Raw genomic sequence first — 57144 nt, forward strand, 5'->3', positions numbered from 1 at the left:
CAAATAAGACTTTGGCAACAAAGCACAAGTCTGTGAAGCCCGAAGCCCATTTGTCTTTAGCAAATGGGTAGTTCACTCTTACCTTTCATTGATGAGACAAATGGATTTGAGACATATACTGGTGGCAGATACATTGAATTAGATGCATCAAAAGTGGTCAACGGAAAAATCACAATTGATTTTAACAAAGCATACAATCCATATTGTGCATACAGCTCTGGATACAGATGTCCAAAGCCACCAGCAGAAAATATACTTCAAACTCATATTTTAGCTGGAGAAAAAGCATACAAAGGACCAAAGAACGAACGACCAGTCAATAAAGCTATGGCAAAGAACTTTACTGAAAAAGAAAAAGCCATTATTTCAAGTGGCGATGTAAGCAGCAAAATGCACGTTTACCTAACTACAGATGAGAAAGAATTAGCAGTATTAAAGGCTACTTCTCAAGATATTAAGATAGATGACCCATTATTAGAAATTTTGGAAAAAAGAATGCTTGCAACAGTTCAAGCGCCAGAGCATGCAGGTGTGGGCATTGCAGCTCCTCAAGTTGGAATCAATAAAAATTTGATATGGGTGCAGCGTTTTGACAAAGCAGGAGAGCCATTCGAATTTTTTATCAATCCAAAGATTATTTGGCGATCAAAACTAACGCGCCTGGGTGCTGAAGGTTGTCTTTCTATCCCTGATAGACGTGAGGATGTGAGAAGAAGCTATGCTATTCGAATTCAACACTGGGACAAAAAGGGAAATATAATTGAAGAAAACATCGAGGGTTTTACTGCCGTAATTTTCCAGCATGAAGTAGATCATTTATACGGCATTTTGTATCCAGATCGTCTGCAAGAGCAGAATAAGCACCAAGATATTGAATTAAACGACAAAATCAAGTTTTCCGTTCCTAATGGAGATTTAAAGCCATAAAAAAGGCAGCTTTTACCGCTGCCTTTTTATTACCTTTCAATAAGCTTTATTTCGTATAATTTCGGCCAAAGTTTGCCAGTTACAAATAATCTTTTCCCTGCAGCATCGTATGCTATACCATTTAACTCATTATTGACTCCCGAACGCCCTTCTGTGTATAATCCAACAAGATTGATTCGTCCCTCAACGGCACCCGTTTGTGGATTAATAATTACAATGATATCTTTACCATAAACATTAGCATATACTTTTCCATCAATGTATTCTAATTCATTCAGCAAATCTACTTTCCCATTTTCATCATAAACCGTGATAAAACCTTCTTCATGTCCTGTAATAGAATTCAAAAAATATAGTTTATTAGAACCATCAGATTTTATAAGTTTTGTACCCTCGTTAGTAATTCCCCAACCCTCAAGGCTGTTCTCGTAATTAAACTCTCTTAATTTCCTGAATGACTCCTTAGAAAAGAAATACCCTTTTTTATTTTGCCAGCTAAGAAAAACAATTTTATCTTCCACGATAGTCATACCTTCGCCGAAAAATCCCTCAGGTTTTTCGATTTTTAAAACTTTACCTGTATTCAAGTCAACTTTTCGAATTGATGTAACAACTCCTTCACTAGCCAAATCTTCAGGACCTCCGGTTGTCTCATATAATACTCCGTCTGCAAATTGTAATCCTTGTGTATATGCTTTGGTATCATGTGGGAATTCATTTACTACTTTAAAGGAATAATTTTTTGCATTCGGCGGAAGAACTAATATATTGCTGTAAGCGATGTCTTCTTTTCCCTGGGCATATATCTTTGCAGACAAAGAACGGTCACCATAGCCAAATTCTTTAGTGTCAAAAATTACGCTTGTTGTATCAGTTTTAGTCACAAAGGGCTGCCCATCTATAGAATAAACAACCGAATCCAACGAAGTGCTCGGGAAATTTAGCTTCAATTTCACCTGTTCACCTAAAGCAACACGTTGTCCCGATTCTGGCTGCACAAACTCAAATTTTCCTTGCTGAGATTTACACCCGCTGATTGCTAATAAAATAGCTAATGATATACCTGAAAGTAATTTTATACGCATGTTATATTAGTTTAGTTGCTCCAAAAAGCATCTTTGGTTAATTCTACTTTGTTTGAATCTAAATATACTGATACTCTATCAAATCGCACTTCTCCTTGGTAAATATTTAACTCTATTTAAGGCTCTACCGCTTGAATAAAATTTCTTTTCTTTTAATCCAGAAAATCAAAGAATTTCCAACAATAATTCGACTTCCTACTTCGACAAATGCCAATTAAAACTGGTCTTTAACGAATATATTGACTTTACATTATTAGCTATCGCCATTTAACTGCAAATAATCATAACCGCTTTTTTAGAAAGGATACCGCTAAGTTTTCCCTGAATTTAGCAAGTCGTAAATAAGTTGACCTCACGAAATATTTAAAATGAACGAATTATTTGATTACAATATTTCCTAACAATTGCCCGAGCATCTTCTCTGCCTCTTTTAACTTTTGATATTTATGCAATTCAATTTCCATATCTTCTGGAGATAAATTCTTTTTCAGTTCTTCTTGCACTTTGTTCATTTCACGAGAGAACTTACGCTTTTTGATGCGATAGATTGCCTGAATAACTAATTCTTGCAAGTGTTCTATCTCCAAGGTGACATAAATTTTGCGCTTATCGTCATTCCAATTAGGACTAATCTCATATTTGGAAGCGATGCAATCTACTGCTAATGCAGAAACATCTTTATCCTCAGATGAAATAAAGAATTTTGCATCAGGAACCTCAAAATTTTCAGCTTGTTTTCTAAACTCTGCTATGATACTTTCACAACTGGAGTCTTCAAATTCAATATCATCCAAACTACCAAGTAAGTACGGCGCAACAGGTATATCTCCATCACCCTCCCATGTCACCAATTCCCGTCCGTAATTCAACAAGATGCGTACAATTTCTCGTTCTTGTAAGAGTTCAGCAGTAATAATTTGCTGCGCAGGACTTGAAGTTATTCCCGTTTCAGCTTTTTCTTGTTCTGTTAAGAAAAAATCTGCAGGCGGCATATCTCCAGGATAATCACCCTGAGGAGATTGAGGCGCAACTTGAACTCTATTTTGCGCGGCTTTCTTATCTTGCGCTTTGGCTTTATTGAGCCTGATTTTATTTAGCTCAGTGAGTAATATTCGCTCTTCAATATCTAGTAAAGAACTACATTGTCTAATGAAAACCGAAACTTTAATTTCATCAGGTATCAACGCAATACTCTCAACAACCTCGCGAATGACTTCCGCTCTTTTAATCGGATCATCCTTTGCATCCCTTAAAAGAATGTTGGTTTTATAGAAAATAAAATCTTCCTGATTTTTTTCAATGTATTCTTTAAATGATGTAGAACCTACTTGCTTGGCATATGAGTCAGGGTCGTTTCCATCCGGAAATAAGAGAACTTTAACATTAAGCCCTTCTTCTAGTAGCATATCCGTACCACGCAAAGAAGCTTTTATTCCAGCTGCATCACCATCGTAGAGAATCACTACATTTTTTGTGAATCGAGAAATTAATTTGATTTGACCCGTTGTAAGTGATGTTCCAGAAGAGGAAACAACGTTTTCCACCCCCGTTTGATGCATTGCAATTACATCGGCATAGCCTTCTACCAAATAGCAAAGGTCAGCATCCATTATTGCCTTTTTGGCAAAATTTAAGCCATAAAGGACATCTGACTTATGGTAAATATCAGATTCAGGGGAATTGACATATTTGGGGACAGCTTTTTCTGTTTTTAATGTACGGCCTCCAAATCCAATAATCCTTCCTGTAAGATTATGAATAGGAAAAATCACACGACCTCTAAATCGATCGTAAAGTGACTTATCATCCCGTTCTATGGCTAATCCAATATCCTTCAAATAGTCTTCTTGAAAACCGGCCTTCTTCGCTTCATCAACTAATGCAGTCCATTGCTCAGGAGAATAGCCCAATTCAAATTTTTTGATGATATCCTCGCGGTATCCTCTCTCCCTGAAATAAGATAGACCAATAGTCTTTCCAAAATCAGTCTCCCATAAGTTTTCCTTAAAGAATTTACCAGCCCATTGACTCAGAATATATAGACTCTCACGTTTATCCTGGGCAGCAAGTTGCGCTGGACTACGTTCAATTTCCTCAATTTCTACTCCGTATTTATTCCCAAGGTATCGTATAGCTTCCGGATAGGAAAACTTTTCCAGCTCCATCACAAACTTTAGAGAGTCACCGCCTACGCCACAACCAAAGCATTTGTAAATCCCCTTTGCTACTGATACATGAAATGAAGGTGTTTTCTCATTGTGAAAAGGACAATTTCCAATTAGCGAAGTGCCCCTCTTCTTCAAATCAACAAAATCTCCTACAACCTCCTCTATGCGAGCAGCATCTAAAACTTTATCTATCGTCTCCTTTGCTATCAATTTATTTTCCTTTATATAATTCCAAGTAATCCAAATTTAGAAAATACTCTTCAAAACTATGCATAGCACAAAAAAAGGTGGAAAAATTTTCCACCTTATATTCCCAATTAATATTACAATATTAGCCTGTTGCAATAGATGTATCATTATTGAAATGATCTAATAGCGTAGGGTTTAATATATTACATGTTCTTATTAAATCACGGATAGGATATTTAGCAACAACATCTTGCAAAGCAGCTAAATGTTTTTGGTGATGCAAATCTGTGCCCACAAAATCATACATACCTGATTTTAACATTGTCAAAGCAGCAACTTTAACCTCTGTACCATAATACCGGCTTATAGACAATAAATTTAACTGTAATAAACAACCAGCATCTTTGATTTTTTTATACATATCAAAGTTGTAATGGTAATAGGGATAACGTTCAGGATGAGCGAGAATAGGTTTGTATCCCAAATTTTGTATATCTAAAATAGTCTGGAAAAGTGCGTTTGATTCTGCTAAATAGGACATTTCAATGAGTACATATCCACCAGGCATAACGCATAAATTATCTTTAGCGATTAACTGAGTAATACCATTATCAATCATGTGTTCAGCTGCTGCATAAATTTTAGTTTTGCTCGAAGTCTCTTTTAATGCACTGATTAAAGTATTATATGCTGTCTGAATAGAACTCTTTGTGTTTGGATGAATATCCTCCATAATATGTGGAGTACATATGAATTTTTGGACACCTAAGCCATTTAATCCTTTAATTAATTCAAGCGAATCTTCCACAGAAGAACTTCCATCATCAATACCGGGTAATAAATGATTATGAATGTCTACTTCTAAAAATGCTAACTTACCTAAGGATCTTACCTTATCACCCGCCACTTTTTTGGAACCAAATAACTTAGAAAAAAAACTCATTAATTTATTTTAATCTTTAAATTAGACATTAGTATATACGCTTTAGTATATACTAATGTCTATAAATGATGTATTACTATTAATAGGTGGCTAGTCAATAACCATGCCACTTAATTTTTTTATTTAATATCGTAACAACAAATATACACTTAAATTAAAGCGCTTTCTTTAAAATAAAAAATTTATTAAGTTGCAATAATGGTTCTTCTACGTGTTAGGCACGAATTGGATGTTTAAATTGTTAAAGAAGCCAACCTATATAGTCATTTAAAATGCGATAAATATTAATACTAAAAGGTTATAATATGTGTTCAAAATCTATTGCATAAAAAGTGATATCTTCTATAGTCTTAGGCTTTATGGCTTTAAAGCTTCGCATAGAATTTTTTTAGATGAAAATAAGTAGATTGATTAAAAGAATCTTGTATTGAAAAATTATTCGTTTTCTGCAAAATACATAGGGGTACAGGGCTGACGCATAAGAAAGTTGAAAAATCTACCAAAACGAAATATTTTTTATTACTTTTATATTAACTAATTTATAAACAATATGAAAAATCTAATTGGCACTATACTTATCTTAATTACAATATTTTCATGCTCGAAAAGTGACATAGATTTTAATCCCGAAGATCCGATATTAGGAAAATGGGAATTAATATCCCCGGCTAATGACGATACTTTCATTGGCGAAATAAAAGAGCGGTCTTTTAATTTTGGAAAAGATAGTGTAGGAATTAGAGGTATTGAATTCTCGGGAAGATGGGGTGGTGCAATTGCGGCATGGGATAGAAATGCTACTATACAAAGCGAATATACACTGTCTGAAGACGAGGAAACATTGAGCATCAATTATGAAGATGTTAAATTATTTCATTTTGATATATTAAAATTAAATAAAAGATCACTCAAAATTAAATCAAAAAACAGCACATACATTAGTACTCTTGAATTTAAGAGAGTAAAATAATCTGCGAAGAATTTACTGAACAAATAATTATAGGTGTTAAAGACATTAGTACAAGCCTAACCTAATCCGTTAGGCTTTTTCCTTATCTTTATTCTATGAGAGAATGGATAAATAAAATACTAGTAGTCCTCAACGAGTGTAAAGATCCAATCAATAACTTACAAGGTCGTAATCTACGTGATGATGCTTTGGATGCGCTTAGTCTTGAAGTAAAACATCTATCGCGGAAAGAATTCGAGTCCTACGCTGCTAATGATAAAGAACTTCATGATCTATCTTGGTTCTATACTAGATTTGTTCATAATAATTATTGACATCTGGATCTGGAAGAAGCCTACCCGAATAGAGTAGACCAAGAAGGCTCTCTAATTAATTTAAGTGGGTTTTCTAATTATACCACGCCTAAAGTGCGTTTATAAATTTCAAACATTTCTCTCGTTATTTCCAGATTCTGGTAATAATATTTAAGATAGTACCGGATAGGAGATTGACAATCATCAGTAAATAATACTGACTTAATAATTGTTCCATTAGAGAGCGTATAATCCTGATTTATTTGACCAATATGGCCCTCGTTTACAAATGTTGTTTTCATAATATTTGCTTTTATGATTCAACAAAGTAGCGAATAGACATTACCCCTATGTCACGCTAAGAAGAATATTATGTTACTTTCGAATTGGTCTATTAATAAACGAATAAAGCTAAAAATTATTGTTTTATATATCCTATTTTTAGTACATAACAAAAAACATAACCACCTAATTATCAGGCAATTATTTCATAATAAATTTGGTTAAAAGACTGGTGTTCAGTATATTAAGGAATTATTTTCAACGTAATGTCCTTAAACACGAATGCCAGTCAGTGCGATAAATGTACGGATTTATTAACCGTATTTACAGCCCATCTAAGCAAGGATCTCAATCTTTCCAGGATCCGCCTGGTTTGTCTTTTTATAACTGCTCTATGCAAAGTTAAGTCAGTAAACTATTCCAAATTGTCTGCAGGATTTGATTCTCCATCCGTTGCCAGCAGTTGTTTTAGGAGAATCCAGCGCTTCATGGCGCAAGTGGATCTGCCAATGCGACTTATCAGTACACTTATATTCAATCTTTTACAAAACAACAGCCCCGTTATTCTAGTCATGGATAGGACAAACTGGAAATTTGGACAGCAAAACATCAATATACTCATGTTGGGTATCAGTTATAAGTCTGTTGCCATTCCAATCATGTTTAAGATGCTGGACAAGCGAGGGAACTCTAATTCACAGGAACGAATTAACATTGGTCCAGAATTTCATCGATTGGTTTGGACTGGATTCCACCGACTGTATACTAGCTGATCGTGAATTTATCGGAGAGAAATGGTTAGGATTCTTAAATGAACATAGCATCCGGTATCATATTAGGATCCGGAATAACTTTAAGGTGTTCTTGCCTAGAAAACAAAAAGAAATAACGGCATGGCACTTGTTTAACAACCTTAATAGCAGGGAATTCGGACATTACCAGCATATTGTAGAAATGCAGGGTCAATTATGTTACCTATCAGCTACTAAAACTGTGATCGATGGAAAAGTTGAATTTTTAATACTGGTATCATTCAATAAACCACAGCAGGCACTGCAATATTATAGGAGACGTTGGAACATCGAGACGCTGTTTCGATTCATGAAGTCTAGTGGATTTAATATAGAAGATACCCATGTCACTGACTTGGACCGCCTTGAAAAATTGTTCATGCTTACGATGATAGCATGCCTGTGGTGCTACAAAGTTGGTGATTATATTCATGACCAGATTCGACCCATTAAAATCAAGAAACATCAAAGAAAAGCCGTGTCAATATTCAAATACGGCCTTGATTATATTGCAGAGTGTTTATTATCCGGATTCAACAAGTTAAACATCAATTTATTGCAATTTTTGTCATGGACATAGGCTTTACTTATAAAACAAACAAAGGACAATTATTGGATTATCCTTTGTTTATAAATTAGTGTTCTAAACAAAACTATACTCTTTCGAATTGGGAGAAAAAGAAGTTACCCTCAATTTCTGCATTTTCGTTAGAATCAGATCCGTGAACTGCATTAGCATCAATTGATTTAGCATACTTATTACGTATAGTGCCCTCAGCAGCCTCAGCAGGATTAGTAGCACCGATTAACGTACGGAAGTCTTCTACAGCATTATCTTTTTCTAAGATGGCAGCTACAATTGGACCTGAAGTCATAAAACTAACTAAATCTCCATAGAAAGGTCTTTCTTTGTGTACCGCATAAAAATTACCCGCAGTGTCTTCTGACAATTGAATATATTTCATCGCTACGATTTTGAAGCCTGCAGCAATAATGTCGTTTAAAATAGCACCGATGTGGCCATTTGCTACTGCATCAGGTTTAATCATCGTGAAAGTTCTGTTAGTTGCCATAACGTTTATTATCTATAAATTTTTGCAAAGGTACAGAAAAAGGAAAAATTCTAAAGAAATATTAAACTCATTCTTTTTATGAATTTTTCAATATATTTTACCTACCAATTCTTATTACTAACTTTGTGATATGTCAAAAAATCTGCAAGTTACGATTGATAAGGATTCTGGATTTTGTTTTGGTGTGGTCTATGCCATTGATATGGCTGAAGAGATACTCGAGCAAGATGGCTATCTGTATTGTCTAGGTGATATTGTGCATAACGATGAAGAAGTATCTCGTTTAAGAGCTAAAGGATTACGAATAATTGATCACGATCGGTTACCGACCTTGCAAAATGAAAAAGTTCTTATTCGCGCGCATGGTGAAGCTCCAGAGACCTATAAAATAGCTCTTGAAAATAACATCACACTAATCGACGCATCTTGTCCTGTAGTTTTAAAGTTGCAAAACAGAATAAAAACATCGCACGATGATGATGAAAAGATTTTGATTTTTGGCAAGCACGGGCATGCGGAAGTGATTGGTTTGCAGGGACAAACAAATAATGAGGCTCTAGTTTTTCAAGATATAGATGAATTGGATAATGTCGAGCTGCCTAGTTCGTTTACATTATACAGTCAGACCACAAAAAGTGTCGATAAATTCTATGAGATAAAAGAGGAATTAATCAAAAGAGGGTACGAGGTGAAGGCCAACGATACAATTTGTAGACAAGTATCTAATCGTTACGATGATTTGAATGATTTTGCACGTCAATACGATAAAATAGTCTTTGTGTCAGGCAAAAAATCATCTAATGGTAAGGTGCTATACGATGTATGTAAAACTGCAAATCCAAATTCTTATTTTATTTCAGGAATTGATGAACTCGATGCTTCGATTTTCGATGATGGTGACACAATTGGTATCTGTGGAGCTACATCTACGCCTATGTGGCTTATGAAAGATGTGAAACAAGCGTTAGAGCAATTCTAACTGCCAGTCATGTTATTATCATTTTCGATAGTTGAAGAAAGCCAACTATAAATTTTATTTATTTTTGTGTCAATGAATAATAAGCGTAAAAAAGGTGTTTTGTTGGTACAATTAGGTACTCCAAATGCTCCCTCTACTCCAGAAGTTAGAAAATATTTGACAGAATTTTTAATGGATGGTCGCGTGTTGGATATTCCTGCCCTAGGAAGAAATCTATTGGTGAAAGGTGTAATTGTTCCCCAACGTGCTGCGCAATCTGCTGAAACTTATGCAACCATTTGGGATGAAGTCAATGGTTCTCCTTTGATGTATTATTCTATCCTGCAGCAAAAAATGCTGCAAGAAAAATTAGGAGATGAATATCAAGTGGAACTTGCCATGCGTTATCAGAATCCTTCAATTGAATCTGTTTTAAAAAAAATGCAAGGAATGTACTTGGAAAGTATCAAAGTAATTCCTTTGTTTCCCCAATATGCTTCTGCCACATCTGGATCTGTTATTGACAGAGTTATGGAAATTGTACGTACATGGCAATACATTCCCAGCATTTCTTTTGTGGGCAATTATTGTGAAGATGATCTGATGATTGAAACCTATGCTGAGCATGGTAAACGTCATGATATCGCTTCATTTGATCATATAATGTTTAGTTATCATGGTCTTCCTGTGCGCCAGCTTGGAAAAGTTGACCCTACAGGCAATCTTAAATGTCCTGATACAGGATGCGAAACTTGTAAGAAAGAAGTCAACCCCTTCTGTTATTTGTCCCAATGCTATGCTACCTCAAGAGCCATTGCTCGGAAGCTTGATCTTGCAGAAGATAGATATACGGTGTGTTTTCAATCGCGACTAGGTAAGACGCCTTGGATTCAGCCTTACACCTCGGATTCTTTACATGATTTGGCAAACAAAGGCGTGAAGCGTTTGTTAGTGTTTAGCCCTGCATTTGTTTCCGATTGTATTGAAACCCTAGATGAAATTCAAGTGGAATATGCGGAAGAATTTAAAGAGCTTGGAGGGGAAGAGGTAGTGATGGTGGAAAGTCTAAATGATGATCCAAAGTGGATTGAATCGCTTGAAAGGTTAGTTCTTTCTAATTAACAGGATATATCGATGCTTATTTTTAATGCTGTAATTTTATTTTTATTAGATTTTTATATTTTTTTCGCACTGCGATCTACGAAAATTGTTTTTGCTCGAAAAAAATGGTTTACTTATTTATGGTGGGGATATTCCTTAGTTCTGTTTATAGGATTATTTATTTCTTTCAAATACAATATTCCTCTTGCATATCGGTCCATTATATTGGTGGCCTTCTTTTTGACGGCAATAAGTAAATTTATCTATGCATTTATTCTTTTATTAGATGATCTTCGCAGAGGGGGTGTATGGATTACTCGATTATTCACCAGAAAGCCTACTGCCAATATTAAAAAGCGTATAGAAGAATTAGAACAGCCCCTTCCCGAAGTTCCAACTAAAGGAATTACACGATCTGAGTTTTTGATGAAATCTGGAATTGTTGTGGCATCGTTACCTATTTTTCCTTTGTCTTGGGGAATTATTTCAGGTGCATATGATTATCAAGTACGTCGTCAAAAATTAGTTTTACCAAATCTTCCAAAAGCTTTTCATGGACTCAAATTAGCACAGATTTCTGATATGCATACGGGGTCATTTTATAACAAAAAAGCTGTATTAGGTGGAATAGAAATGATTTTGGGTGAAAAACCAGATATGATATTTTTCACGGGTGATTTAGTAAACAATGTTGCTGGTGAGTTAAGAAATTACCAAGATATTTTTGGGAAACTAAAAGCTGATTTAGGTGTATATTCTGTACTGGGAAACCATGATTATGGAGATTATTATTATGGTAGAGAAGCTAGTGCTGCTAAAACCAAAAATCTACAAGACATGATCCAAAGTCAAAAAGTAATGGGCTGGGATTTGTTGTTAGATGAGAATCGCACAATTAAAGTTGGCAATGAAGAGATATCTGTTGTAGGTGTTGAAAACTGGGGGACCGGTCGTTTTCCCAAGAAAGGAAATTTGAAGAAAGCATTACTAGGCACAGAGGATAAAGCTGTTAAATTGTTATTGTCGCACGATCCTTCACACTGGCGCGCACAAGTCTTAGACACGGAGGTCGACGCTATGTTTGCAGGACATACACACGGCATGCAATTTGGTGTACGTGGTGAAGAATTTCAATGGAGTCCAGCAAAATATATTTATAATGAATGGGCGGGCTTATATACCGAGCAGCAAAAGCATTTGTATGTGAATGTTGGTTTTGGATTCTTAGGTTATCCTGGTCGTGTGGGAATACTTCCAGAGATCACAGTATTTGAATTAGCTTCCGTTTAAAACGTAATAAATAACGAGCTCCCTCTAATTATTTTAGAGGGAGCTCGTTCATTTTATAAAGATAATATTTCTACTAGCCGTGTTAAATCAGGATTGAGTTTATCAATGTGCTTGATTGCTTTGCTAAATGGTGTGTAAGTAATTTGCCCGCTCACAAGTCCAGCCATTTCACCACGACGTCCTGCAATGAGTCCTTCTACTGCCGCAACTCCTAAACGACTGGCAAGTACTCGATCCATACATGAAGGTTTACCTCCGCGTTGGATGTGTCCTAATATAGAAACACGTACATCATAATGTGGGAAGTTCTCCTTGATTTTATCAGCTACAACAAGTCCACCTTCATCATCCCCTTCTGCAACGATGATTATGCGAGAAGATTTATTCTTGCGTGAACTATCTAAACGTTTCATGATAGCATTATAATCAACTTCTAGTTCTGGAATTAGGACCGCTTCCGCACCTGTACTTATGCCAGAGCGTAATGCGATAAGACCAGAATCACGTCCCATTACTTCTATTACAAATAGTCTATCGTGGGATTCTGCTGTGTCACGTATTTTATCTACAGCATCGACGACCGTGTTTATCGCGGTATCATAACCAATAGTGAAGTCCGTTCCTGCAAGGTCATTGTCAATAGTGCCCGGCATTCCAAGAATTGGAATATCAAACTCTTCAATAAATTTGGAAGCTCCTGTGAAAGTACCATCACCACCTATTACAACTAAAGCGTCAATTCCTAGTTTTTTTATATTTTCGTAAGCTTGTTTGCGACCTTCGAAAGTCCTAAATTCATCACTGCGTGCTGTTTTTAATATTGTTCCGCCACGTTGGATAATATTAGCAACGGATTTAGCATCCATAGGCATGATATCTCCTTTTACAAGTCCATCATAACCTCTCTTGACGCCAAACATATTTAGTCCATGATATATACCTGCACGAATTACAGCACGTATACCGGCATTCATTCCTGGGGCATCTCCACCAGATGTTAAAACTGCTATATTTTTGATTTCAGTCATATTTTACAAATATATCAATATCAGACTTATTTTTTTGTTAAAATAATATTATTTGCTTGATTCTTTTGATTTAAATTTTCCTAGGGCAGAATTCAAGAACGCCTCGTATTTGTCGATATTATATTCTGCTCCACTAGTCGGAACCAACAATTCACCATTTGTATCCAATAAAGCATAAAGCGGTTGCGAATTACTCTCAAATCGTGTGATTTGAAAATCAGCGTTACGCTTGCTTACTGTATTTATTTTTTTGCCTGTCTTCTTAGAAACATACTGTTCTGATTCTGGAAGTTTTAGAACTTTGTCATCCACGTACAATTCCACCAAGATAAATTCATTATTTATTAAATCTTTGATTTTTGGTGCACTCCATACTTCTGCTTCCATTTTACGACAATTCACACAATTCCACCCCGTGAAATCTACCAATAAAGGTTTATTCTGCTGCTTTGCTGCCGCTAAAGCTTCATCGTAATCGTAATACGGATCCATACCTTTGATTGTCGCTTTGCTATGGAAATAAGTGTAATGCTTGCGTGATCCAGCATCCGCACTTTGGGACGCATTAGCCGTATGGGAAATTCCTGAGGTTAAATCAAAATCTTGTGTTCCAACTGGAGGCAAAAATGCTGAAATAGCTTTCAGTGGTGCTCCCCACATCCCTGGAATCATATATACCACAAATGTGAAAACCATTATAGCTATCATCGTTCGCGGCACAGACATATATTCTAATGTGCTATCGTGCGAAAATTTGATTTTGCCAATCAAGTATAATCCTAGCAAACCAAAAATCACAATCCATAAAGCCAAATACACTTCTCTATCCAACAAATTCCAGTTATAAGCTAAGTCCACATTGGATAAGAATTTAAGTGCTAAAGCCAATTCTAAGAAACCTAAAACCACTTTCACACTGTTTAACCAACCGCCTGATTTTGGTAAAGATTTCAACATCGAAGGAAACATTGCGAATAATACAAAAGGAACTGCCAAAGCGCAAGAGAAACCTAACATTCCGATTGCAGGACCTAAACGTTCGCCACGCGTTGCCGCTTCTACCAGTAATGTCCCAATGATTGGACCTGTACAAGAGAAAGAAACCACCGCCAAACTTGCCGACATAAAGAATAACCCAACTAGTCCGCTTTTGTCCGAATTAGCATCGATTTTATTGACAAAAGAACTTGGCAGAGTAATTTCGAAAGCTCCCAAAAACGAAGCTGCAAAAACGACCAACATCAAAAAGAAGAAGAAATTGAAAATACCATTGGTAGAAAGTTCATTCAATGCCTCTGGACCAAAAGCAATGGTAATCAACATACCTAATGCCACATAAATGACAATAATAAATAAGCCGTACATGAAGGCTTGGGAAACAGCTTTTGATCGAGAACCTGCTTTTTTGGTAAAGAAACTTACTGTCAATGGCACCATTGGGAAGATACAAGGCATAAAAAACGCAGCAAAACCACCCAATAATCCGGCAATAAATATTCCCCATAAAGAAGCGTCGTCATCTTTAGATTCGGAATTATTTACACTTAAGTCTTCAGTTTTATTTTGCAAAGAGTCTTGAATAACCGTGTCTTGATCGGAATTAGCCTCGTCCGTTCCGTCCGAAAATTCTACATCGCTAAGATCTACAAAACCGGTATCCGTTGAGTTGCCATCCGAAAATTCAACGTCATCAAAATTGATTAATGTGTCTTGGGCAATAGTTTGATTCTGAAAACTAAAGAAAAATAATAGTAGAAAAGAAAACAAATAGGTTCTCATTATAAATGATAAACTTTGATAAGTTGTAAAAATAAAAAAAAGGCAGTTATAAACTGCCTTTTAACTATGTTGTGTCTTAAATTTTACTTTATTGCTACAGTGAAATTGTATTCATCAGGTGGCAAACATTGTGTTTTATCACAAGCCATGAATTCCACTGTGCCACTTACATTCGTTTGCTTACCGTTTAATTTTACTTTTTGTTGAAAAACAACTTCATTGGTAAAATATGGAACGTTCATTTTAAAAACATCCTCATATTTAGTTTTTGCTTTTACATTTTCTACAGGCTTACCATTTAATGTATAATCTTTAGAATTTTTGAACGTAAAAGTCGTTGGCATTGGGCCACCGTCTGCAACATTCTGACCGTAGATGTGCCAACCATTTTGAATAGTCGCTTTAATTAATACCACAGCTTCTTTACTGTTAATCTTTTTAGCAGCAACTTGCCATTTTACAGGCGTTTGAACCTGCGCAATTGCAGCTGACATGGTCATTACTATGGCTACGATTAATAAACCTAATTTTTTCATATAAATAATATTCAAATTTCTTATTCTATTTTAAGACATTAATTGTCATTAATAGTTTAATGCAAATTTACGCTATAATAAAAACAATTTACAAGTAAATAATCTGTTATACTAGATATGTAATGCCTTTCAAGTCGATCTTATTTAGTTTTTTGTCAATTTCCATTTGCAACAATCCGTCCTTTTCAACGCGTAAAATTGTGCCTGCTACGATATTTCCTTCAAAAATATAAGAATGGACTTCATCTTTTCTGAATAATTTTCGGTTATACCGTTCTAATAATAATTCACTATTTTCTTTTAATGAGTCGCTATACTCCGCCAGTTTTTTTTGAATTTTTTTTGCCAGTTCTATGATTGTGATATTTAAATTGACATTTTCTAGAAATAATGAAGTTGTTTTAGAACTAATTTCTGTTGGAAATTGTTTTTGATATACATTTATTCCAATGCCAATAATGCTATGTTTGACTTGAGGGCCAACTATTTTGTTCTCAATCAAAATGCCAGCAACTTTTTTGTTGCCGATCATTATATCATTGGGCCATTTGATAGAAATGTGTTTATCGCAAAAGGTCTTTATAATGTCATAAACAGCTAAACTCGTTATAACTGTAAGGGAAAATTGAGAAGAAATATCTAACTTTTCAGGAGAAAGTAAAAAGCTTGCAGTAAGATTCGTTTGTGGTTCACTTGTCCACAAGTTACCACGTTGTCCTTTACCTGCCGTCTGATTTTTTGCCATTATGACAGTATTAGGTTCAAGTGGCTTGACTTTTGACAATAGTTCTTTCAAATAATCATTCGTAGAGGCTAATTCTTCAAAAACAATTATGTTACTTGGGTTAGAATCTTCAAAAAATGTGTTATTTTGCAAGTGATAATGATTTTATATTACGCAGTAAAACTATAATATTTCTTAATGAGTAAAAAGAAAAATTCAGAATTGTCTAACAAATTGGCAGATATAGTGGTGCACGGGATGCAGGAGAAGAAAGCTTTTGAGATTGTGAAAATGGATATGCGTGAAGTGAATTCGACTCTTTCTGATTATTTCGTAGTATGTAGCGCGGATAGCAATGTGCAAGTTAATGCAATTGCTAAAAGTGTTGAAGATGAGGTTTATAAAGCCTTGGGGCAAGACGCATGGCATAAAGAGGGGCAAGGAAGTGGCGAGTGGATATTATTGGATTTTGTGGATGTCGTTGTGCATATTTTCAAGACAGAGACACGTGATCGATACCGCTTAGAAGATCTTTGGGGAGATGCCAAGATAGAAAATTTCAAAAGCGCTTAATATTATTTTTAGATTAGATACGTTTAATACATAATGAAAAAAATTCCGAGTAAAAAGGTAACTCCAATTCCACCCAAATTCAATATGATTTGGGTTTATATTGCTATAATAGCTGGTTTCTTTGCTTTGAACTATATATACAGCTCAAGCACAACAAAAGAAATCAATTATGAAAAGTTTGAAAAGGAAATGTTGCTTACAGGCGATGTGCAGAAAATAGTAGCATTGAAAAATGGTAGTATATATGAAGTTGAAGTATATATAAAACCTGAAAAATTAAAAGATGATCCTAAATATAAAGATGTAGCACCAGCTGATAATAAAATTGCTATTACTGCGTCTACATCTCCTCAGTATTATTTTACGGAAGGTTCTGCAGATATACTTAGTCAAAAATTGAGTGAATCTCAAAAGTTATTGCCAGAAGGATCACCGAAATTATCTATTCAATGGGGTGAAAAAACAAACCCATGGGGAAGCATAATTTCATTTATTCTTCCTTTGGTAATAATTATTGCTATTTGGATGTTCTTAATGCGTCGTATGGGCGGCGGCGGTGCTGGCGGTGGTGGTCAGATTTTTAATATCGGCAAATCTAAAGCACAGTTATTTGATAAGGAATCACAAATCAATATTACTTTCAATGATGTGGCTGGATTAGAAGAGGCTAAAACTGAAGTAATGGAAATCGTTGATTTCTTAAAAAACCCTAAAAAATATACTGACTTGGGTGGTAAAATTCCGAAAGGAGCATTACTTGTAGGTCCTCCAGGAACGGGTAAAACTTTATTGGCAAAGGCTGTAGCTGGCGAAGCTCAAGTTCCATTCTTCTCATTATCAGGTTCAGACTTCGTGGAGATGTTTGTTGGGGTCGGAGCATCACGTGTTCGTGACTTATTTAAGCAAGCAAAAGAGAAAGCGCCATGTATTATTTTTATCGATGAGATTGATGCTATTGGTCGCGCGCGAGGTAAAAACTCCGTAATGGGTGGAAATGATGAGCGTGAGAATACATTAAACCAATTGTTGGTTGAAATGGATGGTTTTGGCACAAACCTAGGTGTAATTATCTTAGCTGCTACTAACCGTTTAGATGTTTTGGATCAAGCTTTATTAAGACCAGGTCGTTTTGATAGACAAATTTCAATTGATAAGCCAGATTTAATCGGTCGTGAGCATATTTTCAATGTGCACTTGAAACCAATTAAACTTGCTGAGGAGGTGGATGCAAAGAAATTATCGGCACAAACTCCAGGTTTTGCGGGAGCCGAAATTGCGAATGTGTGTAACGAAGCAGCTTTGATTGCAGCGCGTAAAGGGAAGCCAGCGGTAGAAATGCAAGATTTTCAAGATGCTATTGATAGGGTGATTGGTGGACTTGAGAAGAGAAATAAAATTATATCACCAGAAGAGAAGAAAATTGTTGCTTATCACGAGGCTGGTCACGCGATTGCAGGTTGGTTCTTAGAGCATGCGGATCCATTGGTAAAGGTTTCAATTGTTCCACGTGGTGTCGCTGCATTAGGATATGCGCAATATTTGCCAAAAGAGCAGTTTCTGTATACGACGGAGCAGTTAATTGATAGTATGTGTATGACTATGGGTGGACGTGTTGCAGAAGATATCACATTTGGGCGCATCAGTACAGGTGCACAAAATGATTTGGAGCGCATCACGAAGTTAGCGTATGCAATGACTGCGGTATATGGTATGAACGAAAAAGTTGGAAATGTGTCATTTAACGATAGTAACGGCGAATCACAATTCCAAAAACCATATTCTGATCAAACGGCTCAATTAATTGACGAAGAGGTTCGTAATTTAATTACAGCGGTTTATGATCGTACAAAAGAGTTGTTATTAACAAATCAAGAAGGGCTTATTAAAATTGCGGAGAAACTTTTGGAGAAAGAAATTTTATTCCAAGCTGATTTAGAAGAAATTCTGGGTAAACGCCCTTTTTCAAATAGAACAACATACGATGAATTTGTGAATGGTGGTGCAGATGGTGGTGGTGTTCCACAAACGGAATTGCCTTTGCCTCCTTTGCCTGAGCAAGCTGCACAACCAGAAGTAAGTTCCTCACAAGTGAATGAAGAAGAAAAGTAAACAATAAGGTGTACCACAGGTACACCTATTTTATTTTTTAAATGAATATCCGTAATACTACAGCTAAAGAACGCATGCTGAAAAGCATCAGACAAGCTTTGTTGCAAAAGCGTGATAACCCAAATCCAGACTTTGAAGATTCTCCGTTGTATAAAGATGAAGAGGATGGTTTGGATATTACCTTTGCACGTGAGTTCACGAATGTATCTGGCAAATTTGTGTATTGTGATGGCGAAATAGCTGTTATAGAAAACTTGATTGCTTTGGTCGAAGAGCTCGAAGTCACTAAGATTTTTGCTTGGGAGCCTGAAGTTCAAGAGTTGCTAAACACCTACGGATTTCCTTTCTTGCGTACCGATAATGATTTTCATACCGCTGATATAGGCATTACCACTTGCGAAGCACTTATTGCGCGAAATGGTAGTATCATGATTTCTAATGGAAATGCTGGAGGGCGCCGGTTGAGTATTTATCCGCCGATACATATTGTATTTGCGAAAGCTTCACAACTTGTAATGGATATTCGCCACGGAATGGCTTTAGTGAAAGAAAAATATGGAGCCAATATGCCTTCCATGTTGACTACCATTACAGGTCCTAGCCGTACTGCTGACATTGAAAAAATGCTTGTTCTTGGTGCGCATGGCCCCAAAGATTTATACGTATTTCTGATCGAAGACCGATTTTAAAATTTTTATGATTCAAGATTATATTCTACATACTCCTGTAGCTAGTTTTATATTTGCCATTACGGTAGCTTCAAGTATTTATGCCTTTTCTAATCCTGCCATATTAGACAGAATGACGCTTCATCCGTATAGTATTCTACGTGATAAAAGCAAATCTTATACGGTGTTTACAAGTGGTTTAGTTCACGCAGATTGGGGACATTTGTTGTTCAATATGATCACGTTTTACTTCTTTGGTTTCTCCTTAGAAAAGTATTTTGTGGCAGCAAATGGTGAAATTGGTCATTTGTATTTTGCATTATTATACATTGTGAGTTTGGTATTAAGTGATATACCAACTATAGTACAACAGAAAAATAATCCAGGGTACTCTAGTTTGGGAGCGTCTGGAGCAATATCTGCGGTTTTGTTTGGTTTTATTTTATTTGAACCTAAAGCTATGTTGGGAATATTTTTGATTATTCCTATGCCAGCTTACCTGTTTGCGGTATTATATATTGGCTATTGTATATGGGCTTCGAAAAATTCGAATGATCGTATTAATCACGATGCCCATTTATTTGGCGCACTAGCTGGTTTATTAATTACTATACTTATTCATCCGTGGATTATTAGACACTTTATTGATCAGTTCTAATATATTTTTATCCAGCCCAATTTTCACGATCCAAACTTCTGAACTGAATAGCTTCGGCCAAATGTTGATTTTCGATAGTTTCAGAATTTTCCATGTCCGCGATTGTTCGGGCTACTTTTAGAATCCTGTCGTATGCTCGAGCCGAAAGATTTAATCTTTCCATAGCAGTTTTCAGCAATTGATTTCCTGTATCTGAAATGATGCATACGTCTCGAACAGCTTTTGAACTCATTTGCGCATTGCAATGTACATGAGGGTTCTGCTGAAAACGATGTGCTTGCATAGTACGTGCCTGCATGACACGTTGTCGAATCTGCTTACTACTTTCGCTTTTCCGAGAAGATGTAAGCTCGTTAAATTCAATTGGAGTAACTTCCACATGCAAATCTATTCTATCGAGCAGAGGTCCAGAAATTTTGCTGAGATATCGCTGAACAAGAGCTGTACCACAGATGCACTCTTTTTCGGGATGATTATAATAACCACAAGGGCATTCATGCGTTGCCTTGTTTGCGTTTTGAGACTAAATTCGTAAAACAGATGCATCTTTCTTAAACCAGATATTGTTAAGTCCTACCAGTCAATGGCATTGCCAAAATTTATCATTGACAAATTACTAGATCTTACTTCAAAATTTAGAATGGTCTATTCTGCCATAGACCTAATTGAGATGCCGAATGGAGAATTTATCTTTTTGGAAATAAATCCCGTCGGTGAGTGGGTTTGGCTGGAACAAGAACTTGGGCTCAATATCTCTGAAAAAATAATACAGGAACTTTTATGAGTAAACTATCAGATTATATAGCACCGTTAGTCAACCGTGAAAAGAATATTAAGCCTATCTGGAAGTCTTTTAAGTCGTCATGGGAGATACTATTGCACGGTCTTGTTCCGCACGAAAAAGCAAAAGAAGCCTCCAAAAAAATCTTGGGTACGCATATAAACAAGGACAATGAAAAGGTTTCCGAATTAATTATTGAGCTTTATAAGGAGTCGAGAAATCGGATCAACGAAATTGAAGAAAAGGGGTTTAAACTTTTAACTTATATATCCGCCGTTTCAGCAATTTCTGTTTATTTTTTAAGTACCGATATCAACGGGCTGTATAAAGCTTCGGTGATTGTTTCATTATTGTTTCTCGTGTTGGCCATAGTTATTTCACTTAGATGCTTAGGTGTTAAAGGGCAAAGGGCGTTATTCTTGGATAGTGTTTTTGACTTTAATCAAGATGATGAGCCAAAGACAAAAAGTACCAGTGATATGCTAGCTAACCTTGTGGATTGTGCTGTGTATAATCACAATGTAGCAGATAACACAGCAGATATCTTAAGAGCTTCCAGAATCATGCTTTCTTTGGGGATTTTCGCTACCGCTATATACTGTATTTTCTTTCTTTCGAAAGCTCCTGAAAGAAATAAAATATATGAAGTCAAATTAACTGACACTGTGGCCCTTCAAACTATTGTCTCGGGATTTAATGATCAGCAGGACTCAGCGGCAAAACTATCTAAAAAGATAGTTGAGATTGAGAAGAAGCTTGATTCTCTTAAGTTGAAAAAAGAGGGGCAGCGAGATTCTGATTTAAATTGATGGACGAATTCAATTTTTTTACATCTTTTATCGAATTTTCAAAATTAGATAAAATTGAGGTTAGAGGTAGATTTGTTTGTCCGCCAGAGTATGCAAAAAGTACTTAACCTTATTGACCATTTCCTTGTATCTTTCCGGCTCTTCCAAACCTTGAGAAAGAGTGTCAGGATAGTGATCTTCAAAGTTGTATTCCAACCGTAATTTATTCAGAAACCATTCGGCTTCATGATGCTTTATATATTCCGGGTTACGACTTAATAAATAATACTCCTTTAAATTTGTCTTCCTCAGTTTTCCTTCAAAAACCCAAACCAAATAACGGCTATCCTTGTCCTTAACGTAGCCAATTATGACATTCCCAATAAAATCAAGGCTTTGGTTAAAACAGTCCTGGCTTTCAATTTGGTTAAAAATAGATTTGGTCAGTTTCTTTTTTCCAATCGATACTTGGTTTATGGTAACGTTTTGGGGATGGAGAGTAAAATCTAGCATATCTTTTATGTTAATTATACGAAGATAACGTGTTTTTTACTTCACAACTATAGATTTTCTCCTATTTCTTTCTCGATTAATTGGGAAAAAGTGAAAAACGTATGAGGAACCATTTGTAATAAATTCTAAACCGCCTTGGCCAGAATCGATATAGATAGACAACGACTATAAATCTAGGTATGCTGGGGATTTGATTCTCTTGCTTTCAAAGCCTGATAATAGTAGCTGAATGGAGAGCCATAGTAGATCGATTCGGTCATTTTGATGTTTTCCTGCTCGTCTTCGGCATTTGGTTTTACTTCTGATTGCATTTTAGCTAACAGCATCCTTAGTTTTAGCAGCAATCGGTTACGGCTAGAATCCAATCTTTTGAGTTGAATACGTGAATATTTGTTGTCGGATAATAATCTGTATCCGCTCACCCAGCACATTTCATTTACGATCTGATTATAGTTCCAGAGGGTAACTCTGCCAACCGACATGCCTATTAAGCGACTGGCGACAGATTCATAAATAGATCCTTTGCCGCTTCTGCAGAGGGGATCCTTCAAAATAAGTTTAAGATCTCCCACGACACGGAACTGTTTTTTCATTTCTTTCAATAGTGAACTCTTTCTTATACGGATATGTCCTTCATAATGAATCTCATACCCTACGAAACCTATCCAAGGGGAACCCATTGCACCTACATTTCCCCATTTATAGCAGCTTTTAGATTTTTCCGACCAAAACTTTTTAGCAGTTTGATAAGGAGGATCAACAGGTGGATGAACTACTAGTTTTTTCTTTCGAAGTCCAGAGAGGTATTGCTGAAAAGCATGGGTACATTTTTCTTTGTCGGGATGTATAATCAACATGTCATCACAGAACCTGAGATAGAGTAATTTCCCATCTTGCATGGCGGTGATTTTCCTGTCAATGCCATGTAGCACAATATTAGCTATCAATCCAGAGAGGGCACCACCTTGAGGTATACCGATTTTTGCTCCCGCCAAGCGCTTGTAATATCCATTAGTAATTAGTTCGTTTCCAACCCAAGCATATTCACCATTTGGAACTCTATATTCATAAAAATGACTTTTTTTCTGGTTTAGTGGTAAGACCGTTTTATTAAAGGTATAAGCATCCAGATAGTCATATAGGATACGCTTTGCATTAGAGAGATCTTTAGCGGCGTAGGATTCCATGCCTTTCCGACTAAGGAATTGATTAAAAATCTTTTTGATCACCGTGTGACTTACGGTATCGAAAAACTTCTTCATGTCGCATTCAGCCACATGTAATGTCCCTGCCGGAAATCGTTTCCGGTATGATAATATTTCTTCAACAGATTCATGATGCGTTGGGCACATCATTTTACCTTTTATCATTCTTTTGGATCTGAAGGCGAAGGAATGATCGACGAAATATTTATCAAAAATGGCAGTGAGGTATCTATTGATAATGCTTAAAATGAGCTTGTCCTTGAGCCCAAACGAGGCTATCGGCCGACAGATATTAACCTCAGTTTGACTTGCCTTGTCTTCCTTTAACTTCGGAATGATCTTAGGCGCTCCGATTTTATATATTCCTCCATGAATACCATCTTGGATCTCTTTTATAAAGTTATCTAATCGAGACAGGCAAGGTGCATCCGGTCGATTACATCTGTAGTACCTAAGTGTTGCCTGCAATGATAGCATGGTTTTTTCTGTTGTACTCCGAGGTATGCCATTCTTCATCCGCTTACGCTCAACTACTGTCCGCCATTGTTTTCTTGGAGGAAATAAACTGTTTAGTAGGTCTTCGCTTTTGCTTCCCTGACTAACATGGTAGTTATGTTTTTTAGCTTTTGTATGAAGGTGTATAAGGTGGCTCTTGTTGCGACGATGAGCAAGCTTTACCCTAAGTCTGCATAGCATATTTAGAATGTATACTTCTGATGAGAAATGGCTAAGGTTTAACATAAAGGGAAAGAAAGAAGTTCCTGACTATTTTTTACTGAACTATAAGAGCTCCTCTCAACTTTGTCGTGCACAGAACGGCCGTTAATACTTGCAGGGTACTTTGCTGTTTTCATAGCATTTCCTCCACCTTAGGTACCTCTTTCTCTCCCTTGTAACCTACTTGTTTTGCGAAGTAGATAACACTTGCAAAAGTAAAATTTCCCATCGAATTTGCATAACAGTAGTCTATCATATTTCGGCATGCCCCCTCATTAAACTTATTTCCATCCAGCTTAGAGAGTGCAATGAAATATTTCATTCCTAGTTCATACGTGAATGTATTTGCCAACGCATAGGCAATTTGGTACCAATGATGAAAGTTACCTGTTATGGAAAGCCCTTTTTTTGAAAGATATCTGGTGATCGATTGGATCTCCGTTCTATTTAGCTGACTATTTTTTCCTGCTGCGTTAAATTTTTGGTTCTGAGTGGGTTCGGCAGCATAGCTGTAGGTTTCAGATCGGACTGAGGCTTTTACAACTGCTGCTTCTGCTTCGTCGTATTCTATGCGGAAGGGAATGCTCTCGTTTCTTACAAAAAGATGAGGATCATAGGAAAAGAAGCATAAGCGCGTGACATCGCTTCCGCTCTTGTCAAGCTCTATATCATATTTTTCTTTTAGATAGGTAAGAATCTTTCTAAAAGCATACGTATGCTTGAAGTTGATGTCATCGACAGGGAAATCTGAAGGGAAATCCAAACTGATTAGTCCTTTTAAGCCGGATCCAGAAGGCGACTCCCAAAATGATAAAATATAGGAGTTGCTTCTAAAATGAGACTTTAAATCTTCCATCGATTTTTTCGATAGCTTATCCAAATCGAGTACGAGTAGCTGGTTATAGATCGATATTGATGATCTGTTTCTTTTTTGGTTGAAACTTGCAGAAAATGTAACAGCAGGCAAATTTTTTTTCCCCCTATCATAATATTCGGTATCACCGTCCGCGAGATACTTTCTGAGAATGTCAACCTGCGTTTTATATGTTCCGGTTTTTATTCGCAAAAGACATTCTTCTACAGTTAAGAGACCGGATAGATCGCTCCAAGAATTTTTCTGAAAAGAGGTTGTTATAGAAGACAGCGTTTTAGAGATCATTTTATTGCGTGGTTTCCATGTAAGTTAGTTAAAATTTAAGAATCTGTAGAAAAATTTAGCTGAGTTTTTTCACAGTTCTAGCATGTTGCGTCGATTAATCCTCACCCAACCCCATTAGCATGGCATGCCACCTGTTTGTTTCTCTTTTTGCTAGTATTTTCCTGACTCTATCTGCAAGCTCGCCCGATCGCGAAAGCATGTGACCTATCTTTCTCCCGATCAGTCTTGAGCAGACGAGTTGGATGTAGTCATTGTCGTTGGTGTCGTAAAGTTCCAGGATATCGTAGTGCAGCATATAGATGTCATCATCGTTAAGGTCAAAGTAACTTTGAATAAGGTGGTCTATATCTGCTATGTCCTTAGTCCTTTCAGGTCTGTCGTCATTGGCAATGAGTTTTAGAAGAATAATACCTTCTATAGTACAGATCTTTATTATTTGACCATTGCCTAAATCGTGATCTTTGACAAATGGATAGACCTCGGTGAATCCGGGCATGTTCAGTACGAAAGTTGGATCTGTCAGTCTCACATTTCTATCGGGCTGTTCTATCTCCCCGAATGGCAGAAGGTCTACTTCGATTCCCTTTTTGTATATGAGTTTGATTGCCTCACTCTCATGACCTTCAAAAAGGCCGGTTGCTATAAGCGAAGCTTTGACTTGGTTATATTGACCCTGATCACTGATGGTGATGGCCAAATCTACATCTTTTGTTCTCCTTTTTGATAACAGTTCTTCATTTGCGGATAGATGTATATCCCTTGCTATGGCGCCTACGAGATAGAAATCGATTCCAAACTTGGAGCATACCGTGCTCATCTCTGTTAACATTTCAGAGACCAATGGTAATAGTATGTGATTATCCGACATATTTTTCTTTTATTCGTGCTGCTATTTCTCTATTGCGACTATCTAGGCTACTAATTAATTCCGCGTAGGCCAGTATTGGAGGAACTGTGTTGTTGGTATCGGTGATTGTACTCTCATTCCAAAATGGTCGGAGAATTTCTACCTCTCCACTTGCGTCTGGAATCAGCCTTAGGTTTTTCATCAGTTCGAAACGATCTGTATTAGAATAGATCGTATATATCTCTGGAACGAGATGCCCGGTTAGGATAGCTCCTGCAGTTTCACCACCCCAGTAAATATCCTGATAGGGTGTTATGAGTTCTTGCCAGTTTGCGCGGTCCTCTTTTTTACTGAAGCGGAATCTTCCGACCATTTGCTTCGGCCTCAGTACCGTTCTATACATGTCCGACCATTTGTTTATCAATGAAGTTCTATTGTCCAATAACAATACAGGCTTACTATTACGTGTACCCATAATAACGTAGTTATCTCTTTTCATTTCCGAAATGAAATTTCCGACATTCCCGAGCGCAACACTTGATGTGTATGCCATATTGCGATAAGATGTATTCAATATTGTTGGATCTATGAGCACGGCAAACAGAAACTTGATGCCAGCCGGTGCCCACAACTTATTGTCTTCATTATATTTAGGTTCCGTTGTTTTCTGGTCGCTTATCAGAATAAAAATCGAATGCGTTTCAATGTAACAGTTTCCAGAGGTTTCCAGATAGCATATATTGTGCTTGCGAAGTTCCTCTTTCATCGGAGTCGGAATATATTTGGCAATCATTATCCTTTTTCCGTCGGTCTGCTTTTGCTTGGAGATAATATTGTCCAGTGTTGCAGTTCTCACTTCGGTTTTTATTTCGGCTTCTAAAATACAATTCTGCTGTCCTTTTTCGAGTTCTAAAACGGCATCGTAATATTCCCTTTTGCCAACAGGCTCTCTATCCAGTATGCGCACAGTTATACTTGTCATTTCAGAGAATTTCGCTAGTGCTGATTTTAGTATATCTTGCTCTTTCATGTTCATTATATTAGAGTGTTCATGTATCGTGAACATTCAAAGATAATGAACATTTTCCGTGTATTACTATATAACGACTTTTTTTGTTCAAAATTTAAACATGTTCATGTAACATGAACACGGATATTAATTGAACAAAGTTGAATGAAATTACGTATTAAATATATTATTGCCAAAACCATACATGATAGAAAAAAATCTTAATATTTAAGAATGACTGTTTGATAGATTTAGGTTTTTTTAATTTATATACGAACTAAAAATAGGTGTTACTTATGGATTGTAAGGAACTGTTATTTAAATATTGGAAATAAATATCAAACTTGAGTGGTAGATGTTATATTTTAATCGTAAAAAATGAAAGATTCCATAAGAGTCGGAATATGGATACGTGTATCCACAGACATACAGGTGAAGGATGAAAGTCCAGAACACCATGAACTAAGGGCTAAATAATACATCAATGCTAAGGGTTGGGATTTAGTCAAGATCTATCGTCTTGATGGAGTCAGTGGAAAGACTGTTATGGAACATCCGGAAACGAAGAGAATGTTAAAAGATGTTAGGAGCGGAGAAATCAACGGTCTGGTCTTCTCTAAGCTATCACGTCTTGCAAGAAGTACAAAGGAACTTTTGGAGCTCGCCGACATATTCAAATCTGCCAAAGCAAATCTAGTTTCAATCTCTGAAAACATTGATACTAGTACTCCCTCAGGGATGCTTTTTTTTACTGTCATATCTGCGATGGCGGAATGGGAACGTGAGGAAATCTCAAATCGAGTTTCCTCTTCAATTCCTATTCGTGCAAAACTAGGCAAACCATTGGGAGGCCAAGCTATATTCGGATATTCCTGGCGGAATAAAGAATATGTAATAAATGAATCGGAAGCTCCTATTAGAAAGTTGATTTGTGAAATCTTCCTTCGAACCCGACGAAAGAAGACGACTGCTGATGAGTTGAACAAACTCGGCTATTGTACTCGTAAAGGGGCTTTGTTTTCGGACACAACTGTAACAAGGTTGCTTAGGGATACTACTGCCAAAGGATAACGGATGGCCAACTATACCAAAACCGGAGAAGAGGGAAAGTGTACTGTACTTAAGCAAAAAAATGAATGGGTCATAACTAAATGTCCTCGAATCATTTCAGAACAGATGTGGAATAAAGTAAACTACATACTCGACGTACAGGAGAGTAGGAGTTCATACGCTGGTAGAAAATCTAGGTACCTGTTGTCGGGATTCGTGAAGTGTTCTTGTTTGAAGAAAATGTATGTTAAAAGGACCAAAATTTACCAATGTAAGGACTGTAGGGTAAAAATTGCCATCAGTGACATTGAAGGAATGTTTTGGGGCTTTCTTTCTGATTGCTTAAGTAACATCGAATTATCGAAAATCAACGAAAACTCTAATAGTCTACTCGGTAAAAAAACAAGCCTTATTAGAAGAGACGAAAAGTGAAAAAGCAACTTTGGAAACAAAGATAAATCGGTGCACGGAAATGAGAATGGATGGTGAGATTACAAAAGAAAATTTTACAGCTAATTTCTATCTTCTAAAGACACAGCTTGCTAATCTAGAAGAACTTTTGAAAAATCTAAGGTCCGAAATGGACTCTGAAATGGACCAAATCGCACTCGGAAAAGATCTATTCAATGAAATCCAACTTCTTGTGTATAATTGGCCTGATATGGCATTCGCAAGAAAGCGATCTATAATAGAAACCGTAACCAAGGAGATTTTAGTCAGCAAAAATGATATTAGTATTGAATTCTCTATCAATTTACAGAAGCTCCTTGGAGATAGAAAATTCCAGCACAACTCGCCCTTCGTTTTACCTTCTTTACTTTTTAAGCTGGAATTTCGCAAACCTATCCATCAAAATTACCCTCAAAATCCGACGACTATAGGTGAACATCTAAGAAAGAAGAGAATTGATAGCGATTTGTCCCAAGCAGAGTTGGCAAAAATTCTTGGGGTGAGTACCGATTGTTTAACCTATTGGGAAAACAATCGAAGCAGCCCACAAATAACTTACTATCCCAGGATCCATCATTTTTTAGGTTTTTATAGAACTACGTTTAATGAAACTAACTTTTGCGATCTGCTAAGGTCGTATAGGTGGAAAAACGGGTTTAGCTTTAGAGCTCTTGGAAGTCTTTTGAAAGTAGATGCTACAACTGTACGAGCTTGGGAAAAGGGATTGAGTTTGCCTTCAAGAAAAATGAATGAAAAACTAGTGGCCGTATTTGGAGATAGTTTTTCCAAGATAAAGTATTAAATTTCTATAAATTATTCATTGAAACATTGTCAATCTGAGACATGAAACCAACATGTCAACGAACCCCTGTCCTACGGAAAGGGTCTTTATGCAAAATTTGAAAATGTGCCCTAAGATTGAAATTTCGAACGATTGACCCACCTTTTTTCGGGTGAGTGTATTTATCAAAGCGACATGGATTCATTGCAGCTATGAGCATAAAACTCGCTGGATAATCTACTGTAAATTTAGAACGCGAGATTGTTATATTTCTAGACTCTAAAGGTTGACGCATCACTTCCAAAGCTGTTCTTTTGAATTCAGGTAATTCATCTAAAAAAAGGACTCCATTATGTGCTAGAGATATTTCTCCTGGTTGTGGGTGAGTTCCGCCGCCGACTAGAGCAACGTCCGAAATGGTATGGTGCGGGTTGCGGAAAGGGCGTGTAGTCATTAGAGATTCTGCAGTAGGTAAGGTGCCGGCGACAGAATGAATTTTAGTCGTCTCTAATGATTCATCAATGGTCAACGGTGGAAGAATAGTCGGCAACCTTTTAGCAAGCATTGTCTTTCCTGCGCCTGGAGGGCCGATTAGAATCACATTGTGACCACCCGCTGCCGCAATTTCTAATGCTCTTTTGATATTTTCTTGCCCTTTTACATCTGCAAAGTCTACCTCATAACTATTGATATTCTTTTCGAATTCCTCATTAATATTGACATAGGTTGGTGCAATAGTAATTCTCTTCTCAAAGAAATCAACTACATCATGTAGATTATCGATTCCATAAATATTTAAATCCGAAACTATTGCTGCTTCTTTGGCATTTACCGATGGAAGTATAATTCCACTAAACCCATCTTTTTTCGCTTGAACAGCAATAGGCAAAGCTCCTTTGATAGTTTGAATTGCACCGTCTAATGAAAGTTCGCCTAGAATGATGTACTTTTCTAATTCTTCTGAATTGATCTGGTTAGAAGCGGCTAAAATACCGATTGCGATAGACAAATCGTAGGATGAGCCTTCTTTACGAATATCAGCAGGAGCGAGATTAACTACGATTTTTTGTCGTGGCATACGATAACCAATGGACATAATGGCACTTTCGATTCTTTGCAAACTTTCTTTTACGGCATTGTCTGGAAGACCAACAATGTAATATTTTGTACCTGTAGAAACATTTACTTCTACGGTAATCGTTGTTGCTTCAATACCATATACGGCGCTACCAAATGTCTTTACCAGCATAGTGTGATTAATTGGTTGTTTAAATTTAAAGAAAATTATTTGCATTTAAATGATATTTGAAAATGGTTTTGGTCTTGTTTTTGATGATTTGTAATAAAAACCTTATTTTGACAATGCGCAGAAAAAATATTTTTATTTTTAAACGTTTTGAGAGTTTTAGTGTTTATATAGTAAGTGATTTATTTTAAAAAATTAATATAACGGATAATGAAAGACAGCGGAAAAGTAGTTACAGCATTATTAGCTGGTTTAGCGGCGGGTGCAGTTTTAGGATTATTGTTTGCACCAGAGAAAGGTTCGGAGACTCGCGATAAAATTAATGATTCTTTGGCTGATTTAGCAGACGCGATCAAAGAGCGTGCAGAGCAACAAATCGATCAATTAAATGATTTAAAAGAAAAAGTATTAGCTTCTGTAAAATCTAAAGCAGCAAAGGCAGAAGAAATTATTGACGATGAAATCGTAGAACACGCGTAACTAGCAATTCTGTAATTAATAATCATAAAAGCGAGAAATGTTGCTACAATTCTCGCTTATAATAAATTAATGGATGGAAGAACAAAAATTTTCCTTTTCGGGTAGTTTTCAAAAGTCAAAAGAATACCTAGATACACAACTGGAAATATTAAAGCTAAAAGCTATTTCCAAATCATCGCGTATTATCGGAGCGATTGTGCTGGATATATCGAAGCTGGGACTTGTCATGGCGATTATTTTCTTTTGGTCGTTAGCTTTAGGATTTTGGTTGGGAGAGTTATTGGGAAGCTATTCGCTTGGCTTTTTAGTTACAGGAGGAATCTTTTTAATCCTTCTATTGATTGTTCGTGCTGTGGAACCAAAGTTAGAAGCTAAATTTATGGATTTGACCATTAAAAAGTTTCTTGGAAAGTGGAATGAAGAAGAAGATTTCATCGCAGAAATGGAACGCGAAGAAGCACAGCACAAGGAAGAATACAAAGCTCCCGAGGGATCTAGTACTACAGTAAAGGATATTTTTGAAAAGGAAGTAGATCATGAAAGTAAATATTAATAACGCTGAAGAGCTCAAAAGCGAGCTAGTCCGTCTTAGTAGATTGCGAAGAGAGCAAGAGCTTTACTTAGGTGATCAATATAAAATTCTCAAAAATAAAGTTCAAACCCCTTCGCGCATAGTTGGAGCAGTAGCTTCAAACCTTCCAGGAGTAAGTCTTGTCAAAGGATTATTTTCTTCTTTGGGAAAAGATAAAAGTCATGCAGATATTTCGGATGGAAAATCTGATTGGTTAACCAAAGTTACGAAGCTTGCACTTCCATTAGTATTAAATAGTACTTTGTTAAAAAATAGTGGCTGGCTTAAAAAGTCATTGGTTTTATTGGCATCTGAAGGCGCTGTCGGGCAAATTAACAAGGATAAAGTGAATTCTTTTGTTGGTAAGATTGCGGATTATATCCGTCCTAAAAAATCAAAGAAGAAGCATAAAAATATAAAACCCATTGAAGAACAAGACACAGTCAACTTTGGTATTCCTCCCGACAGTGAAACGTATTAGATCTTGCATTTTAAAATATTGAATCCCTTTAACAAAGGGATTTTTTAATTTATATGCTTTTCAATAGGTACTTCTTATAAATTACATGCTAAATAGTTGAATAACTGCAAACATAAGGTTATTTTTGCGGCTTAATAAATGTTATGGGTAAGGATAAATTAAGAAAGTTTGCAGAGGTAGCCACGTTTGAAAATGTAGTGCAACTGGATGCAGGATTTGAATATAAAGGGCAATGGGCTTCCAAATTCTTTGGTAATGATAAACCAGTTATTTTGGAATTAGCTTGCGGAAAAGGGGAGTATACGGTTAATCTTGCGAAGATGTTCCCAGAGTATAACTTTCTTGGGATAGATTATAAAGGTAATCGTATTTGGCGCGGTGCTAAAACTGCATTAGAAGAAGGAATTAAGAATGTTGGCTTCTTGCGTATTCAGATTGAAACTATTTTATCGCATTTTGCGGAGAATGAAGTTTCAGAAATTTGGATTACTTTCCCTGATCCACAACCACAAGATAGCCGTGAGAAAAAACGTTTAACAAATCCTAACTTCTTAGAACGTTATAAATTTCTTTTAAAAGAAGATGGGATTATGCACTTGAAAACCGATAATGACGGGTTTTATGCTTATACTTTAGAGCAGATTGAAGCTTTAGGCCTTACAAAATTTAAAGAGACTACAGATTTGTACAAATCGGATTTGGTAGACAATGTTTTGTCAATCAAAACGTATTACGAGCGCAAATATTTAGCTGTTGATAAGAATATTAATTATGTCCAATGGACGTTTAAGAAATAGTAAAATGTAAAAAAGCCAAAAGGCTTTTTTACATTTTATAATATTCCACAGAGTGCGCTGTCAATGCCTCGTGTAATAATGAGTTGTCATCATCAGATGCAAACAATTTATTTCTCCAGTATCGCTTTGGATATTTTTTAAGGAAATGAATTACATATAAATTACCTCCTGAGCGCGTTAGGCTTTTTATGTGATCTATATCCTTCATCAGATATTTGTCAGTGCGATTTGCGAAGTGAATAAGCAACTCATCATCAGTCAATTCCCATACAGATTTATTTTTACTCCATTTTACTGATAAAAACAGAATGATTGGAATTGTAAATAGTATAATTACAACTTTAGCTATTTCAGTTGCTGGTATTTGTGATGAAATAATTCCACCAAAAATCAACAGCGAAAAAAAACTAAGCATATATCTACCCCTGTGTAGCGTGTTTATCTCAAAAGATTGTTTCATTGACCAAAAGTACAAAAATTACTCTGGTACAATTTCTCCTTTTGTGTTAATGATAACTGGAGTATCTGAATCTGCAGGTAATACTGAAGCTATTCCATCCGAAAATGAACTCACATAGTCATAGATAATTGGAATAATCACCTTACCTTCACCATTTATATACCCGTATTTTCCATTCGCCATTACAATAAAAATATCATCGGCAAAAGCGCTAGATATATAATCATATGAAGCTCTTTTAATACCTTTTAAAGTATAGAGAATACATCCATCATTGGATGTGAATACAACAAAATAATCACCAACAACTTCAGTTATATTCTCATATTCTAGAGGAACAATAACCTCATTTTCTCTATTAATAATTCCGTAAAAATCTCCATTACTTACAATTGCTTTATTGTTATTGAAAAAAGAGATAAAATCGTAATCATTTGAAATAATAATATTATTAGTTGAGCTTAGAATTCCATATTTTCCATTTTTAGAAAATATAAATGTTTGATCTTCACTGTTAAAGTTAAGAGACTCATATTCTAGTGGTATAATAGGTTTAAATTGTAAATCTAAAGCTCCATATTCATTATTTTCATTTGATACAATGGCTAGACCATTTTCAAATGGGCTGATATTAGTAAATTGTGCCGTTATCAGTGTATCGCCATCACTCTCTTTAATACCATATAATTGAAGGTCTTCATCAAAAAATGCTGAAAGAGAGTCATTTAGATAGAATTCTTTATATTTCTCAGACTCATCAAATTCATCATCACCAAATGAGAAGATTTCCGAAGCAATTGGCGTGTCGATTTGGGTATACTCTTGGGGGATAGTAAATATGTTCAAATCCGCTTCGAGCTGAATTTCTGATGCCTGAATGCCTATTCCTGATGTAGAAATTTCCAATGCTGCTCCTGGAATATTTTTAAGATATGCATATTCTCCCCAATACACTGGAGGCAATGATTCAGTATACCATACATGTATTTTAGCTTGGGTTTCTTCATCCTCTACTGCTGTAATTACGGCTAACTTGCAACTATATCCACTAATTGTTCTTACTTGATTTTCAATGAATTCAATAGGCAATTCAGAGGCAAGTTTAATCGATTCACCCAAGTCTAATACTTTATCTTCAGGTGTAGTATTTATATAATATTGTTGAATTTCAGGGTAAATGAAAATACTTTCATTATTTACTTTGTTAGTGATTTCATAGTTTTCACCATATAAATTCGTTTTAGAACGTACAAAATCTTTATTTACCCAAACCTGAGCAACGGGTTTATCTCCATCTTGAAATGCTAATAGCAATGATGCTGTTGTCATTAACATCTTTTGCTGTTCATCCATCTCATCAGCATCTAGTTGAAATAGGGATGAATCAATTAGAAATTTATAATCAATCTTGAATGTTTGTAACTGGCAAAATCCAGATAAACCTATTGCCAATAAAAATGTTAGTGCTAGAAATCTTTTCATGCGAAATTTAATTTCAACAAATATGTTGAAATTAAATTAAATCATTGAGATAATATTTTAACAAAAAAGCAGCCATTGGCTGCTTTGTGATTTTTATAACTCGAAATATTTTTCTGGATTAATCTTTTTGTTGTCCTTAAGGATTTCATAATGCAAATGTGGTCCAGTGCTACGACCTGTATTGCCAAGTAATCCAACTACTGCCCCAGCGTCTACTCGTTGTCCCTTTTTCACTTGTGTTCGTACCAAATGTGCATAGCGCGTTTCGTAGCCATGTTTGTGTTTTACTTTAACAACATAACCATATTGACCTTCGTAGCCCGAAAACGAAACAACTCCATCTGCAGTAGCACGGATAGGGTCACCCATTCTTCCTTTAAAATCAATACCTGAATGCATTTCACGTCCACGACGAGTAAAAGGATTTGCACGGTATCCATAACGTGATGTAATTTGCCCATGATGGGGCTTACCTAATGGTATACTTGCAATTTTCTTTTCTACATTCAACAATAACTCATTATAATACTCACTTAATAAAGCTATATTTTCTTCATCTTTCTCAATAGGCCCACCTGTATTTTCAAAAGCCAATTTTGTATTTATACCACGTTTTTTCATTTTACCATTAATGATTTCAATCGTAGAATCAATTTTCATAAAAGACTTTTTGGCTTCTATTATATCCTGCTGTGTTTCTTGCTGTGAAGAATTTAGTTTCTTATTTTTTTGATTTATTTTATCTAATGCAGCTTCATACTTTGCACTTACGTCTTCGGTCTTTTTAATTGCGGCTACATAAGCTATAGATCCTATTAGCGTTACTATAATTGCTAATACAGATACAAAGATTTGCCTCCAATACTTTAACAATATTGTAGGTATTTCTATACTCTTGTCCTTATTTCCTTCTATACTAATTTGTATAGCAGATTTTTTCTTAAACATACTTCTCCCTTACTAGTTATTGTTTAATCGTTTTGTTTTACAAAAGAATGCTTGCAAAATTACAAAATTATTTGATTAATAGTCAACTTGTTGTTGTTGACAATCAACAGGTTGTTGTTAAAAACTGTTAAATTATCTCCATATTTGTTTTATGACGTTAGCAGATCAGTTGATTGAATGGTATAGAAAAAATGGTCGCGATCTACCTTGGAGACAGACAAATAATCCCTATATTATATGGTTGTCGGAGATTATTTTACAACAAACACGTGTCGAACAAGGTATGCCGTATTTTTACAAATTTGTGGAGGCATATCCAACTGTAAAAGATTTTGCGCAAGCAGATGAAGAGGATCTTTTGCGCTTATGGCAAGGTCTAGGATACTATTATCGTGTACGGAATATGCATAAAGCTGCCAAAGCGGTCATGACTGAATTTGATGGTGTTTTTCCATCAAAGTATGAGGATGTAATCACACTTACAGGTGTAGGAGAATATACCGCAGCAGCCATTTCTTCATTCTCTATTAATCAAAAAAAAGCTGTTTTGGATGGAAATGTTTTCCGGGTGCTGGCACGCTATTTTGGAATTGACACAGCAATTAATTCCACCGCAGGTAAAAGGCAATTCCTTACTATCGCTAATGAAGTTATATCTGACAAATTTCCCGGATTATACAATCAGGCAATTATGGATTTTGGGGCTACCGTTTGTAAACCTAAAGCCCCAAATTGTCAAAATTGTATGCTGCGTCTCGATTGTGTGGCTTGCAGTACAAATTGGGTTGCTTCTCTACCTATAAAGACAAAAGGAAAACCAAGTCGTAATCGCTATTTCAATTATTTCGTAATCGAAAAGGACGGAGCTTATGTATTTACCAAACGCGGTGAAGATGATGTATGGGCAAATATGTATGAATTCCCTTTAATTGAAACCGACCAAGAGATTGAAATAAGTGATTTGCAACAATTGGAGGCCTATAAAACGCATTTTGAAGGCGCGGAAATTACACCAATTGGTCTTCCGATTAAACATATTTTGAGTCATCAAAATATCTACGCTAGATTTTATCGTGTTGTAGATGAGAAGCATCTTGTCAAAAAAAATCCATCGTGGAATTATTATAATTCAGATAATTTAGATAAATTAGCTAAGCACAAGCTTATTTTTTCTTTTATTAATAAGTATTTTGTAAAACTAATCAATTAAAACACTGAATTATTATGTCGAGCGTTAACAAAGTTATCTTGGTGGGTCATTTGGGAAAAGATCCAGAATTACGTTATTTGGAAGGAAATGTAAGTGTTGCAAGTTTTCCATTAGCTACCTCCGAAACTTTTAATAAAGATGGAAAGAAAGTCGAACAAACTGAATGGCACAATATCGTTATGTGGCGGGGATTAGCTGATGTGGCTGCCAAATATTTAACTAAAGGAAGATTAGTATATATTGAAGGTAAACTGCGTACACGTTCCTATGAAGATAAGGAAGGAGTTAGACGCTATACCACTGAAATCGTAGCGGAGAGCTTTAATATATTAGGTCGAAAATCAGATTTTGAAAGCACAAATAATAACACAACCTCAACCACCAATACAAATACTTCTGCTGCAACCAACAATCAAGCACAAGAGCAAACTGTAGATTTCACAGAGAATGAAACAGACGACGGTTTGCCTTTTTAATAGAAGGAATATTTTTGAGTAACCTTTCATTAAAAGTTTAATTTTTGCCGTATCTTTGGCCATTATGTTGCAAGATAAAATAGCGCAGTATACCGAAGAAATTGAGCAATTTACGCCTGCATCTGCTGCGGATGTAGAGAATTTCAGATTAAAATTTTTAGTTTCTAAAGGCATAGTCAAAGAGTTGTTTGAAGAATTTAAAACTGTTTCATCAGAAGAGAAACGTGTTTTGGGTAAAGTGTTGAACGAATTTAAACAATTAGCAGAGGCTAAATTTCAAGATTCTCAGGCTCAGTTTGCTGGTTCTGCAAAAGTTCATAAACGCGAAGAAGAAGATTTAACCCTACCAGGTGAAGGTTTTCAATTAGGATCTCGTCATCCCCTGTCGCTAGTGCGCAAAGAGATAGTAGAGATTTTCAAAAAACTAGGGTTTATTGTAGCGGAGGGTCCAGAGATTGAAGATGATTGGCATAATTTCTCTGCCTTAAACTTCCCTCCGGAGCATCCAGCTCGTGATATGCAAGATACATTTTTCATCAAAAAACAAGATGGAAATGATATTGCATTGCGTACCCATACATCTTCTGTGCAAGTACGCTTGATGGAGGCTGGTAAACCACCTTTCAGAGCTATCATGCCAGGACGTGTATACCGTAATGAAGCTATTTCCGCGCGTGCGCACTGTTTCTTCCACCAAGTAGAGGGTTTGTATGTAGACGAGAATGTATCTTTCGCTGATTTGAAACAGACCTTATTTCACTTCGTGCAAGAGTTGTATGGTCAGGGAACTAAAGTACGTTTCCGTCCGTCGTATTTCCCGTTCACAGAGCCCTCAGCAGAAATGGATATTTCTTGTTCTATCTGTAAAGGTGCTGGTTGTAACTTATGTAAAGGTTCTGGGTGGGTTGAAATTTTAGGTTGCGGTATGGTAGATCCAAATGTGTTGGAAAACTGCGGTATCGACAGCAAGAAATATTCAGGTTTTGCCTTTGGTATGGGGATCGAACGTATAACCAACTTGAAATACGAGATTAAGGATTTACGTTTGTTCTCGGAGAACGATACACGTTTCTTATCCCAATTTGAAACAGAAATCATTTAGATGATTAAAAATATAAACAGTATTGCATGCTTGATTTTAATACTGCTTTTAAGTAGTTGCAAAGATGGAGGATGCAATGTTGTTTTAAATAGTGTAGTAAACGAGACATTATCGTTAGAAAAAAGCCTTGAATTAACAGCTCCCAGCTCCTGGACTTATGCAAATGGAGGCGGTTGCGGTTTGATTGTTTTCAATTCTGGCAATGGTGTTCTTGCCTATGACAGATGTAGCACCATGCCCGAATCCGCAAATAGCAAAGTAGAGGTAGAAGGTCTACAAATTGTAGATCCGTCGACTGGAGCCAAATGGTTATTATTGGATGGTTCACCTATACACTTAGCCGAGTGTTCTTTAAGACGCTATCAAGTCCGTAAAAGCGGTAATTTATACGTGATAACAAATTGATATGAATCAAGAAGATGTAGTTTTAACGATAAAAAAAGCGGCTCGTGATTTGTTTCGCAAATATGGTTACAACAAGACTAGTGTTAATGAATTGGCTAAGCAGGCGCGTATCTCCAAAGCTACATTTTACAAAATATTTCCTTCCAAAGAGCTTATACTTCATGAAGTATTAATGGATTATATTCGGGAGAATGTTGAAGATATCCTAAATACGCCAACAAAGGATTTAGACTTATCTGTTTTTTTGGGTAAAACGATTCTCCGTGTAAGTCGTGTCACATATACGGTTTGCAACGAGTTTGTTGGCTGGGAATTTATTCGAGAATCTACCAATGCGCAAGAGTTCCTAAAAACGCTTTCTGACGATCTGGAATTTTTACTGTTAAGTTCTTTTATTAAAAATGAACTCATAGGCTCGACTATTTCAGAAGAAAAGTTAACATTCTTAATAAAATCAAGTAAAAACATCGTTTTTTCATTTGCATTTACCGCAGTGACAGAAGCTGATGTACGCAAAAATTTCATTTCTTTCCAAAAAGAAATATTGCCTTATTTAGTTCAGGCAACAATCGCTTAGTAGAGCTATTTATCACGTTCCAAATTGTGATTAAAAAGTGTATTTTTGTACCCTATGGGCAGAAGAATACCACAAGAAAAAAAACAACTTCAAAATATTGAGATTTTCGACATTGCTGAAGAGGGTAAAGGTGTAGGAAGACATGAGGAATTGGTGCTTTTTATCGAAAAAGCTATTCCTGGTGATGTCGTTGATGTAGAATTGCAACGTAAGAAAAAGAATTTTGCAGAAGGTCGTGTAACAAACATAAATCAAGCATCTCCTTATCGCATCGAGCCTTTCTGTCCGCATTTTGGTGTTTGTGGAGGTTGCAAGTGGCAACACATGAGTTATGATGCGCAGTTAAAATTTAAGCAACAGTCTGTTGATAATGCATTGACTCGTATTGGAAAAGTGGACACAGTTTCCATGGAAGAAATTTTAGGTTCTGCGGAAACGACATATTACCGCAACAAACTTGAGTATACTTTCTCCAATAAAAGATGGTTAACTAATCGTGACGAAGAGGTTCAACCAGAAGATCTAAATGCTTTGGGCTTCCATGTTCCTGGTCGTTTTGATAAAATTTTGGACATTGATCATTGCTTTTTGCAACAAGACCCTTCGAATAATATTCGTAATTCGGTTCGTGATTTTGCGATTGAGCAAGGCATGTCATTCTATGATTTGCGTCAGCACGAAGGCGCTTTACGCAATCTAATAATCCGTACTTCCTCTACAGGAGAAGTGATGGTAGTCGTGGTATTCGCTTATCCAGAAGAAGGTCAAGTAGAATTAATGATGAACTTTATTGCGGAGAAATTCCCAGAAATAGCTTCATTATTATATATCATTAATCAGAAGCGTAACGACACCATTTTTGATCAAGATATTCATACTTTCAAAGGTCGTGACTTTATCTATGAGGAAATGGAAGGTCTGAAATTTAAAGTTGGGCCAAAATCTTTTTATCAAACAAATTCTGCTCAAGCCTATGAGTTATACAAAATCACACGTGATTTTGCCGAATTAAAAGGCGACGAGTTGGTTTACGATTTATATACTGGAGCTGGTACTATTGCCAATTTCGTGGCACGTCAAGCGAAAGAAGTTGTCGGTGTTGAATACGTGCCTACGGCAATTGAAGATGCGAAAATCAATTCACAGATCAATGGTATTAACAATACCAAGTTCTATGCTGGAGATATGAAGGATGTTTTGACTTCGGAATTTATTGCTGCACATGGAAACCCCGATGTAGTCATCACAGATCCACCAAGAGCCGGTATGCACGCTGATGTAGTAAACCGTATTTTGGAAATGGAAGCGCCAAAAGTAGTTTATGTGAGTTGTAATGCGGCTACACAAGCTCGTGATTTGGAAATTCTTGCCGCAAAATATGATGTTGTACGCATCAAGCCTGTGGACATGTTCCCACAAACACAACACGTAGAAAATGTGGTTTTATTAAAATTGAGATAATATGGATTTATCAGATTTATTATCAGCAGCAAATTCAGGGGAAGAGGGACAGGAGCCTAAAAAAAGTAGTCCTTTACAAAGTCTGAAAGTTGATTTGGATTTTTATAGCGAATCTATCAAGGAAATTTCAACAGAAATGGTAGCCGAAGGTTACACCTTATTTCCAATATTTATAGCGACACAACACGAAGTTTCATTGGGTGAAATAATTCTCGATAGAAATGAATTAAATACAAATTGGTCTATTTATGCATCTTCACTTGAAGAATTTGTAGAGCGCGGTGTAATTAAGAATTATAAAAAATCAAGTTTTGAAAAAACATACAAAAAATCGGAAGATTTTATGTGTCTTTTCGTGGTAGTGCCCGAAGGTGCAAATTTTGTTTTCTATCCTTATAAATAAAATTTCACGGATTCTTTAATACTTTTTAACAAAACGTAGTCCAATATTTGTTTACTTTAGATGCAAATGATTATAAATTTTAAAAAAATTACTTTAATGATTCCACTGCTTATACTATTTCAACTAGTAAAAGCACAGGTTTCTGATTTGCCTAAAGTATCTGGGATTATCTTGGAAAAAAATGACGGGAAACGTCTTGTGGATGTAAACGTGACCAATTTGCGTACTAAACGCGCGGTTACGACTAATAATTTTGGGGTATTTTATATTGAAGCAGCTATCGGAGATAGTCTATCTTTTACCAAAGTTGGGTATGGTCCTTTAAAGACTGTACTTTATACGATGGAAGATATTGTATTGGAGATGCAACCAGGATTAAGTATTGAAGAGGTAGTTGTGGCTCGTCGGACACGTCAGCAAGAAATGGAGGACATCTTGCGCGATTATTCTAAAAAAGGAATTTATAACGGAGGTAAAAATTCTGTTGGTACTTATTTAGGGAGTCCAGCCACAGCTTTGTATAATCTATTTGGGCGTGAAGCTAAAAACATGAAACGCTTTGAAAAATTCATGGATAGAGAATTAGACGCAATCGCAATTGATCGAATTTTCAACAAAACGATTGTTTCATCCACTACAGGATTAGAAGGTCAAGATTTAGAGCATTTCATGGAATTGTATAGACCCGGTCATGCGCAAGCAACAAGCTGGGGTCAATATGATTTGTTAAATTATATTACAAAATCATTTAAGGAGTGGGATACTAAAGGTCGACCTGCTCCGGAAAAGTTGCCAAAACTAGATATTCCAACTCAGAATTAATTTTTAAATATTTTTATTGTCTTTTAAAACTAATTGGCATTAGCTTTGTATAGTGTATAGTATAATAAATACAAGATTAGAATATTAGAATATAAGATTATGAAAGTGAATAGAAAATTAGCAGTTTATGGTCTATCTTTAGCCACTTCTGCGATGTTGTTAGCAAGTTGTGAAACTATCCAAAATACAAACAGCACAACTAAAGGTGCGGTTATTGGTACAACAGCTGGCGCTGGTATAGGTGCATTGATTGGTAATAAAGCAGGTAATACAGCTGTAGGTGCTATTGCTGGTGCTGTAATCGGTGGTGCTGCTGGTACTTTGATCGGTAAGAAAATGGATAAGCAAGCTAAAGAAATCGAAAATACTGTAGCTGGTGCTGAAGTAGAGCAAGTTGGTGAAGGTATTTTGGTGAAATTCGATTCTGGTATTTTATTTGATTTCAACAGTTCTGCTTTAAAAAGCAATGCTAAATCAAATGTTGCAAAATTAGTAGAGACATTAAACAAAGAGCCAGATACTGAAATTTTAGTTTTAGGTCACACAGATAATGTAGGTTCTTTATCTGCAAACCAAAAAGTGTCAGAAGCAAGAGCTAAAGCAGTAAGAGATTACGCAGTGTCTCAAGGTTTAGCTGGTTCACGCGTTAGAACTGAAGGTAAAAACTTTGCAGAGCCTATAGCATCAAATGATACAGATGCTGGACGTGCTGAAAACCGTCGTGTAGAGGTTGTTATTGTTGCAAGTAAAAAAATGCAAGAAGCAGCTAAGAAAGAAGCTGGTTTATAATATTGTTAGCTTATGCTAAAGATTCAAAAGCGTTGGGAATTCCAACGCTTTTTTGTGCTATTAATTTACAATTTTGTGCAATACGCCGTACTTTAAATCATAAGTCGTCATGCGTAAATCTTGAATTTTTAATTCATTTAAAATATAATCTGTTAGCACACACGCCATCACAATCATATCTACGCGTAAAGGAATAAGATTGGGCATATGAGTTCGCTCTTCGTGTGTGGAAAGCTTAAGTTTCTCACTCAATTTCTTGTATTGATTTATGTTTAGTGTTGCGCTTTTTAAGTTAGTACTTGAGATGGATGAATCAGACATCTCCAAAAAGGTTTCAAATGCGCCTGCTGAACCTACTAGCGTTCGAGCCTTAAAACCTTTATTGAATTCAACTAATTCTCTTAAAGTTTCATCTAAATATTCGTGTAGTGTTTTCAACTCACCGTTTGAAATAGGATCATTTGTCCAAAATTTTTGCATTAATCGTGCTGCTCCTATATCAAAGCTTTTTTTCCAATAGGCCTTATTTTCATCACAAAATATAAACTCTGTGCTCCCGCCACCAATATCCATAATCAACGTTCTCCCGTCAATCGCACCGCTTACTTTTACGGCTTCATAAATAAGAGAGGCTTCTTCCTGACCAGAAATAATTTGTATTTCTATTCCCGTAGAGAGTTTTACTTGCTCGATAAATTCTTGGCCATTTGTAGCACTACGAATTGCTGAAGTTGCCACCGCATGCATTTTTTCTACTTTAAACTCGTCCATTATAGTTTTGTACTCCTCCAAACATGCTTTTCCACGCTCAAATGCAGCAGGGATGATACGGTTGTATTGTGTGATATTTTCACTTAGTCGAACAGGTTTATTCGTCTTGTAAATAATATCAATTTGGCTGGAATTGTACTCCGCTATTAACAAATGAAAAGTATTCGAACCAAGGTCTATTGCAGCTATTCTCATGTAATTTTTTATTCTTGTACTAAGGTAATTTGTTTTGATTAATTGTACATTATTTTTACATAATAAGTGTTAAACCTTCTGACAAACTGTCACTCATTGTGAAATATTATTTATAACTTTGTAGTCTTTTATATTAAGCTATGTTAGATTTATTGCATACTACTAAAACGCACGACGAGGCTCGCCAAGGTGAAGCAGTGGAGCTTGCTCCTACAGGGAAAGCTGATGGTAGAAAATTATATATTGAGAGTTACGGATGTCAGATGAATTTCTCTGATAGTGAGATTGTAGCGTCTATTTTAATTGATCAAGGATTCGAAACTACAAAAGATTACAAAGAAGCTGATGTAGTGTTTATTAATACTTGTTCTATTCGTGAGAATGCAGAACAACGTGTTAGAAAACGTTTGAAAGAATTCGAAGCTGCCAAAGCTAAAAACCCAGGTCTGGTAGTAGGTGTGTTGGGTTGTATGGCCGAACGTTTAAAATCTAAATTTTTAGAAGAAGAGAAATTAGTAGATGTAGTTGTAGGCCCTGATGCTTACCGCGATCTTCCTAACTTAATTAATAAAGTAGAAGATGGTAATAAGGCAGTCAATGTTTTATTATCACGCGAAGAAACTTACGCAGACATTAGCCCTGTTCGTTTGAATTCGAATGGCGTATCGGCATTTATATCAATCATGCGTGGTTGTGATAATATGTGTTCATTCTGTGTAGTTCCGTTTACACGTGGTCGTGAGCGCAGCCGTGATGCGGTTTCTATTGTGAAGGAAGCACAAGAGTTATTCAATGCAGGTTATAGAGAAGTAACTTTATTGGGTCAAAATGTTGACTCATACAAATACACCCCAAAAGTAGAGGAAGGACAAGAGCCTTTACAGACTATTAATTTCGCGAACTTATTGGAATTAGTTGCTCAGGTAAGTCCTGAATTGCGCATTCGTTTTTCTACTTCTCATCCAAAGGATATTACCGATGAGGTATTGTACACGATGGCGAAATATGAAAACATCTGTAAGTATATTCACTTACCTGTACAATCAGGTAATTCACGTGTATTGGAGATTATGAACCGTACATATGATAGAGAATGGTATATGGAGCGTGTTGATGCGATTCGTCGTATTATGCCAGATTGTGCTATTTCTACCGACGTAATCACAGGTTTTTGTACGGAGACAGAAGAAGAACATGCTGAGACATTATCTATGATGGACTATGTGAAGTATGACTTCGCATATATGTTTGCATATTCGGAACGTCCAGGGACTTTAGCGGCAAAACGCTACGAAGATGATATTCCTGAGGAAGTGAAGAAAAGACGACTTACTGAAGTAGTTGATAAGCAGCAAATTCACAGTTTAGAACGTATGACCCAACATGTTGGTAAAGTACATAAAGTTCTAATAGAAGGTTTTTCTAAACGTTCAGATCTAGATTATTGCGGTCGTAACGATCAGAATGCAATGCTTGTATTTCCTGTGGACCCTCGTTACAAAGTAGGTGATTATGTAAATGTAATCGGCGAAAGCTGTACATCTGCTACATTAAAAGGTAAAATTGTTGACTAATTAATAGGGGGAAGTTACTTTGGATATTCAAAACATCAAAAATAGATTTGGTATTATTGGTAACTCACCGTTGCTTAATCGTGCTATTGATATTGCGAGACAAGTTGCACCGACGGATATATCTGTTCTGATTCAGGGTGAAAGTGGATCAGGAAAAGAAGTTTTTTCGCATATTATACATCAATTGAGTGCGCGTAAGCATGGGCCTTTTATCGCGGTGAATTGTGGCGCTATTCCCGAAGGAACAATTGACTCTGAACTATTTGGTCATGAGAAAGGTTCTTTCACGGGTGCACACGAAGCACGCAAAGGATATTTTGAAGTTGTAGACGGTGGTACTATCTTTTTGGATGAGGTAGGTGAAATGCCATTGAATACGCAAGCACGTTTGTTGCGGATTCTAGAATCTGGTGAATATATTCGTGTCGGATCTTCTAAAGTCCAAAAGACAAATGTACGTGTCGTAGCAGCAACAAATGTGGATGTCTATAATGCGGTGCAAAAAGGGAAATTTAGAGAAGATCTATACTACCGACTAAATACAGTTCCATTGCGTATTCCATCACTTCGTGAACGTAAAGAAGATATATTTTTACTTTTTCGAAAGTTTGTTGTGGATTTCGCAGATAAATACAGAACACCAAGTGTGCAATTAACACCTGAGGCACAGGAATTGTTAGCAAACTTTTCATGGCCAGGTAATGTACGCCAATTGAAAAACGTAGCGGAGCAAATTGCTATTTTAGAAAAGGAAAGAACATTGGATGCGGCAATTTTAAGTCGTTATATTCCAGTAGAACCTTCACAGTCTTCATTACCTGTGTTCGTCAAAGATCAATCAAAAGAAGACTTTTCTGAAAGAGATATTCTGTACAAAGTTCTTTTTGATATGAAAAAAGATATGGTCGATTTAAAGAAATTGGTGGTAGAATTGCTTCAAAATGGGGTTAATCCATCTTCTTTCGATGAAAATTCGCAATATATCAATCAGCTCTACAATGAAGTAAAACCGGTGCCAGCGCAATTGTTTGCTCATGAAGAAATGGGAGTGACACCAACGATTATTCATAATCCATCGGCAAATAACCAATCTTCTTCATCTAATTATGTATCATTAGACACACAGGATGCGGAAGAAGTCGAAGAATCATTATCTTTAGTGGATAAAGAATCTGATCTTATAAAAAAAGCACTAAAAAAGCACAAAGGCAAGCGTAAAGCTGCAGCACAAGAATTGGGCATTTCTGAGCGAACTTTGTATAGAAAAATTAAAGACTTAAACTTAGAATAGAACTATCATTTATGTATCGTATTCGATTAAAATTGCAAGTAGTAATATGCGCGTTTTTGAGTCTGTTGACAGTGAGCTGTGGTATATATAGTTTTACAGGAGGATCGATTCCCAAGGACATGAAGACTTATTCGGTTCTATATTTCGAGAACTTGGCGCCTATGGTGTATACCACATTAAGCCAAAATCTAACAGAAAGATTGAAAGAACGTATCCGTACGCAATCTACATTAAGTCAAGTTAATGCTGATGGCGATGCGATTTTCGAAGGAACAATTACAGGATATACCATCACACCTGCTTCTGTTGGTGCAGGAAATAACGATCGTGCTCAAAACAGTAGACTAACAATAACTATTAAAGTAAAATACACCAATAAGTTAGATCAGACTGGGGAAAGTGATTTTGAAGATAGTTTTTCTCAGTTTAAAGAATTTCCAGGCTCAGATGTTACACGTTTTGAAGCTGATTTAAATAAGGAAATTATAGATATGTTAACTGAGGATATTTACAATCGCGCTTTTGCTAACTGGTAATTAATGGATACAATGGCTACCTTGAATACTTCTTATCATTCTCAATATAAACAAGCATTACTAGATCCTACACGCTTAAGTGAAGAAGAATTGTTGGGCTTGTTACTAAAATATCCATATTCACAACCTTTGATTTTTGCTTATGAACGTCGTAAAAAACTGATTAATCAAGAGTCTCAAAATAAGGAATTAGCCTTGCTTTATGCACAAAGTGAGAGCTGGTTGCTTAGCTATGTAAATAAGCCAATAGAATCTGATATTAATTTAAAAAGTTCACCGCTAATTCTTCCAACTGTCGATCAAATTCAAATAGATAAGGATGAGCAATTGATTCCAGAGGAATCCATGAGCTCTGTTGAGATGGCTGATTCAGCTATTGAAGAGGTAGCTGGTTCTTTGGGCGATCTAGAAGAGCTTAATGCTGCACAAGTTGATCAGCTTGAGGGACTGGGGGAAGCAGTACATGATTCAGTAAATTATGAAACGGTTGAATTAGGTAATCTTAATGAACAGATCGAGGAGGACGATATAAAAAATGAGTTACCTGAAGATGTTTTGGATTGTACAGAGCCTGTAGAAGATACAGCTTCTGAAGAGCAGAGGAGTGAAGATGCTTTAGAATTAGATCGACTTGTACAAGTCGGTGGAATTACTGGAAATTATTTCGTTTTTGATTCTTATGAAAATAAAGAAAACGAAATTTCTGATGAATTGTCTGAATTAGCAAGTGAATCCGAAGAGTTGGTAACATCAGCTATAGAAAAAGTTGATGATAAAGACGATGTTAGTCTCTATAACGACGAATTGATGCCGTATAGTTTTCGTTGGTGGTTATACAAAACTCGATTGGAACATGCTGATACTTACCAGCCCTATGTTACTTTGAGTGTAGCATTAGCTGAATCCACACCTACTATCAATGTCGCAAAAATAGAAGAAACTATTTTGGATCAGCAGATCAAAGAAAATATTATTCATTTCCAAGATCCAGAAGAGAAACTAAGCGAAGAAGTTAAGAAGAAACCCTTGGTGCCTGTTGTGCCTAAAAAAGGGGCAGAAATTATTGAAAAATTTATTCAAAAGGATCCTATTATTAAGCCTCCTTCTCCAGAAAATATCAATAATGAAAATATGGCAAGACAGAGTGCAGAAGATAATTATTATTTAGTAACTGAGACATTAGCTAATATTTATATTGATCAAGGTTTGCATTTAAAGGCGATTGAGGTATTCAAGAAATTAATTTTGAAATATCCAGAAAAAAAGTCGTATTTTGCAAACCGAATTGAAGAATTAGAAAAGAACTCATAATTAAAAGCATACATACAAATGACTACATTATTCATCGTCTTAATTATTATCGTTAGTATTTTACTTGCACTAATCGTGTTGATCCAAAACCCAAAAGGTGGAGGTTTGTCATCAGGTTTTGCAGGTGGAAGTAATTTGATGGGCGTACAACGTACAGGCGATTTTTTAGAAAAAGGAACTTGGACATTAGTAATTTTATTAATTGTTTTCAGCTTAGCAATTAATATTTTAGGTCCTTCGGGAAGTGTTTCATCAGGAAGTTTATCTGATCAAATTGAAGCACCTGCTACAGCACCTAAATTGAATTTGAACACAGCACCGACTCAACAACAATCAGCTCCTGCTACAGCTTCTCCTGATTCAAGCAATTAATAGCAGTTAAAAAGATACTTGAGCCTTGCATTTAATGCAAGGCTTTTTTTGTTAACAATACACTGTCATCGTGACACCGTGTCAGTCAATAACACTGTCAATTTATAGTGCTAAAATGAAAAAATGACAAGGAAAATGGACAAAAGTGATTTGGCATAGTTGATGTTGTATAATAGTCAAACAAATAATAATAATTAAAAACTATATAAGATTATGGCATTAAATATTAAACCTATCGGAGACAGAGTAGTAGTTGAAGCTGCTCCTGCAGAAGAGAAAACGGCTTCTGGATTATACATTCCAGATACAGCAAAAGAAAAACCATCACAAGGTACTGTAGTTGCTGTAGGTTCAGGTAAACCTGAAGAACCATTGACTGTAGCAGTAGGTGACAAAGTTTTGTACGGTAAGTATGCTGGTACAGAAATCACTTACGAAGGAAAAGAATATTTAATTATGCGTGAGTCTGATATTTACGCAGTTCTTTAATCACAATTATTTTAATTAATTCTACTTCATAAGGACTAGATTTTGAATTTTAATCATTTACAATCAAATTCTTGAAAAACAAAAAAATTAAAAATGGCAAAACAAGTAAAATATAATGTTGAAGCTCGTGAATCACTTAAAAAAGGTGTTGACACATTAGCTAATGCGGTAAAAGTAACTTTAGGTCCTAAAGGTCGTAACGTAATTATCGAGAAAAAATTTGGTTCTCCGGCTATCACTAAAGATGGTGTTACAGTAGCAAAAGAAATCGAATTGAAAGATGCTATCGAGAACATGGGTGCGCAAATGGTAAAAGAGGTGGCTTCTAAAACTGCTGATCAAGCGGGTGATGGTACTACTACTGCAACTGTATTGGCACAAGCTATCGTAGCTCCAGGTATAAAGTCTGTAGCAGCTGGTGCTAACCCAATGGATTTAAAACGTGGTATTGACAAAGCAGTCGCTGCTGTAGTTGCGAATTTAAAAACGCAATCTCAAACTGTAGGTCAAGACAACAATAAAATCAAACAAGTAGCTTCAATCTCTGCAAACAATGACGAAGTAATCGGTTCATTAATCGCTGAGGCTATGGAAAAAGTAGGTAATGATGGTGTTATCACTGTAGAAGAAGCAAAAGGTACTGAGACAGAAGTGAAAACTGTTGAAGGTATGCAATTTGACCGTGGTTACTTATCTCCATACTTCGTTACCAACTCAGACAAAATGGAAGCGGAATTAGAAAGCCCTTATATTTTGATCTACGATAAGAAAATCAGTAACATGAAAGAGTTGTTGCCGATTTTAGAAAAACAAGTTCAAACAGGTAAACCATTGTTGATCATCGCAGAAGATCTTGACGGAGAAGCTTTAGCTACTTTGGTAGTTAATAAAATCCGTGGTTCATTGAAAGTTGCTGCTGTTAAAGCACCAGGCTTTGGTGACCGTCGTAAAGCAATGTTAGAAGATATTGCAATCTTAACTGGTGGTACTGTTATCTCGGAAGAAAGAGGTTACAAACTAGAAAACGCAACTTTAGAAGATTTAGGTCAAGCTGAAAAAGTTGTTGTTGATAAAGATAATACAACAGTAATCAACGGTTCTGGTAATGCTGAAGATATTAAAGCTCGCGTTGCGCAAATCCGTTCACAAATCGAGACAACTACTTCTGATTACGATCGTGAAAAATTACAAGAGCGCTTAGCGAAGTTGTCAGGTGGTGTAGCTGTTCTTTACGTTGGTGCAACTACTGAAGTAGAGATGAAAGAGAAAAAAGACCGTGTTGATGATGCTTTACATGCTACTCGTGCTGCAGTAGAAGAAGGTATTGTTGCTGGTGGTGGTGTTGCATTCATCCGTGCTACTGAGGCATTGAAAGACTTACGTGGTGAAAATGAAGATGAGAACATTGGTATCGACATCATCAAACGCGCTATCGAAGAGCCTTTACGTCAAATCTGTTTTAATGCAGGTATCGAAGGTGCTGTTATCGTTCAAAAAGTGAAAGAAGGTTCTGCTGATTTCGGTTACAATGCACGCACAGACGTATTTGAAAACTTAATTGGTGCTGGTGTAATCGACCCTACTAAAGTTTCTCGTGTAGCATTAGAAAATGCAGCTTCTGTAGCGTCTATGTTATTGACTACAGAGTGTGTATTGGCTGATGAACCAGAAGAGAATACTGGTAGCGCAGGTGCTCCTCCAATGGGTGGCGGCATGGGCGGTATGATGTAATAATCACTCATATTATCTATAAAAAGGGCTTCAATTTTATTTGAAGCCCTTTTTTTCATCTCAATCCTAAACAAGGTGAATTCTATTTACGCAGTAAGGAATAATATTTTATGCTACTTAAGCCATATTCACCTTAAATAATTAAATCAGTCTTTTAGCTATGCTATATAAGGCTTCTTAACTAACTATATTTATAACTTCATAAGCCGCCCCTAAGTCGGATGTACAAGGAAAGACCTTTAGGTGTATAATGGCAAGTTATATGCAGAAGAGAATTCTCGCTTTAAATACGCTTTATACATTTTTTAAAATTACTTTTTTCTGGCGTAAAGCGGATTAGGATTTAATTCACTTTTCAGAAATTTATATTTAACTTTAGTGAAACTAAAGTTAATTTAATTATTTTTCCAAATGTTATTTTTAGCCTTTTGGCGCAACATCATAAAGAATTATTTTTAACCAATAGTTTGATGTTAGTTTTTACCTAAACGATATTATGGCTTATAACATTCCATCCAATTTAACAGGTCTTTCTAAGATAGAACTTGATGATTCTAGAGATAAATTCGGATATAACCAACCTGCCGATGTAAAGAAGGGAACATGGTATACGTTGCTTTTCGATATCTTAAAAGAACCAATGTTACTTTTGCTTTTTGCAGTCTCTTTAATATACTTGATAGTAGGGGATTTCGAAGAAGCGCTTTTTATGTTAAGTGCAATTGTAGCAGTCTCTGGAATATCTTTTTATCAGGATAATAGAAGTAAGAAAGCCTTGCAAGCTCTTGAGAAACTCAACGAACCATTAAGTACAGTTATCCGGAATGGAGAAATTCAAGAAATACCAACACCTGAAATTGCTGTGGGCGATTTATACATCATAGAGGAAGGAAAAATGATTAACGCGGACGGTGTAATAGTATACAGCAATGACTTCTCTGTAAATGAAGCATCTCTAACAGGAGAGAGTTACTCTGTATCTAAAAGTTTACAAAGCGAAGAAAGAGAAGTTTATAGTGGTACTTTAGTTGTGTCTGGTATGGCAGTTATTCAAGTTGAACATATTGGAAGTAAAACAAATATTGGGAAAATAGGACAAGCTATTCAAGATATTAAAGAAGAATCTTCACCCTTGCACATTCAGATTACCAAATTCGTAAAATGGATGGCCACTGTTGGTGTTATCGTATTTTTTATAATATGGGGATATAGTTATTGGCGTTCAGGTGATTTAATAGAAAGCCTATTAGCTGGTTTAACCCTTGCAATGTCGATTTTACCAGAAGAAATACCGCTAGCTTTTTCCACCTTCATGGCATTAGGAGCGTGGAAGCTAATGAAAGAAGGTATCGTAATAAAAAGGAGCAGTGTTGTTGAAACCTTAGGAAGTACTACAGTAATATCTACCGATAAGACAGGAACCATTACTGAAAATTCTATGAAGCTTCCGTTGCTTTACGATTATAGAACTAACCAGGTTTTTAAGGCCTCAGAATTTAATTCCCCCGAAATTTCCGATTTGATTAATTACGCCATGTGGAGCAGTGAGCCAATTCCTTTTGATCCCATGGAAATTACGATCCACCAAGTGTATGAGCAATACACAAACGCCGATATACGAAAGGATTTTAATATGATTCATGAATATCCTTTGGAGGGGAGGCCCCCTATGATGACGCATATTTTTGAGGACAAATTTGGGAATCGTATCCTCGCGGCCAAAGGTGCCCCGGAGGCTCTCCTAGAAGCAGCAAGTCTTTCAGAGCAGCAAAAGGAGGTGTTACGAGAAAAAATAAAAAGTTTTGGAGAACAAGGTTATCGCATCTTAGGAGTTGGGAGGGCGGATTTTAAAGGGAATGTGTTCCTTTCCAATCAACAGGATTATGAATTTGAGTTTTTAGGCTTTACAATATTCTATGATCCTCCTAAAAAAGGGATTCAAGATGTATTCAGAAAGATATATGAGGCTGGAATCAAAGTCAAAGTAATAACTGGGGATAACGCCGAGACGACAAATGCTATTGCCGCGCAAGCTGGAATTAAGAATGAAACGCCTGCCGTAAATGGTGTAGATATCGTTAAGCTAAGTCAAGAGGAACTTATCACGTTGTCTCGAAAGACAACATTATTTACACGGATGTTTCCGCAAGCGAAATTGCAAACAGTCAATGCGATGAAGGAAGATGGTGAAATTGTTGCCATGTTAGGTGATGGTGTAAATGATGCTCCAGCATTAAAAGCTGCACATATAGGTGTCGCAATGGGTAATAAAGGGACAGAAATTGCCAAATCTGCTGCCTTAATGGTTATTACAAATGATGATTTAGGTAAGTTAATTACTGCGATAGCTGCCGGAAGAAGAATTTATGCTAACATTAAAAAAGCTATTCAGTATATCATATCTATTCATATCCCAATAATACTGACTGTATCTTTACCTCTTCTTTTGGGGTGGATTTATCCTCATATTCTGACTCCTGTACATGTTATATTTTTAGAACTTATTATGGGACCAACGTGCTCTATTGTATATGAAAATGAACCGATGGAAAAGGGGACGATGTCACAAAAGCCACGTAGAATGACAGATACTTTCTTGAATTTGAAAGAATTAAGCATGAGTATAATACAAGGGCTCCTTATAACACTAGGCATTTTGTTTGTTTATCAATATGCTGTACAAAACGATCATAATGAGCAGTCTACAAGATCTATGGTTTTTGCAACAATGATTTTCGCTAATGTGTTTTTGAGTTTAGTTAATCGCTCTTTCATCTATAGTCTATTTGAGAGCCTAAAAACCAAGAACAAACTCTTTCCTTTAGTAATTGGCATTACACTGATTTTATTATTTTCAATATTATACATTCCATCGTTTGCTTATTTCTTTAAAGTGAGAAGTTTAAGTTTGCATGAAGTAGGCTTTACTATTTTAATTGCAGCAATATCAGTATTATGGATCGAAGTATTTAAATTCATAAAGTTTCGATTAAAAAGAAATAGAAAGTCTCAAAATGAACTTTAAACTTAAGTATGAGTAAGGGCTTTCAGTAAAAATCAAAATATGCTTGTTTCAAAAGAAAATGATTCAGGTTCTAAGCAAGAATAAAATGCCAAGCAGTCAATTAAGTGAGGTGTCCCTATAATGTGCTTGTAATAAAAGTGCTGAAATTAGAATTATTTAAGTAAACAAAAATCTAAACTAGCAGAATGATATCTCTATTTTTAAAAAGGAGATTGCTAAAATAAAAAAATTATTTAATTAAGAGCTGCCCCAATTATCTTGAGGCAGTTCATTATAATTAAGTTTCAAATGAGCTTCTTAATATTTTGATAAAATTAAATATTAGTTTACTTGTAAATTGGAAGGTCCGAATTCTTCAAAATGAATCGCAGATTTCGGCACATTATTTTCTATAAGAAATGTATAGTGTTTTGAAATGAATGGCGCAGGGCCACAGATATAATATTCTGCTCGTTGGTCTATAACTTGGTCTTTAATCTTAGAAAGCTCAACCCAACCTTGATGGACAGAAGTTTCTTGATTGATTAATTGCTCATAAAAAATATGTTTCTCTACATTATTGTAACGATTTGTTATTTCCGCTAGTCTATCTTTAAAAGCATGTACAGCCTCATTACGGCACCCGTGTACCCAAGTTATTTTGAGATTATCATTGGCGTTTGATTGGTTTATAAGATTTTCTAACATGGCCATTAATGGTGTTTGCCCTACACCTCCACTTATAAAGACTTTTGGTTTTAGATCTTCATGTTTTAATACGAAAACCCCTGAAGGTGAAGATAGATCTACAAGGTCTCCTTCACTAATGTAATCATGTAATCTATTACTTATCATGCCATCAGGATGAATATTGCCTGTTTCACGTTTTACGGAAATTCGATAATATTTGCCATTAGGACAGCTGGAAATGCTATATTGACGAGGTTGTATTAAATTTAGCTCGGGAAGGAAGAGACGTAAGCTTACGTATTGTCCGGGTTGGAAATCTGCTACCGGGCCGTTATCTGAAGGGTATAAATAAAATGAAGTTATTTCTGTAGACTCATTAATTTTTTTCTTTACCACAAAAGGTCGCCATCCTGTCCAACCACCGTTTTTATTGACGTGATTATTATAAATTTTCTGTTCATGCCCGCTCATTAATTGTGCTAACTCCTCATAAGCAACTCTCCATGCATTCAGTAATTCCGGCGTTGCACCATCTCCTAATACCTCAGCTATAGATGCAATTAGATGTTTGCCAACAATTGAATAATGTTCTGGCCGAATATCTAAACTCGTATGTTTATGACCGATATTGTCAATAACAGGTAATAACACAGTAGGATCGTCAATATGTTCGGCATAAGCTAATATTGTCATAGCCAAGGCTGTTTGTTGTTTGTGATTTTTTTGATTCCCCATGTTGAATACATTTTTAAGTTCGGGGTTATGTTCAAACATACGCGTATAAAAATGGGTAGTCAATAATACTCCATGCTCCTTTAGTATGGGAACAGTCGCTTTTACTATGTCTTTTTGATCATTAGTCATTGTATGTATTATATTAAACAATAAAAGATAAAAATGTCTTTTATTTGGGTGAAAAAATTATTTATTTAGTGTTAATTGCCCTTTTATTAATTCATCATTGAATTGTCCGATAGAAGTGTCCTTCAACATCCGGGTAATATTGTTTCTAACATTTTTAAAATCATTATGCAATGGACATGGATTTTCTTCAGAACAATAGCTGAGTCCCATACCGCAACCCTTGAAAATCTCTTCCCCCTCAATAGCCATAACAATATCTGCAAGAGGACGTTTTAAACTGTGCGAATCTAAGTAAAAGCCTCCATTTGGCCCTTTGATAGATTGTACTAAGCCCTCTTTACTAAGCTTTTGTAATATTTTTGCCAAGAAATGTTCTGGTGAATGGATGTTTTCTGCAATTTCCTTAATGCCGCAACGTTGTCCATTATGTGATCTTTGCGCTATATAAAACATTGCTCTCAAAGCATACTCACATGTTTTAGAAAATATTCCCATGTCTGATTATTGGTACTTTATCTTTTGAAGTATAAAATAATATCTTTATGCTCTGGATTTAAGAAGTCCTTTATGTAGCCTCTTTTCTGTAAATTATTCACTGTCTCCCTCTGAGTATATAGTAACAAGTAAATGTATTTATATTTGTTATTTTTATTTATTCGAGATTTCTGTATTACTTCTTCCAATCTTCTCAACCCTTTCAATACTATCTGACTTATTCAATGATAGTCTTACAATACTATCTTCTACTGCTTTTAGATCATGTACTGCTGAGGCCCGTAACGCTATTAGGGTTCCTTTAGTAAGAATATGTCTTTCATTCAAGGCACCAAAATCAATACATCCTTCTATAACATGAATGACAATTGGATATGGCGATTTATGCGCTTTCATTTCTTGATTTTTACGAAAGGCAATCCTAACTTCTTTAGTATTCTCATTATTTAAAAGAACATGAATGGCTGGCCTTGCGTTTTCGTATATTAAATTATCAAATATTGATACTTTTTCCATTTTTAAAATTAGTTACGTTATTGTTTTAGAATGAAGTGAAAGATATGGGTCACCATGATAATTATGTTTATTTAGTGAACTACCCATTTGCTAAAGACAAATGGGCTTCGGGCTTCACAGACTTGTGCTTTGTTGCCAAAGTCTTATTTG

The 57144-nt window shown here is 35.9% G+C and carries 56 protein-coding genes and 2 pseudogenes; 36 read left to right on the forward strand and 22 right to left on the reverse strand.

Annotation, left to right across the window (positions count from 1 at the left end):
* The first annotated feature begins 63 nt into the window (after window positions 1-63).
* The gene (def, locus tag GOQ16_RS12625) at window positions 64-927 is read left to right on the forward strand and encodes a peptide deformylase (RefSeq protein ID WP_149914904.1); all 864 of its coding nucleotides are present in this window, start codon (window positions 64-66) and stop codon (window positions 925-927) included.
* 29 nt (window positions 928-956) lie between these two features.
* Here def and GOQ16_RS12630 read toward each other — a convergent pair whose 3' ends face one another.
* From GOQ16_RS12630 to GOQ16_RS12640, 3 genes are all read right to left on the reverse strand, one after another.
* The gene (locus tag GOQ16_RS12630) at window positions 957-2012 is read right to left on the reverse strand and encodes a glutaminyl-peptide cyclotransferase (RefSeq protein ID WP_160069613.1); all 1056 of its coding nucleotides are present in this window, start codon (window positions 2010-2012) and stop codon (window positions 957-959) included.
* 377 nt (window positions 2013-2389) lie between these two features.
* The gene (dnaG, locus tag GOQ16_RS12635; RefSeq protein ID WP_160069614.1) at window positions 2390-4390 is read right to left on the reverse strand and encodes a DNA primase; all 2001 of its coding nucleotides are present in this window, start codon (window positions 4388-4390) and stop codon (window positions 2390-2392) included.
* 121 nt (window positions 4391-4511) lie between these two features.
* Window positions 4512-5312, reverse strand: coding sequence for a tyrosine-protein phosphatase (locus GOQ16_RS12640; protein ID WP_240141039.1), 801 nt, complete (start codon window positions 5310-5312; stop codon window positions 4512-4514).
* A 550-nt stretch (window positions 5313-5862) separates the two neighbouring features.
* Here GOQ16_RS12640 and GOQ16_RS12645 point away from each other — a divergent pair.
* The 4 genes from GOQ16_RS12645 to GOQ16_RS17680 all read left to right on the forward strand — a co-directional run bounded on the left by GOQ16_RS12645 (window position 5863) and on the right by GOQ16_RS17680 (window position 8228).
* Window positions 5863-6282: a hypothetical protein gene (locus GOQ16_RS12645; protein ID WP_160069615.1), complete on the forward strand. Its 420-nt coding sequence runs from the start codon at window positions 5863-5865 to the stop codon at window positions 6280-6282.
* A gap of 95 nt (window positions 6283-6377) precedes the next feature.
* Window positions 6378-6596, forward strand: a complete 219-nt coding sequence (locus GOQ16_RS12650) for a hypothetical protein (protein ID WP_160069616.1) — start codon at window positions 6378-6380, stop codon at window positions 6594-6596.
* 749 nt (window positions 6597-7345) lie between these two features.
* On the forward strand, window positions 7346-7630 hold the full coding sequence (locus tag GOQ16_RS17675) for a hypothetical protein (RefSeq protein WP_204987482.1): 285 nt from the start codon (window positions 7346-7348) through the stop codon (window positions 7628-7630).
* Window positions 7572-8228, forward strand: a complete 657-nt coding sequence (locus tag GOQ16_RS17680; RefSeq protein WP_204987483.1) for a transposase — start codon at window positions 7572-7574, stop codon at window positions 8226-8228. Before GOQ16_RS17675 ends, GOQ16_RS17680 begins: the two co-directional genes overlap by 59 nt.
* Before the next feature lie 73 nt (window positions 8229-8301).
* Here the strand turns inward: GOQ16_RS17680 and GOQ16_RS12660 are convergent, their stop codons facing one another.
* Complete coding sequence (locus GOQ16_RS12660; protein ID WP_160069617.1) at window positions 8302-8721, reverse strand: nucleoside-diphosphate kinase; 420 nt, start codon at window positions 8719-8721, stop codon at window positions 8302-8304.
* Window positions 8722-8851: 130 nt separating this feature from the next.
* Here GOQ16_RS12660 and GOQ16_RS12665 point away from each other — a divergent pair, with 130 nt between their 5' ends.
* The 3 genes from GOQ16_RS12665 to GOQ16_RS12675 all read left to right on the forward strand — a co-directional run bounded on the left by GOQ16_RS12665 (window position 8852) and on the right by GOQ16_RS12675 (window position 12070).
* Window positions 8852-9700 (forward strand): 4-hydroxy-3-methylbut-2-enyl diphosphate reductase, encoded by an 849-nt coding sequence (locus GOQ16_RS12665; RefSeq protein WP_160069618.1) that lies wholly within the window; start codon window positions 8852-8854, stop codon window positions 9698-9700.
* 72 nt (window positions 9701-9772) lie between these two features.
* Complete coding sequence (gene hemH, locus GOQ16_RS12670) at window positions 9773-10801, forward strand: ferrochelatase (RefSeq protein WP_160069619.1); 1029 nt, start codon at window positions 9773-9775, stop codon at window positions 10799-10801.
* Between the two features lie 12 nt (window positions 10802-10813).
* A complete protein-coding gene (locus tag GOQ16_RS12675; RefSeq protein ID WP_160069620.1) occupies window positions 10814-12070 on the forward strand; it encodes a metallophosphoesterase in 1257 nt (418 codons plus the stop codon).
* A gap of 53 nt (window positions 12071-12123) precedes the next feature.
* Here GOQ16_RS12675 and pfkA read toward each other — a convergent pair whose 3' ends face one another.
* From pfkA to GOQ16_RS12695, 4 genes are all read right to left on the reverse strand, one after another.
* The gene (gene pfkA / locus GOQ16_RS12680; protein ID WP_149914912.1) at window positions 12124-13098 is read right to left on the reverse strand and encodes a 6-phosphofructokinase; all 975 of its coding nucleotides are present in this window, start codon (window positions 13096-13098) and stop codon (window positions 12124-12126) included.
* Window positions 13099-13146: 48 nt separating this feature from the next.
* Window positions 13147-14877, reverse strand: coding sequence for a protein-disulfide reductase DsbD family protein (locus GOQ16_RS12685; RefSeq protein ID WP_160069621.1), 1731 nt, complete (start codon window positions 14875-14877; stop codon window positions 13147-13149).
* Between the two features lie 83 nt (window positions 14878-14960).
* Window positions 14961-15413, reverse strand: coding sequence for a protein-disulfide reductase DsbD domain-containing protein (locus GOQ16_RS12690; RefSeq protein ID WP_160069622.1), 453 nt, complete (start codon window positions 15411-15413; stop codon window positions 14961-14963).
* A 106-nt stretch (window positions 15414-15519) separates the two neighbouring features.
* Entirely contained in the window at window positions 15520-16290 is a 771-nt protein-coding gene (locus GOQ16_RS12695) for a biotin--[acetyl-CoA-carboxylase] ligase (protein WP_160069623.1), read from the reverse strand.
* A 45-nt stretch (window positions 16291-16335) separates the two neighbouring features.
* On the opposite strand from GOQ16_RS12695, the gene rsfS reads away from it, so the two are divergent.
* The 4 genes from rsfS to GOQ16_RS12715 are packed head-to-tail and all read left to right on the forward strand — an operon-like array spanning window position 16336 to window position 20145.
* Window positions 16336-16710, forward strand: a complete 375-nt coding sequence (gene rsfS, locus GOQ16_RS12700; RefSeq protein WP_160069624.1) for a ribosome silencing factor — start codon at window positions 16336-16338, stop codon at window positions 16708-16710.
* A 33-nt stretch (window positions 16711-16743) separates the two neighbouring features.
* Window positions 16744-18819 (forward strand): ATP-dependent zinc metalloprotease FtsH, encoded by a 2076-nt coding sequence (gene ftsH / locus GOQ16_RS12705; protein WP_160069625.1) that lies wholly within the window; start codon window positions 16744-16746, stop codon window positions 18817-18819.
* A 41-nt stretch (window positions 18820-18860) separates the two neighbouring features.
* Window positions 18861-19508 carry a LutC/YkgG family protein gene (locus tag GOQ16_RS12710; protein WP_160069626.1) on the forward strand — a complete coding sequence of 216 codons (648 nt, stop codon included), beginning with the start codon at window positions 18861-18863 and terminating at the stop codon, window positions 19506-19508.
* A gap of 7 nt (window positions 19509-19515) precedes the next feature.
* Entirely contained in the window at window positions 19516-20145 is a 630-nt protein-coding gene (locus GOQ16_RS12715; RefSeq protein ID WP_160069627.1) for a rhomboid family intramembrane serine protease, read from the forward strand.
* A gap of 7 nt (window positions 20146-20152) precedes the next feature.
* Here GOQ16_RS12715 and GOQ16_RS12720 read toward each other — a convergent pair.
* A pseudogene (locus tag GOQ16_RS12720) lies at window positions 20153-20638 on the reverse strand (magnesium chelatase subunit ChlI family protein); the annotation flags it as partial.
* Between the two features lie 287 nt (window positions 20639-20925).
* Between GOQ16_RS12720 and GOQ16_RS12725 the strand changes: the two are divergent.
* On the forward strand, window positions 20926-21735 hold the full coding sequence (locus GOQ16_RS12725) for a hypothetical protein (protein ID WP_160069628.1): 810 nt from the start codon (window positions 20926-20928) through the stop codon (window positions 21733-21735).
* Window positions 21736-21795: 60 nt separating this feature from the next.
* Here GOQ16_RS12725 and GOQ16_RS12730 read toward each other — a convergent pair whose 3' ends face one another.
* The 5 genes from GOQ16_RS12730 to GOQ16_RS12750 all read right to left on the reverse strand — a co-directional run bounded on the left by GOQ16_RS12730 (window position 21796) and on the right by GOQ16_RS12750 (window position 27191).
* A complete protein-coding gene (locus GOQ16_RS12730; RefSeq protein WP_160069629.1) occupies window positions 21796-22227 on the reverse strand; it encodes a hypothetical protein in 432 nt (143 codons plus the stop codon).
* A 173-nt stretch (window positions 22228-22400) separates the two neighbouring features.
* Complete coding sequence (locus GOQ16_RS12735; RefSeq protein ID WP_160069630.1) at window positions 22401-24128, reverse strand: reverse transcriptase domain-containing protein; 1728 nt, start codon at window positions 24126-24128, stop codon at window positions 22401-22403.
* A gap of 154 nt (window positions 24129-24282) precedes the next feature.
* The gene (locus GOQ16_RS12740; protein ID WP_160069631.1) at window positions 24283-25308 is read right to left on the reverse strand and encodes a BT4734/BF3469 family protein; all 1026 of its coding nucleotides are present in this window, start codon (window positions 25306-25308) and stop codon (window positions 24283-24285) included.
* A 94-nt stretch (window positions 25309-25402) separates the two neighbouring features.
* Complete coding sequence (locus GOQ16_RS12745; RefSeq protein WP_160069632.1) at window positions 25403-26176, reverse strand: nucleotidyl transferase AbiEii/AbiGii toxin family protein; 774 nt, start codon at window positions 26174-26176, stop codon at window positions 25403-25405.
* Entirely contained in the window at window positions 26166-27191 is a 1026-nt protein-coding gene (locus GOQ16_RS12750) for a type IV toxin-antitoxin system AbiEi family antitoxin (RefSeq protein WP_160069633.1), read from the reverse strand. Before GOQ16_RS12750 ends, GOQ16_RS12745 begins: the two co-directional genes overlap by 11 nt.
* Before the next feature lie 453 nt (window positions 27192-27644).
* Between GOQ16_RS12750 and GOQ16_RS12755 the strand changes: the two genes are divergently transcribed.
* Together GOQ16_RS12755 and GOQ16_RS12760 are read left to right on the forward strand one after the other, a co-directional pair.
* Window positions 27645-28235 (forward strand): recombinase family protein, encoded by a 591-nt coding sequence (locus tag GOQ16_RS12755; protein WP_160069659.1) that lies wholly within the window; start codon window positions 27645-27647, stop codon window positions 28233-28235.
* Between the two features lie 457 nt (window positions 28236-28692).
* Entirely contained in the window at window positions 28693-29466 is a 774-nt protein-coding gene (locus GOQ16_RS12760; protein WP_160069634.1) for a helix-turn-helix domain-containing protein, read from the forward strand.
* Between the two features lie 142 nt (window positions 29467-29608).
* On the opposite strand, the pseudogene GOQ16_RS12765 reads toward GOQ16_RS12760, so the two are convergent.
* A pseudogene (locus GOQ16_RS12765) lies at window positions 29609-30694 on the reverse strand (YifB family Mg chelatase-like AAA ATPase); the annotation flags it as partial.
* A 207-nt stretch (window positions 30695-30901) separates the two neighbouring features.
* On the opposite strand from GOQ16_RS12765, the gene GOQ16_RS12770 reads away from it, so the two are divergent.
* The 4 genes from GOQ16_RS12770 to trmB all read left to right on the forward strand — a co-directional run bounded on the left by GOQ16_RS12770 (window position 30902) and on the right by trmB (window position 33020).
* The gene (locus GOQ16_RS12770; protein ID WP_149914871.1) at window positions 30902-31171 is read left to right on the forward strand and encodes a YtxH domain-containing protein; all 270 of its coding nucleotides are present in this window, start codon (window positions 30902-30904) and stop codon (window positions 31169-31171) included.
* Window positions 31172-31244: 73 nt separating this feature from the next.
* Window positions 31245-31724: a hypothetical protein gene (locus tag GOQ16_RS12775; protein WP_192922530.1), complete on the forward strand. Its 480-nt coding sequence runs from the start codon at window positions 31245-31247 to the stop codon at window positions 31722-31724.
* On the forward strand, window positions 31708-32223 hold the full coding sequence (locus GOQ16_RS12780; protein WP_160069636.1) for a hypothetical protein: 516 nt from the start codon (window positions 31708-31710) through the stop codon (window positions 32221-32223). Before GOQ16_RS12775 ends, GOQ16_RS12780 begins: the two co-directional genes overlap by 17 nt.
* 143 nt (window positions 32224-32366) lie before the next feature.
* Window positions 32367-33020, forward strand: coding sequence for a tRNA (guanosine(46)-N7)-methyltransferase TrmB (gene trmB, locus GOQ16_RS12785; protein WP_160069637.1), 654 nt, complete (start codon window positions 32367-32369; stop codon window positions 33018-33020).
* A 28-nt stretch (window positions 33021-33048) separates the two neighbouring features.
* On the opposite strand, the gene GOQ16_RS12790 is transcribed toward trmB, so the two are convergent.
* The 3 genes from GOQ16_RS12790 to GOQ16_RS12800 all read right to left on the reverse strand — a co-directional run bounded on the left by GOQ16_RS12790 (window position 33049) and on the right by GOQ16_RS12800 (window position 35910).
* Window positions 33049-33435, reverse strand: a complete 387-nt coding sequence (locus GOQ16_RS12790; RefSeq protein ID WP_160069638.1) for a hypothetical protein — start codon at window positions 33433-33435, stop codon at window positions 33049-33051.
* A gap of 63 nt (window positions 33436-33498) precedes the next feature.
* Window positions 33499-34962 carry a WG repeat-containing protein gene (locus GOQ16_RS12795; protein ID WP_160069639.1) on the reverse strand — a complete coding sequence of 488 codons (1464 nt, stop codon included), beginning with the start codon at window positions 34960-34962 and terminating at the stop codon, window positions 33499-33501.
* A 93-nt stretch (window positions 34963-35055) separates the two neighbouring features.
* On the reverse strand, window positions 35056-35910 hold the full coding sequence (locus tag GOQ16_RS12800) for a M23 family metallopeptidase (protein WP_160069640.1): 855 nt from the start codon (window positions 35908-35910) through the stop codon (window positions 35056-35058).
* Between the two features lie 151 nt (window positions 35911-36061).
* On the opposite strand from GOQ16_RS12800, the gene mutY reads away from it, so the two are divergent.
* The 9 genes from mutY (at window position 36062) to GOQ16_RS12845 (ending at window position 43155) form a co-directional block, all read left to right on the forward strand.
* A complete protein-coding gene (mutY, locus tag GOQ16_RS12805; protein ID WP_160069641.1) occupies window positions 36062-37120 on the forward strand; it encodes an A/G-specific adenine glycosylase in 1059 nt (352 codons plus the stop codon).
* A 14-nt stretch (window positions 37121-37134) separates the two neighbouring features.
* A complete protein-coding gene (locus GOQ16_RS12810) occupies window positions 37135-37596 on the forward strand; it encodes a single-stranded DNA-binding protein (protein ID WP_149914520.1) in 462 nt (153 codons plus the stop codon).
* Between the two features lie 64 nt (window positions 37597-37660).
* A complete protein-coding gene (gene pheS / locus GOQ16_RS12815) occupies window positions 37661-38698 on the forward strand; it encodes a phenylalanine--tRNA ligase subunit alpha (RefSeq protein WP_160069642.1) in 1038 nt (345 codons plus the stop codon).
* 30 nt (window positions 38699-38728) lie between these two features.
* Window positions 38729-39103 carry a Rieske (2Fe-2S) protein gene (locus tag GOQ16_RS12820; protein WP_160069643.1) on the forward strand — a complete coding sequence of 125 codons (375 nt, stop codon included), beginning with the start codon at window positions 38729-38731 and terminating at the stop codon, window positions 39101-39103.
* A 1-nt stretch (window position 39104) separates the two neighbouring features.
* Window positions 39105-39680, forward strand: coding sequence for a TetR/AcrR family transcriptional regulator (locus GOQ16_RS12825; protein WP_149914523.1), 576 nt, complete (start codon window positions 39105-39107; stop codon window positions 39678-39680).
* 54 nt (window positions 39681-39734) lie between these two features.
* Complete coding sequence (rlmD, locus tag GOQ16_RS12830; RefSeq protein WP_160069644.1) at window positions 39735-41141, forward strand: 23S rRNA (uracil(1939)-C(5))-methyltransferase RlmD; 1407 nt, start codon at window positions 39735-39737, stop codon at window positions 41139-41141.
* A 1-nt stretch (window position 41142) separates the two neighbouring features.
* Entirely contained in the window at window positions 41143-41544 is a 402-nt protein-coding gene (locus tag GOQ16_RS12835; RefSeq protein WP_160069645.1) for a hypothetical protein, read from the forward strand.
* Window positions 41545-41640: 96 nt separating this feature from the next.
* Window positions 41641-42366, forward strand: a complete 726-nt coding sequence (locus GOQ16_RS12840) for a hypothetical protein (RefSeq protein WP_160069646.1) — start codon at window positions 41641-41643, stop codon at window positions 42364-42366.
* Window positions 42367-42465: 99 nt separating this feature from the next.
* Complete coding sequence (locus GOQ16_RS12845) at window positions 42466-43155, forward strand: YiaD family glycine zipper/OmpA-like lipoprotein (protein ID WP_160069647.1); 690 nt, start codon at window positions 42466-42468, stop codon at window positions 43153-43155.
* Window positions 43156-43215: 60 nt separating this feature from the next.
* On the opposite strand, the gene GOQ16_RS12850 is transcribed toward GOQ16_RS12845, so the two are convergent.
* Window positions 43216-44121, reverse strand: coding sequence for a Ppx/GppA phosphatase family protein (locus GOQ16_RS12850; RefSeq protein ID WP_160069648.1), 906 nt, complete (start codon window positions 44119-44121; stop codon window positions 43216-43218).
* Window positions 44122-44261: 140 nt separating this feature from the next.
* Here GOQ16_RS12850 and miaB point away from each other — a divergent pair, with 140 nt between their 5' ends.
* From miaB to GOQ16_RS12890, 8 genes are all read left to right on the forward strand, one after another.
* Window positions 44262-45695 (forward strand): tRNA (N6-isopentenyl adenosine(37)-C2)-methylthiotransferase MiaB, encoded by a 1434-nt coding sequence (gene miaB / locus GOQ16_RS12855; protein ID WP_160069649.1) that lies wholly within the window; start codon window positions 44262-44264, stop codon window positions 45693-45695.
* A gap of 19 nt (window positions 45696-45714) precedes the next feature.
* Window positions 45715-46986 (forward strand): sigma 54-interacting transcriptional regulator, encoded by a 1272-nt coding sequence (locus GOQ16_RS12860; protein ID WP_160069650.1) that lies wholly within the window; start codon window positions 45715-45717, stop codon window positions 46984-46986.
* Between the two features lie 11 nt (window positions 46987-46997).
* Window positions 46998-47522, forward strand: a complete 525-nt coding sequence (locus tag GOQ16_RS12865) for an LptE family protein (RefSeq protein ID WP_160069651.1) — start codon at window positions 46998-47000, stop codon at window positions 47520-47522.
* Window positions 47523-47534: 12 nt separating this feature from the next.
* Entirely contained in the window at window positions 47535-48833 is a 1299-nt protein-coding gene (locus GOQ16_RS12870) for a hypothetical protein (RefSeq protein WP_160069652.1), read from the forward strand.
* A gap of 18 nt (window positions 48834-48851) precedes the next feature.
* On the forward strand, window positions 48852-49205 hold the full coding sequence (secG, locus tag GOQ16_RS12875; RefSeq protein WP_160069653.1) for a preprotein translocase subunit SecG: 354 nt from the start codon (window positions 48852-48854) through the stop codon (window positions 49203-49205).
* A 213-nt stretch (window positions 49206-49418) separates the two neighbouring features.
* The gene (locus GOQ16_RS12880) at window positions 49419-49694 is read left to right on the forward strand and encodes a co-chaperone GroES (protein WP_149914534.1); all 276 of its coding nucleotides are present in this window, start codon (window positions 49419-49421) and stop codon (window positions 49692-49694) included.
* A gap of 93 nt (window positions 49695-49787) precedes the next feature.
* The gene (gene groL, locus GOQ16_RS12885) at window positions 49788-51425 is read left to right on the forward strand and encodes a chaperonin GroEL (protein WP_160069654.1); all 1638 of its coding nucleotides are present in this window, start codon (window positions 49788-49790) and stop codon (window positions 51423-51425) included.
* A 496-nt stretch (window positions 51426-51921) separates the two neighbouring features.
* Window positions 51922-54450 (forward strand): cation-translocating P-type ATPase, encoded by a 2529-nt coding sequence (locus GOQ16_RS12890; RefSeq protein WP_160069655.1) that lies wholly within the window; start codon window positions 51922-51924, stop codon window positions 54448-54450.
* A 321-nt stretch (window positions 54451-54771) separates the two neighbouring features.
* Here GOQ16_RS12890 and hmpA read toward each other — a convergent pair whose 3' ends face one another.
* From hmpA to GOQ16_RS12905, 3 genes are all read right to left on the reverse strand, one after another.
* Entirely contained in the window at window positions 54772-55983 is a 1212-nt protein-coding gene (gene hmpA, locus GOQ16_RS12895; protein ID WP_160069656.1) for an NO-inducible flavohemoprotein, read from the reverse strand.
* Window positions 55984-56040: 57 nt separating this feature from the next.
* Entirely contained in the window at window positions 56041-56478 is a 438-nt protein-coding gene (locus tag GOQ16_RS12900) for an RrF2 family transcriptional regulator (protein WP_149915486.1), read from the reverse strand.
* A 153-nt stretch (window positions 56479-56631) separates the two neighbouring features.
* Window positions 56632-56994: a cupin domain-containing protein gene (locus tag GOQ16_RS12905; protein ID WP_160069657.1), complete on the reverse strand. Its 363-nt coding sequence runs from the start codon at window positions 56992-56994 to the stop codon at window positions 56632-56634.
* Window positions 56995-57144 lie beyond the last annotated feature (150 nt).

Source organism: Sphingobacterium bovisgrunnientis (assembly GCF_009829085.1).
GTDB lineage: Bacteria > Bacteroidota > Bacteroidia > Sphingobacteriales > Sphingobacteriaceae > Sphingobacterium > Sphingobacterium bovisgrunnientis.

Coding starts and splice junctions, on each gene's coding strand:
- GOQ16_RS12735 (WP_160069630.1), bottom strand. CDS start 24,128: ATGCTATGCAGACTTAGGGTAAAGCTTGCTCATCGTCGCAACAAGAGC.
- groL (WP_160069654.1), top strand. CDS start 49,788: ATGGCAAAACAAGTAAAATATAATGTTGAAGCTCGTGAATCACTTAAA.
- hmpA (WP_160069656.1), bottom strand. CDS start 55,983: ATGACTAATGATCAAAAAGACATAGTAAAAGCGACTGTTCCCATACTA.
- GOQ16_RS17675 (WP_204987482.1), top strand. CDS start 7,346: ATGGCGCAAGTGGATCTGCCAATGCGACTTATCAGTACACTTATATTC.
- GOQ16_RS12790 (WP_160069638.1), bottom strand. CDS start 33,435: ATGCTTAGTTTTTTTTCGCTGTTGATTTTTGGTGGAATTATTTCATCA.
- GOQ16_RS12825 (WP_149914523.1), top strand. CDS start 39,105: ATGAATCAAGAAGATGTAGTTTTAACGATAAAAAAAGCGGCTCGTGAT.
- GOQ16_RS12775 (WP_192922530.1), top strand. CDS start 31,245: ATGGAAGAACAAAAATTTTCCTTTTCGGGTAGTTTTCAAAAGTCAAAA.
- GOQ16_RS12850 (WP_160069648.1), bottom strand. CDS start 44,121: ATGAGAATAGCTGCAATAGACCTTGGTTCGAATACTTTTCATTTGTTA.
- mutY (WP_160069641.1), top strand. CDS start 36,062: ATGACGTTAGCAGATCAGTTGATTGAATGGTATAGAAAAAATGGTCGC.
- GOQ16_RS12690 (WP_160069622.1), bottom strand. CDS start 15,413: ATGAAAAAATTAGGTTTATTAATCGTAGCCATAGTAATGACCATGTCA.
- hemH (WP_160069619.1), top strand. CDS start 9,773: ATGAATAATAAGCGTAAAAAAGGTGTTTTGTTGGTACAATTAGGTACT.
- GOQ16_RS12710 (WP_160069626.1), top strand. CDS start 18,861: ATGAATATCCGTAATACTACAGCTAAAGAACGCATGCTGAAAAGCATC.
- GOQ16_RS12745 (WP_160069632.1), bottom strand. CDS start 26,176: ATGTCGGATAATCACATACTATTACCATTGGTCTCTGAAATGTTAACA.
- GOQ16_RS12650 (WP_160069616.1), top strand. CDS start 6,378: ATGAGAGAATGGATAAATAAAATACTAGTAGTCCTCAACGAGTGTAAA.
- GOQ16_RS12865 (WP_160069651.1), top strand. CDS start 46,998: ATGTATCGTATTCGATTAAAATTGCAAGTAGTAATATGCGCGTTTTTG.
- GOQ16_RS12730 (WP_160069629.1), bottom strand. CDS start 22,227: ATGCTAGATTTTACTCTCCATCCCCAAAACGTTACCATAAACCAAGTA.
- GOQ16_RS12660 (WP_160069617.1), bottom strand. CDS start 8,721: ATGGCAACTAACAGAACTTTCACGATGATTAAACCTGATGCAGTAGCA.
- GOQ16_RS12725 (WP_160069628.1), top strand. CDS start 20,926: ATGAGTAAACTATCAGATTATATAGCACCGTTAGTCAACCGTGAAAAG.
- miaB (WP_160069649.1), top strand. CDS start 44,262: ATGTTAGATTTATTGCATACTACTAAAACGCACGACGAGGCTCGCCAA.
- GOQ16_RS12640 (WP_240141039.1), bottom strand. CDS start 5,312: ATGAGTTTTTTTTCTAAGTTATTTGGTTCCAAAAAAGTGGCGGGTGAT.
- GOQ16_RS12740 (WP_160069631.1), bottom strand. CDS start 25,308: ATGATCTCTAAAACGCTGTCTTCTATAACAACCTCTTTTCAGAAAAAT.
- GOQ16_RS12665 (WP_160069618.1), top strand. CDS start 8,852: ATGTCAAAAAATCTGCAAGTTACGATTGATAAGGATTCTGGATTTTGT.
- GOQ16_RS12750 (WP_160069633.1), bottom strand. CDS start 27,191: ATGAACATGAAAGAGCAAGATATACTAAAATCAGCACTAGCGAAATTC.
- trmB (WP_160069637.1), top strand. CDS start 32,367: ATGGGTAAGGATAAATTAAGAAAGTTTGCAGAGGTAGCCACGTTTGAA.
- GOQ16_RS12810 (WP_149914520.1), top strand. CDS start 37,135: ATGTCGAGCGTTAACAAAGTTATCTTGGTGGGTCATTTGGGAAAAGAT.
- GOQ16_RS12760 (WP_160069634.1), top strand. CDS start 28,693: ATGGATGGTGAGATTACAAAAGAAAATTTTACAGCTAATTTCTATCTT.
- GOQ16_RS12780 (WP_160069636.1), top strand. CDS start 31,708: ATGAAAGTAAATATTAATAACGCTGAAGAGCTCAAAAGCGAGCTAGTC.
- GOQ16_RS12795 (WP_160069639.1), bottom strand. CDS start 34,962: ATGAAAAGATTTCTAGCACTAACATTTTTATTGGCAATAGGTTTATCT.
- GOQ16_RS12835 (WP_160069645.1), top strand. CDS start 41,143: ATGGATTTATCAGATTTATTATCAGCAGCAAATTCAGGGGAAGAGGGA.
- def (WP_149914904.1), top strand. CDS start 64: ATGGGTAGTTCACTCTTACCTTTCATTGATGAGACAAATGGATTTGAG.
- GOQ16_RS12630 (WP_160069613.1), bottom strand. CDS start 2,012: ATGCGTATAAAATTACTTTCAGGTATATCATTAGCTATTTTATTAGCA.
- pheS (WP_160069642.1), top strand. CDS start 37,661: ATGTTGCAAGATAAAATAGCGCAGTATACCGAAGAAATTGAGCAATTT.
- GOQ16_RS12800 (WP_160069640.1), bottom strand. CDS start 35,910: ATGTTTAAGAAAAAATCTGCTATACAAATTAGTATAGAAGGAAATAAG.
- rlmD (WP_160069644.1), top strand. CDS start 39,735: ATGGGCAGAAGAATACCACAAGAAAAAAAACAACTTCAAAATATTGAG.
- GOQ16_RS12880 (WP_149914534.1), top strand. CDS start 49,419: ATGGCATTAAATATTAAACCTATCGGAGACAGAGTAGTAGTTGAAGCT.
- GOQ16_RS12770 (WP_149914871.1), top strand. CDS start 30,902: ATGAAAGACAGCGGAAAAGTAGTTACAGCATTATTAGCTGGTTTAGCG.
- GOQ16_RS12675 (WP_160069620.1), top strand. CDS start 10,814: ATGCTTATTTTTAATGCTGTAATTTTATTTTTATTAGATTTTTATATT.
- ftsH (WP_160069625.1), top strand. CDS start 16,744: ATGAAAAAAATTCCGAGTAAAAAGGTAACTCCAATTCCACCCAAATTC.
- GOQ16_RS12685 (WP_160069621.1), bottom strand. CDS start 14,877: ATGAGAACCTATTTGTTTTCTTTTCTACTATTATTTTTCTTTAGTTTT.
- GOQ16_RS12715 (WP_160069627.1), top strand. CDS start 19,516: ATGATTCAAGATTATATTCTACATACTCCTGTAGCTAGTTTTATATTT.
- GOQ16_RS12840 (WP_160069646.1), top strand. CDS start 41,641: ATGATTCCACTGCTTATACTATTTCAACTAGTAAAAGCACAGGTTTCT.
- pfkA (WP_149914912.1), bottom strand. CDS start 13,098: ATGACTGAAATCAAAAATATAGCAGTTTTAACATCTGGTGGAGATGCC.
- GOQ16_RS12645 (WP_160069615.1), top strand. CDS start 5,863: ATGAAAAATCTAATTGGCACTATACTTATCTTAATTACAATATTTTCA.
- GOQ16_RS12845 (WP_160069647.1), top strand. CDS start 42,466: ATGAAAGTGAATAGAAAATTAGCAGTTTATGGTCTATCTTTAGCCACT.
- GOQ16_RS12890 (WP_160069655.1), top strand. CDS start 51,922: ATGGCTTATAACATTCCATCCAATTTAACAGGTCTTTCTAAGATAGAA.
- GOQ16_RS12870 (WP_160069652.1), top strand. CDS start 47,535: ATGGCTACCTTGAATACTTCTTATCATTCTCAATATAAACAAGCATTA.
- GOQ16_RS12905 (WP_160069657.1), bottom strand. CDS start 56,994: ATGGAAAAAGTATCAATATTTGATAATTTAATATACGAAAACGCAAGG.
- secG (WP_160069653.1), top strand. CDS start 48,852: ATGACTACATTATTCATCGTCTTAATTATTATCGTTAGTATTTTACTT.
- rsfS (WP_160069624.1), top strand. CDS start 16,336: ATGAGTAAAAAGAAAAATTCAGAATTGTCTAACAAATTGGCAGATATA.
- GOQ16_RS12900 (WP_149915486.1), bottom strand. CDS start 56,478: ATGGGAATATTTTCTAAAACATGTGAGTATGCTTTGAGAGCAATGTTT.